The organism is Limosilactobacillus avistercoris, from assembly GCF_014836425.1.
GTDB lineage: Bacteria > Bacillota > Bacilli > Lactobacillales > Lactobacillaceae > Limosilactobacillus > Limosilactobacillus agrestimuris.
In genome coordinates this window covers 57672-100738 of record NZ_JACSQW010000005.1, presented here as the reverse complement: position 1 = coordinate 100738, position 43067 = coordinate 57672, and the positions used below count along the sequence as shown (strand labels likewise).

The window sequence follows — 43067 nt, the reverse complement described above, 5'->3', positions numbered from 1 at the left end:
TAGACGATGAATTACTTCAACATCAGTTAATTGAGCATACGCAAAATTACGTCGTGACCAGTAGTTGTCGTACTTTAGATTGCCAGCAGGCGTAACTAACAGTTTCAAATAATGCTTAAGGGCTCGCCATTCATGACTGCCACTACCATAACGTAAGAAATAAGTTCTTAAATAGCGACTACGTCGGGAAAGAAGGATATCTAGAGTACGTTTATTCTCAATATTCATTAAAATCATACTCATACCGCTGGGCGCAAAGCGACCAGACTTAAAATCATCAAAAGCAAGATGGCGTGGTAACCAATGAAAGTTAGGCTGAAAGAAATGATCTAATCCCTGAATGACACGACGGACAGTCCAATCAGAAACGTGTAAATCCTTCGCTATATCTTTTTGTGATTCATTATTAGTTATTTTATAAGCAATATGTGATTTGACTATCTTAGCGATATGATGATGAAAGGCAACGTCAGTTACTTGCGCTAATCTGGTTACACAGTGGGGACACTTAGCTGAACGTTTACATATAAATTTCTGTTTACGAATCGACCAGATTACTGGTTCACCATGAGCACTATCATGTAAATAGTTGACTGTTTTAAAACCGTTTTTGAGCATCGGTTGCCCGCATTTAGGGCAACTTACGGAGTAGGTTTGGATTAGGTGGGCAACGATAAAAGTTCCTTGTTTAGCGATGTAGTTTTTACCAAATTTAGGGTCAATTTCAAGATGAGGGTCTTTAATGCCGAGAAGGAATCTGATATTATTGTCCATGAAAGATGGTCCTTTCTTAAACGAAGACGGGGGACAGCCATCTTTCGTTTTTTATTTTAAATTTAACTAAAATAAGCACTGATGTTAAGTTCATCAGTACTTAAAATTGTAGAACCAAAGTTGGCGATTCATCCCCTTATTAATTTAATATTATGCTTTGTTATTCTTGTCGTAATAGTAAGTCTAGAATGTCTTTCTCCGGAATCTTACCGAAATAGTCGCTAAGGTTAATTTGACTTAGTGTTTTTTGGATATCATTTCGTTCATAACGTATCCCGATTAATTGTTTTTCAAAATCTTCGATTGGCTTCTGCCCAAAGAAGTCCCCATAGGTTGTTAAGTCTGCTATTCGACCGTCTTTAATTGTTAGACGGAAGTCAACGGTTCCCTGGGTGAAGTGTTGACGGTGTTGGATTGCGGCTTTTGGTGATTGACCGTAAATCCAATCCCAATTACTAAATACCGACCGATTTAGTTCTTCAACGGCGTGTTTCGTGTCTGAATCTAGTTCGTATTTTTTCGCATCATTTAGGTCATCAACGTTGAGGATTGTTTTCGCCAGGGTATCACGAAATTCTTCGATGGTAAGATTCTGAAAGTCAGGCTTGAAGAATGGCTTGAGATTTGTTACGCGACTATGGACTGATTTGATTCCTTTCGAAGCAATCTTATCGGCGGGGACATTAAGGGCGTTTTCGATGACGTTCAGGTCAACATCGTACATTAAGGTCCCGTGCGAGAACATTCTCCCTTTTTCAGTTTTCATAGCGTTACCGGAAAACTTTTTCCCGTTGATTTGAAGATCATTTCGACCAGTCATTTCAGCTTCAGTAGCACCGAGTTTATGGAGGGCGGAGATAACAGGATCGGTAAATTTACGGAAGTTACCAATAGAATCACCGTCATCTTTGGTAATAAAGCTAAAACTAACATTTCCCAGATCATCGTAAACTGCACCACCGCCAGAAGTCCGTCGTGTCACGATGATATTATTTTGCTCTACATAATCTTGGTTGATTTCTTCATAAGCATCTTGGTATCTTCCTAGAATAATGCATGGTGAGTTGATATAGAAATAAAGGATCGGCTCATTTAAGTTGGCATGTTCCATGAGGTATGTTTCAAGTGCTAGATTATACCGAATATCTCGGCTATCGGTTACAAGATATTTCATTTTTATCCTCTTTTTCTTCATTAAAATTAAAATGATCAACTAAGTGAACAGTGACGTTCTCACTATTTTTGAGAAGCTTGGCGACAGGACAACGGCTTTCCGCTTTTTTAAGGATCGCTACTGCTTCGTCATGGCTAACCTGGGGAATCTTTACCTGGGCATCTAGCCAGAATTGAAAACCAGGATTGTCGAATCCCATTTGAACCCCCACACGAACAATGCTCTTGTGAGGAAGCTGACGACGCTTTTCTTCTGCTTCAATTGTGGCATTGAGACAAGTTGCTAATGCCAGCCCGATTAACTGTTCTGGATTGGTACCAGGATTATCGTGAATGGGATTACTGGTTAAAACATCTAAAGTACCGCCTTGGATAACCTTTGCATGACCGCTAATTCCAGCTGCGTTTTCGACGACTGTTTGGTATAATACTTTTTCTGCCATATGATGAGCCTCCTTTGGATTTACTTATTTTATTATAGTGCATGTCCGAGGGGAGTTAAATAAGTGGAGAGGGATTGCTGAGAAATCGATACAGATTTTTCGAACATACGTTTGATTATAGGCATATAATAAGATAAAATTTAGGTAATAAATGATTATGGAGATAGTCCGATGGTAAAAAAAGGAAAATCATTTGATAGTTTAATGAAGCATATTCGTGACAGCCATAATATTGAGATAAGCGGCTCAGATGATAAGAAAAAGCTTATCAACATTAGTTATTATCATGGGTATAAAGGATATAAATTTTATAGGGATGTTGAACATCCTTTTTCTGGCATTCATGATTTCAATCAAATTATTGCGATCGCCAATTTTGATCAGCAAATGAAGGAAATTTTTTATCCTTTATCTATGATGTTTGAAACCCTTATAAAGAACTTGATAGTTAATTTTTCGGTATTAAATATTGATCCTTCTTTTGAGAATGTGTATAAGGAAAAATTAACTTTCTATCGTTCTCAATGTGGTAGAACAAGGACTAAAAGTATTAACAAGCGATTAAGATTAAAAAATGATTTTGACTCTAAAATAGCATTTGCTTATTCAAACAATAATGTAGTAATTAAGCACTATATTGAAGAAAATAAGTCAGTCCCACTATGGGCACTTTTTGAAGTAATTAGTCTTGGCAATGTTGGAAATTATGTCTCTTGTTTAGATAAAGATGATAAACGAAAAGTCGCAGAATTTTTGCGTATATATGATTCTCAATATGACGAGAATGTTAAAGCAGTAGATCAATCAATCTTTTTAATTAAGGATCTTAGAAATGCGGTTGCTCATAATCATATAATATTCGATTGTAGATTTAGAGATCATACACATGGCGTTGCCAGAAATTTGAAAGAAACGATGTACTTTTTGATTATCTAGCTCTTTTATTAATTTTTCTAAAGGAAAGTGGTAATTCGAAAAGCAAGTTAAAAAGTATATACATAATTTTGAGAGGGCTGTTAATCTTTTATATCAAGCTACTCAAAATCAAGATATTGAAAGAGAACCATTACCATTTTCTGTATATAATCTTATAATTGGTGAAAGTCTTCAATTAAAGATAAGACAGTTAAAGAGATATATTGACGATTGACAAATATAATAATCTACTGTAGGATTACATCGTATTAAGGTGTAGGGCCATTTTATAAAGGTGCCTGCGCTTGAAGCCCCGGATAAGTCTGGGGCTTTGTTACTTTAAAGATCTTTATTTGCCGACGCCAGTTTTTAATAAGGGAGCCAACCAATTTGGGTGGCTCCTTTTGCTTTTAAATGAAGTTCTAATAACCAGAATGTGCTTAGTGATATAATGAACTTGTAAGCGATTACGTTCGAATTAAATTGGAGATGTTAATGATGTCAGGACGCTTAGAAAATAAGGTTGTAATTATTACTGGTGCTGCCCATGGGATGGGGCTTTCTGGTGTAAAATTAATGGCTAAGGAAGGAGCTAAAATCGTCGCTACCGATTACAAGATTGATGATTTGAAGAAGAACGTTCAACCATTGATCGACAATGGCGGTGAGATTACCCCGGTCCAACAGAATGTTTCCAAAGCTGCTGATTGGAAGAAGGTCGTTGATCTAACTCAACAGAAGTACGGGACCGTTGACGTTTTGATTAATAATGCCGGAACCCATATTACTAAAGGAATCCTTGAGACGACTGAAGAAGACTGGGATCAAGTCATGGGCGTCAATGCCAAGGGTGTTTGGCTCGGAATGAAGGCAGTGATCCCTGTAATGATGAAGAACAATGATGGCCACGGCAAGGGTTCAATTATCAACACTTCCTCCGTTGCCGCGCTGATGGGTGGTTATTCCGATGCCGGAAGTGTCTCTTACAGTGCTTCAAAGGGTGCGGTTGATGCCATGACCCGGCACGCCGCCCAGTGGTTTGCCCAATATAATATCCGAGTTAATAATATCAACCCAGGACCAATCTTTACCGGAATGGTTAAGGAATCTGGTGTTGAATCGCAGACCGCAATGGGTGAAATCCACAAGGGGAAGATTAATCTGCCACCATATGCCGGGGAGGCCGATGATATTGGTTACGCCTTTGTATATCTGGCATCCGACGAGTCTAAGTTTATGACTGGCGCCGATCTCGTAATTGATGGTGGCTGGAGTACGAACTCGTTTATTCCACAAAAGAATATCCACGACATTTTGAAGAAGTAGATTTAAGTTGAAATGAAGAATCCCGATGCTTACTCGAAGGAGAGTGGGCGTCGGGATTGGTTTTTAGATGAGCGTATAATAGGTAATTTGTTTATATAATTTTGGTAAGTAATTACTTTTATAATTACTGGTGCTATAATAGGTGATAATAAAATAAAAGGGAAGGTGGAAAAATGGATACAGTAAAAGCACGAATTCAGGGTAATGCAACGGTAGTAACAATTCCGAAGTCCTTTAATGTTAAGCCGGGGACTGAATATCGATTTGCTAAGGGTAAAGGCGGCGTTTTGACTTTAACGCCTACTAAAAAAGTACCATCAACAATCGAGGAACTTTTTAAGGACTGGTACGGTGAATATCAGATGCCAGACGACTTAAAAGATTGGCAAGAGACAAAACCAGAAGGCGAGGAATTATGGTAGATTATCCCCAATGTGGCAGTATTATCTATATTGATTTTGATCCTTCGGTAGGCGCAGAAATTCAAAAGCGTCGCCCAGCGGTTGTCGTCAGTAATGATATGTTAGCAAAGACGTCACCGTTTGCTTGGGTGGTTCCTATTTCACACGGGACCTTTAATGGTAAAGATTACCCACTTCATGTTCAATTAGATAAGAGAACTAAAATTGACGGCACAGTCTATATTGAACAGATCAAATCATTTGATTTTAATCAACGAAAGTGGCAATTTGTAGAAATGGTGCCAGTCGATATATTTGACGAAGTGCAGAAAAAAACACGATTGATAATTTAAATATTAGATTAGTAGATAAATAAGGAGATTCCATGTCCAAAGATTTAACTCTTCAAAACACCATTAACCAAATTAAATATATCCAAGAGCATAAAGGAGATTCCTTCGATTTAGAACCAGAACAATATGATCGTCAGGTCGCAAAGTTGGAGAGCCTTAACCAGAAATTAATTGATGCTTTTGTTGAAAGTATTGCAGGTAAATATACCGAAAAGACGGTGAAAAAGCATCAACGAAACCTAACCTTCTTTTTAAATGAGTATTTGGCTTATCATCTTGAAACGCTTTTTGGCGAAGAGGTTCTAGACCTCGAATCGCCAATTTCAAAAGGCTTTACTACTAACGAAATGCGGGAAACGAAAACTGCCTTAAAGAAGTTCTACCGCTTTTTAACAGATCAACAGCTGGTTAGCAAAGGGTTGAATAGCCGAGTTACGGAATCCATAAAGCCGCAGTTAGGTTCGGCGAGGATGAGTGCGAGTTTAAGAAGAGAGATTGAATACCTCCAGGATCAATTGGATGACTCTCAGCCCGTGTTTGATGAAGAGACTGACGCGCTAATTAAAGACTATTTCACCGCTTTCGCAAACCTGTACGGAATGATTTCGTGTGATCAAGCTTACCGAATTATTTGTCGGCAGAATCCGGGATTAAAATTACCGGCTAATAAATTTATTGAATTGATTGAGCGGTTGTCATTCAAAACTGATGAAACTGGGTTTGTGATTGATCAATTCGCGCAACCAAGAATCGTTCATTCAGAATTAATGAACGACCCGGAAAAACTAGATTGGCTTGATGAGCAAACGCTGGGGATGACTTTTGCGATTCTGAAGAAAACTAGCTTGTTAAAATATGCTGAAGAAGGTTACGTTGAACCGTCATCATTCAGGACAGCTTTACGGAATTTCTACCAAAATACGCTGGGAGTTTCTCAGGCAAAGTTAGAAAAATACCTTAAGGCAACCGTTAAGATTATTCGGACGTGGACCAAGGATAAAATTAGTGAGGTATTTAATGAAATTAATGAAATGCTACTCAGTGATGGTTACGGTTGTTCGGATCGGGATGCCCTTGAAAGGTTTATTCAGCTAATAATTGCGTTTTATAATAATACGCCAAGGTGGGCCTTACGTGGATTTACGCCAGCCCAGGGACTAATGCAGCCGAACGCTTTTGAACTACTTGACGGTCAAAAGACACTTAATAAGCGCTTGATTAAGCTGCTTAAGTCTGCCCAGGTTGATCCGCTGGAATTGATCTTCTTCCTGTTAGCAAATGAAGACCTGGATCAAAAAACTGCTGATCGGTTGCAACAGCAAATTGTTGATCTAGATATTCCATCACTAGATTGATATTAAAACTTAATATCCCCCTAAGATTGATGCTTCGGTTAGCTGGAGCATTGGGCTTAGGGGGATTTTTGAGGGAAAATCATAGAACGATTTGGAGGAGCATCCCTACCAGACAAAGGTAGTTCAGAATTGTAATGATGACATCAACAATTATCCTGGACCGTGATAGCTTAATATTGGTAATCCCGGGAAGAGGGAAGGTACAGAGGGTAACTCCTTGACCCAGAATGGTGAGCAGTAATGATGTCAATGCAAGATGGGTTAAGAATGGCTGATTAAACGCAAACGAGAGGCGATAGAGGGCAAAGCTGAGTAAGAGAACGCACAAAACACAGAAGCCAAAGAGAGCGGTCATCATTAGTTTAAATTTCCGTTCACCGATAAGAGCGCGAATATCCTGGTAATCGTTGAAATCACCGCTCCGCCATTCAAGGTAGTCCCGTTTGTATAGAAGATGGTAGTAAAGTCGTGAATCGCTAAAAGTATCGAGAATGAGGATACCGAGAAGCAGAATTATAAAGATAAGTTGATGAAACAAGTAGAAGTCCTCCTTGTGAATGATGAGTGTAGGTGGCGGATAGAAAGGTACTGATATTGGTAGTCGGTACAGTAATTCGACATTATTTTTAATAATTTAGTTAAATAGTGATTTCATTATAACAAAAGTATACTGTATTATTAGCCACTATTCCGAACAAATGTTTGATATTTTGAGAAGGGTAATGTATTATTATGCAAAACATATGTTCGAGACAAAGGAGAATACCATGGATAATGATAAAGAATTGACTTTTTATTGGAAGCGACTAGGTAAGCAGTTAAGTAAATTAGATAAAGAAACAATCAAAAAAATAGTTACAGAATATTATGAAAATAAGGCGAAGGTAAAAGATATTGTAGCAAAGTATCACCTAAACATACTTAATTCAAAATTGGTAAGTGAGTTTCCACCGATAGTAACCGATGAGAAATGTAAATATGACGATGAATTGATGATTGTAGATCCTCATAGTCGTGATAGTCTTGGATTAAACAGAGAACCATACTGCCCTGTTTGTGGACATAAGAATTCACCATATTGTCGTTGTAAAAATTGTTTAGAAGAGGAGAGAAAGTACTTTCAGGGTTTACGTAATAAGATCCGTAAAACATACTTAATTCCTAAAGAAAAAATCAGTGTAGAGGATCTTACTCTGAGGGACAGGCTATTATTGGCAGCTGTGCTTAGAACGGGACTAAATGAAGACACGACTAAGATATTAGGCAGTAAATTAGAAGAGGGAAAGCTTTCACCGCTAGCTGATATGAATAAGGATATTTTAGCGAGTCTAGTATCTAAAAAGATAATCGTGGTTGATCCAGAGTCATCACTTGATGCTTTCGTAGACGAGGATTTTCCTGAAACATATTATATTTATGAAGTTAACTATTTACTTAACATAGAAGATAAGGATGATAATCATAATCAATTGATCGAGACTTTGGAGTATCCTGAGTCAAAAGAATTCTTTTTGGAACCAAAAGTAAGCTTAGGCCTTTGGCGAGAGTTAGCTTTAGCGGAGTGCAAGGAATATTTGAACTATCGAATGAATGCTGTTGGATTTAAATTCAATCCTGGCAAAAAACCAATATAGTATTAAATAATCTATTGAAAGATTTCTCAATTGGTCAGATTTGGCGATTGATTTACATTTCAGTAGCTTATGCTGTTCAATGGCAAACCGAAAAAAAGATTCCTAAAAAGATAGCAGCTAATTCTGTGATAACTGGATTAGAATCACGTGGTCAGAGAGCAATTGCGGATAATTGGAATTTAAGAAATTTTGAGCGCAATTATAATCTGCCGGAAAGTATGATTACTAGGACACTATTTGATAGTATTCTAAAGATTGGTAATGAAGGGATAATGAAAGTACCATTAATTAAGGCAACTGGTAGAGATGAGACTAGTACTAGTGAATCATAAGTTGTTTAAATTTGTTTATTATACACAATATATTGTGTATAATAAAAGAAGGAGGAAAAGGTATGCCAATTAAGGCAAGAAAAATGATTCACTACCTTATTAGAGCTGGATTTAGGGAAGTAGCTAAAAGTGGTGGTCATCGCAAATTCGTTCACCCAGATGGTCGAATGACCGAAGTTCCAATGCATAGTAAGGAATTAACTCCATTCACACAGAGAAAAATAATTCAGGAAGCTAAGTTAAAGATTAAATAAACTGGCATACCACTATTAATCATGAAAGAAAAAATTTTAATTTATCCAGTAATTGTAACAGAGTGTAATGATGAGGCAGGACATTATTACGGAATCACTTCTCCTAATATCCAGGGGATGGTTACGGACGGCAAAACGATGCAAGAAGCAGTTCTCCACGCAGAAGACGCGATTGCAACAATGATTAGTGACATGGCAGAATATCCAAAGGTACAAGACCCGACAAAGTGGAAACTTGGTGAGCATGATTCTGTTATGTGGGTAACTGTTAATATGGCAAAGTGGCTTAATCAATATGGTAAGACAGTTCGGCGTAATATTTCCCTTCCCGAAGGATTGAACAATTGGGCAAAAGAGAATAACATTAATGTTTCCCAAGTTGCAACTAATGCGTTAAGAGAAATGAAGGAAGCATAGAATATATAAAAAAGAAGTTAGGGATTTGATTTTTCTAACTTCTTTACTGTGTATATTTATTGCTATTTATAATGATAATTGCCACCTATTATACAAAAATATTATCAATATAGAGTACGAAGTGCTATAGAATGATTGCAATTACTAAGCAAAAGAAAACACAATCAAGAGTACAGGCAAACGTAGACTCTAAGATTAAAAATATTGCTGAAAGTGTTGTCAAGGAGGTGGCGTTAACACCGACAGCTGTTATCGATGGACTATACCATGAGATTGCGGTCACTGGAAAAATTCCTTTAGATTTTTCTCTAACTTCAGAACAAATGGCAAATTTAGAATTAAAAAATACTATTAAGCAATTACCAGTAAAGAAATTAAGGACGCAAAAGGAAATCGAGGATTTTTTAACGATGAAAATTAATGAGATTTATACTGCGTTCATTACATGACAGAATGGTGGTAAGTATCACTCGATTCTTATTGTGGAGACAGAAGATGAAGACTTTTCATTTACAAGATTGGCAGGGTAAAGGATTAAAGAAACAATCCCACAGAACAAAAAAGACACTCACGATTAATTTTGTGAGTGTCTTTTTTATTTATTGTCCACTGCCAACGTTCGGTGCTGGGGAAGATGGTGCGGGTGAAGTAGATGGAGCACTTGCACTACTGCTTTGAGTTGCAGATGATGAATTACTTTCAGCATGTGATCCACCGTTCAAGATGCTTTCAACTGTTCGACTTTCAGAAATTGATTCGCTCCGGTCGTTCTTATTAGATGATGAACTAGAACGAGAGTCTGAACTACCATTACTTGGTCGTTCCTCAGATTCGCCATCAGTCCAAGCACCGTACATCAATGCCCACTTAGAATCCTTGATAACCAATTGCCGTTTCCCGTTAACCCGGACGGCTTCGACGGTGTCAGGCATCTTCCAGTTAGAAGCGTGGTTTTCTTCATCCAGGTATTCCATGATGCTCTTGTAAAGAAGCACCGCAGTTCGGGTATATTGACTAGAAATTGCACCGCCATTCATTGGGTGATCAAATCCTGTCCAGATCCCGATGGAATAGTTCTTGGTGTAACCAGCCATCCAGGAATCCATTACACCAGAACCACCGTTAGGGAAGTCGGTTGTCCCGGTCTTCCCGGCTTGGTGAACACCGCTTAGGTAAGCAGCAGTCCCAGTTGAAGCGGAATTAGTGAAGACTCCCTTTAACATATCGGTCATCATGTAGGCAGTTGCCTTACTCATAGCTCGCTTGCCGTGTGGTGAATAGGTCTTTGTCTTTCCATCCATTGTGGTAATGGAGTTAATGTAGTAAGGACGGTAGTAAGTTCCCCCGTTAGCAAAGGCTGCATAAGCTGCAGACATTTGCAATGGTGAAATGTAGAGGGCAATCCCGTTTTGCAAGGTGTAAGGCTTCTTTTGGGAAATCCCTAAACCGCCAAGGAAGGTTGTTGCCCGCTTGATCCCAACTTCTTGAAGGGTCCGAATGGCAGGCACGTTTCGTGATTCAACCAGGGCAGACCGCATTGTCATGTTTCCCTTGTACTTCTTATCAAAGTCATGAAGGACCTTGTTTGTACCTGGCCAGTAGAACTTGGTATCGGAAACGGTCTTGAAGGTTGGCCATTGGAGGTATTCGATCGCTGGACCATAATCCATCAATGGCTTAGCAGTTGAACCAGAACTCCGGTTTTGTTGAACAGCCCGGTTAAGGCCGTAGATAACGTTAGAGTGACGACCACCAAGCATGGCAATCACTTGACCATTGTGTGGGTCGGTAACCGCAGCTCCGGCCTGCATTTGGTCGTTTTGGAAGGAAACTTCGTGGTTAGCAGCCTCGTACAGTTTCTTTTGGGCACCAAGATCCATGTTGGTGTGAACCAGTAACCCATCGGTATTTGGATTATATCCTTCTGCCTGCAATTGGGCGAGGACTTCCTTAATGTATGGATCGACAATCTTTTCCTTAACATTAGTTTCGCTAGATTCAACATCACCATGATCAGGATCAAGGCCGTCGGTTAGACTTTCGCTCGCTGCACTTTGGGCGGCTGACTTGCTGATATAACCAGCACGAACCATGGCATTCAGGACCTCGTTCCGCCGTGCAGTAGCATACTTGGTATTAGCTGCCAAAGGATTGTAATTAGTCGGTGATTGTGGCATCCCGGCAAGCAATGCTAGTTGGGAAAGATCCAACTCATTTAATTCCTTACCATAGTAGTATTGGGCTGCTGTCCGCATTCCGTAAACCCCGTTCCCCATGTAAACCTTATTAATATAGTACTTGAGGATTTGGTTCTTGCTAAAGTGACGTTCAACGTTGAGAGCCAACCATGCTTCTTGCGCCTTTCGCTTGAAAGTTCGGTCAGATTGGGCCGTTGAAAAGACAGAAAGCTTAACTAACTGCTGAGTAAGGGTACTTCCCCCTTGCATCCCGTCTGAACGACCAATAACGTTGTTAATCGCTGCACCGAAGATCCGTCGAACATCAATCCCGTGATGCTTATAGAAGCGCCGGTCTTCAATTGCAACGACGGCATGCTTTAACGTTTCCGGAATCTGTGAATCCGAAGCATAGTCCCGCTTTTGCGCTCCTAGTCGCGAAATGATTTTATCATTAGCGTCATAAATGATCGTCGTATTTTGGCTAGATAATTCACGCTGACTAATCTTAGGTGCGCTTGAAGCGTAGTAGAAAAATAGCGCACATCCTGCAATGAAAAGGAGGACAATCGCCCCACAGATCCATAGAAGGACGCGCTTTAATAATGGCTTGCGACCATCATCGTAACCACCATCGTCACGATATTGTTCTTCGCGACGTGGTTCATCGTTATTCGACATGATAATCTCCTTTTACTTTTTATTAGCAATAATCTGATCCACCGCATCTAGGTAAGGGAGGCGAGGATTAAGTCGGTACCCAATTTGGTAACCATTCTTTGCGATTGCCGTGAGTGGAATGGATTTCTGACCGTCAGATTCTTGCTGATCCCAGAATTTAAACAGGTTGGTAGCTGGTAATAAATAGATAAGATCTAATTCTGTAAATTTGATAAATGCAAAACAGATACCACCTTGTTTGATGCATTCACGCATGTGGTTAATTTGGTGGGGATGAAAGTTCTTTAACGGGAATGAACGCTTATTCCGCGTTTCTTTCGCATCGAAGTCAATATAGTAACCTTTATAAACCCCGTTATAATCGGTTGTGGAAGGGCGACGAAAATAAGCTTCCTTAATTACTGCCGCACTTCGTTTAGGATAATCAACTTTTACCAACTGGATTGGCGTTGGTTTCTTATGGATGACCGCAATATGGTTTGCTAGGTAATATTGGTTACTGTGATTAATTTCATCCTCCAGTGACATTCCCCGCTTTGCGTAAATGGACTGGTGAGGGGTTGGTAAGTCCCGTTGTGGATTATATTCCTTTCGAGGCTTCTGACCATTGGGATAGTGAATATTCACCATTGATCACTCTCCTAACTAGAAGTATTATACCAGAGTTGTGTTGCAATGATTGATACAGAAATGTTAAATTATGAAAGTAGAGTGTGAGCCAGCAGAGGACTTGCGGTTGGCTAGCAATTTCTCCTGACGCAGGCAGCTTGCGTCTAGGAAGGAGGTTGCTAGCTTTAGCAAGTCCCTGGCGAACACATTTTGACTATGCTGCAGTAGGAAATTAGGGGGAGATTGCGGTCACGGCGAACGCATTATTATAGAACAAAATTATTTCTACCTATAATAATGAAAAAGTGAGGTGATCAAATGCGACGCCTATGGATCACGGGCTACCGTAGTTATGAACTAAATATTTTTAAGGATGACGATCCTAAAGTAAGTGTTATTAAAGATGTGATTGCTCGTGAACTAAAGCAACGGTTAGAAGAAAGTGATGACGAGTTCTGGCTGATTACGGGTCCACAATTAGGAACTGAGCAATGGGCAATTGAAGTTGCATTAGAATTGAAAGAAGCTTATCCGCAATTGAAAGTTTCAATGATGATGCCATTTACCGAGTTTGGTCAACAGTGGAACGAAAACAACCAGGCAAAACTTGCTAATCTGCAATCAGCTGTTGATTTTAGTGCAAGCGTCAGTGATTATCCATATCAATCACCTCAGCAATTGCGTGCTTTTCAGCGCTTTATGTTAACTCATACTGATGAAGCACTGTTGATTTACGATCCGGATCATGAGGGAAAGGGAAAGTACGATTATCAAGCAATTCAAAAGTTCCAACAAAATAATGATTATTCTTACCAATTAATTGATTTTGATGAGCTTCAAGAAGCCGTCATTGAGTGGCAAGAACGTCAACGAGACGCAGAAGAGGAAAATAAATTCTAGGATTTCGGGAATATCGGGTGAAATTGCTTGAATTTGGGGAATGAGTTAGGTATGATAATTAATGTACTTTTGAAGTTTAGCAATTGAGGTGTATAAATTGGATAACATTAAATTTACTCCACAAGATATTTTGCATAAGCAATTCAAAGAACGGAACATCGGAAAGGGCTATGATGAAGCTGACGTTGATTCCTTCTTGGATGATGTTATCAAGGATTATGACACCTTTAACAAGGAAGTTGATCGCTTAAATAGTGAAAACGAACGACTTCGTGCTAAGGTTGATGAACTTAACCGCCAAGTTGAGGTTGGTTCATCAATGAACAATGGAGCTGCTTCTCAACCGGTTTCTAACGCTACTAACATGGATATCCTTAAGCGGTTATCTAACCTGGAGCGCCGGGTCTTTGGTTCCCAAATGGGGGCTAACGGTCAAGAGAACGACTCACACTTACTTTAATAATTTAATATGCAAGTCTTGGGTAATTGAGCATAGCTTATGTTATGTTAGGAAGGTCCATGCTCGCACAGGCTGCGATGCCTGTAGTGTTTGTGCTCGCTGAAAAAATAAGGCGGGGTGCCGATTTATTCGGTAACGGCGGAAGAAACGACTACGGTTTTACTATGTTCGAGTATTCCTGAAAAGTGCCACAGTGACGATACGATAGGGGAAACCTTATCGGTGGAACGCGGTAAACCCCTCAAGCGGTAAACCCAAACTACGGTAGGGGAGCTTTGGATAGCAAATTGAAGCGATTCCAGGGGAGAGCATTTTGCTCTGAGATAGATGATTACCTCGGTATAGCTTTTACCTGATAGCTGTACTACGACAAAACATGGCCTACAGATTCTTGCATTCAGGTAGTCCGGGTTCGCCCGGGCTTTTTTATTTTAAAATTTTAGTTATTCTATAATAAGCAAATATTTACTTTAACTAAAACTAAAAATAACAAACCACAAACAGAAAAAATATAATAGGGTTAAGAAGATGAACCAGATGAAAACTGTAAAACCAAATAATGGCATCGAAATGCCAATGCTTGGTTTTGGGACATATCAAATTACACCAAACACTACTTTGTTAAACGTTGCTAAAGCATTGCGTCTTGGTTACCATTTAATTGATACAGCTCAATACTATGGCAATGAAGAAGGTGTCGGTGAAGCGATTAAGGAAAGTGGCCTAGATCGGTGACGTGTCTTTGTTACTACAAAGGTCCAAATAAGTGGTTATACTGAAACAAGAAAGGGTCTGGATCAATCATTAATTGATTTTAATCAGGATTACTTCGACCTTGTCTTGATTCATTGGCCGATGGGAGATGATTTAGAAACCTATCGAGCAATTGAGGACACATATAAAGAAGGAAAAGTTCGGGCAATTGGTTTGAGCAACTTTAATGCTCCACAAGTTCAAGAGATTATTGATAATTCTTCGATTAAGCCAGCGGTTGACCAAATTGAAACCCATATTTTATGGCAACAACAACGAATGCATGAATATTTAACTGAGAATAACATTGTCCATGAATCGTATGCACCGTTGGGTGAAGCTAATCCTGGTTTCCTTGATATTCCTGTATTAAAGGAGGTTGGCCGTAAGTGCCAAAAGACTCCAGCTCAAGTTACTTTACGTTACTTAATTCAATGTGGAATTGTAGTAATTCCAAAAACGACAAATACAAAACATATGGAAGAAAATATCGATATTTTTGATTTTGAATTAAATGTCGAAGAAATGGCTAAGTTAAGAGACTTAGATGCCAAAAAATCAATTGATGATTGGCCGGCTGGAATGCAGGAACAAAATTATTAAAATTAATTTGAAACTGTCACTTCACTGATGGTTCGATTAGTAAAAATCACTAATTAATAGTAAATTTCCAGCTACATCAATCCAGACTAAGCTCATCGGTCGTTGATATGACGGTAAGTATATGTAATAAAGCGTAAATGTTAATTTATCGACACCAAACTAATCTCAAATAATTAATTTGACAAATTAACTAATTCTTGTAAAATGCTCAGTCACTTTATTACAAAAGGAAGAATAAATTGTTAAAAATAGTTGAAATTTTGTCACAAGTCTAATATAGTTAACAGTGATTCAAAGTAATTATTGGATCCAATTAGTACTTTTTATATGTTTATTCAAAGGGAGGATTATTATTATGGAAAACCGTAATAATGCTTTACATTACAAGATGTACAAGTCTGGTAAGAGCATCGTTTATGCTGGACTTGCTACTACTGCCGCTTTGGCAGGTTTAGTATTAGCTAACACTAATGCTACTGCTGTTCACGCTGATACTAATGCACCACAAAGCGCTCAAGTTGCTTCAACAAGTGCTACTCCAGCTGAAATTCAAGCTGCTCAAAATAACGTTAACAGTGCAAGTGCCGCTTTAACTTCAGCAAACGCTAACTTAAGTCAAGCACAAGCACAATACAACCAAACTGCTTCACTTAATTCAGGTGTTGCAGCTGTTGAAAGTGCTGCTAATGCTAACCAACAAGCTTCAGATAACGTTAAGAGTGCTGTTCACAGTTACAATGTTGCCGCTGCTAACCAAGTAAAGGCAAAGACTGCTCAAGAAGAAGCAAGTCAAGCTGTTGAACAACACAGTGCAGCTAAGAACCTTAATATTTGGCAAGCTAAGGTTGATGGCCTTAAGAGTCAACTAGATTCTGCTAATGCTGCATTACCAGCTGCTCAAAAGAATTTGAGTGAAGCTATGACTACCATGAATGCAATCCACGCGCAAGCACAAGTAGCAACTGCTGAAGTTGAACCATTAGGTGAACACCTTCAGGCACTAAGCAAAGCTGTAGAAAATGCAGATGGCTATGTGGCTACACAAGCTGCTCAACGCGCATACGATTCTTACAACAAGAACGTATTTACACCAGCCAATGCTCGTCGTCTTTCATTAATCAAGTCATACAAGAATGCTCAAAAGGTTGTAGCTGGTTACCAAGAAGAAGTTAATAAGTTAACTGCTCCTCTTTCAGAACATGTTGAAGGTAGTATTGCTCAAATTCAGGCATCTATGGAATACAACCAACGTCAGGTAAACCAATACCAAAAGTTCTTAGATGACCTTGCAAAGGCTAACAACGCTTTAGCTGAAGCAAATGCAGCTCTTGCAACTGCTAAGGCTAACCGTGATAATGCATTTACTGCTAAGACCGCTGCTCACAACAATGAAGTTTCAGTTCGCTCTGATTACAACATTCCAACTGGTCAAGGACTTACTCAATTAAGTGATGCTGCAGTTGCTGCATCAGCTGCTTACCAAAGTGCTAGTGATGCAGCTAATACTGATGCAACTTATCAAGCATACAAGGATGCTCAAACAGCTGTTAACGCTGCTTCCGATGCATTAAAGAGTGCTGTAAATGATCAATCAGATGCTCAAAACTCTGTAAAATCTGCACAAGTAAAGGTAAACTCTGCTCAAGCTGCTCTTACTAGTGCTGCTGATGCTGTTGCTTCTGCAACTTCTGGTACTCCTGAATATGCTGAAGCAATTGCAAATCAAGCTAAGGCTGCTGCTGATTTGGATGCTGCCACAGGTCAATTGACTGATATGCAAGCATGGTTAGCTGATGCTAATAGTGCTGTTAACTGGCGGACTGCTGCTCTTAACGATGCTAATACTCGTTTAGCAAACGCTACTAGTGCTGCTCAAAAGACTATCGATAAGTTAGCTGATCTTAAAAGTAAGATGGATGCTGCTCAAAGTAAGTACCAACTTAACTTAAAGAACTTTAATGATACTAAGGATCTTCGTGCTGCTATTGAAGCTGCCCAAAAGAATCTTGATAACGCTAAGGCAAATGTTCAACAAGCCCAAGCTGCGTACAACCAAGCCGTAAAGACTTTGAACGATTTGAAGAATGGTGGTTCAACTGTAACACCAGATCAACCTTCAAATCCTGATCAACCATCTAACCCAAGCGATAATGATCAAAACAATAATGGTTCAACCACTGATAATGATCAAAACAATAATGGTTCAACCACTGATAATGATCAAAACAATAATGGTTCTACTACTAGTAACGGTTCTTCAACTACTGTAAATGGTAGTCATGCTGCTGTTATCGCCGGTAATGGAACTTCTAATAAGGTAAGCTTTGCATCCACTTCAGCTAGTTATGCTGCTACGTATAATGAAGCTGCTAAATCTGATTCAAAGGTATTACCACAAACTGGTAGTGAAAATAGTGCTGCTGTTGTTGCATTAGGCGCTGTTTCTGCTATGTTTGGTCTTGGCCTTGCTGCTAAGAAGCGTGAATTCTAATTACTTTTCAAAGAAGATAGCTAGAATTTATTATATTTGTTCTTACTGATAAGAAAAGAGCTCCGGAATATCCGGAGCCCTTTTTTATAGAGGAAATAAGACTTTTATTATGAAAAAAATCTTTGTTGTACTTGTCGCTACTTTTTTAACATTATTGTCATTTCAAGATATTTATGCTAGTGATGTAGTTAATATAGATGGAAAGTTTTCTGACTGGAATAATAAGTATATTTTAGGGAAAAAAAGAATCCAATATTCTTTTACTGGTCAAGGAAAATATGAATATATTTATGTTAGCAGTTCTGGAGAATTACCACGAAAATATAAAATTTATTTTGGAAAAAACTCTTATACTGTAGAACTTATTAATTTGTCAAAACTTCATAAGAAAGGTGTTCATAAAGTATCATATGAGCTTACTGGTGGTCATTCTTCCAAAAAAAAATTTAAAAATTATGCGTATGTACGTATTAGTCGCCGCTTAAAAAAGTTAGAATTAAAAGTACCAAACAACAGTGAGAGTAATGGGCAGTCAATAACTAAAAAGATGGTCATATTAGATGGAAAAAATCTAAAGGTAATAAGTGGTGGGGTATCTACTTATCCATTTTGTTTAGTAGCCACTGGATTTATTTTTACATCCGTTTATGTTATTTTCAGGAAGAGAAGATATTTAAATGAATAGATTTGTAAATATATGTGTTAAGGATATTTTTACATTCTTAATAACTATAACGTTACTTTTTTCTTTATTTTCCCTCAATTTACTTCTTTCGGGTGAATATGAAACGAACTATACAATTGTACTAATTGTCTTAATCTTTATCTTTATTATTGGAACTTTTTTTCAAGGATTTAGGAAAATTCTGAAGAAGATCTTTGTAGTTCATCAATTAAGAATGTCATTATTTTTTTTAGTATTTGCATTAATCGTTCAAATGCTTTTTCTATACTGTATCCATCCAGTTATTGGATTTGATGCTGGGGCAATTCATAACGCACTTCTTACTCCACAAAACGCAGAGATAAGAGGATATTTTAGTTCTAATGTAAATAATATTTTTCCATTAATGTTTCAGTACTGGATAGTTTCGCTTTTGCATAATTCTTCATGGTTTCTATGTGAGAGTGTAACAGTGTTTTTAGTTGACCTATCGGCATTACTAAATATTGGAACGGTATTAATAATGGATCAAGCTAAATTCTCCCTTATTTGCTATATTCAAAGCGTTTGGTTAATCCTTTATCCTATGGCAATTGTTCCCTATACAGATAACTGGGTTTTGCCTTTTGTTTCATTATTTATTTTTTTAGTGAGTGTATTTTGGGTTTCAAATAGCTCCATAGCTATGAAAATTTGTGCTTCAATTATTTCAGGAGTAGTTCTCACACTTATATATAATATGAAGCCTTCAGGGATTGTTCCAGTAATTGCAGTTTTCTTAATGATTATGTTGAGTCTTTGTTTCAGTACAAAAGAGAAAAAACGACTTTTGTATAAGGCAACCGTGTTTACTATTTCGTTTGCTATTGGCTTTATACCGAGTTTTAATTTTATTAAAACTCAGATCTCACACCAACGAATTGTTCAGGTTTTGCCCGGAAGAGAAGTTCCAGCAATTCACTTTATTCAAATTGGCATGAGTGGCGATGGGGGATATAGTGCTCATGATGCCTTAATGATGTCAGTCCTTCAAACAAAGCATCAACGAGTTGATTATTCGCAAAAGAAAATTCGTGAAGAATTAAGTGAAAAGGGTATTAATTATGTGCCGTTCTTAATAAGAAAACAAGGCTTAAATAGTTCAGATGGAACATTTGCCTGGCTTCGAGAAGGGCATTTTATTAATCAACGAGTTAATTATAATTTAAAAGGAATAAGAGGATTCTTCACAAGCTTTACTATGCCAGAAGGAGTAAATTTACATAATTACCAGTTCTTAGCGCAAATATGGTGGATTAGTATTGTTATAATTCTAAACTTTAGTTGGAGTGCGGATGGATCTATTATTCAATGTCTAAGGTTAGGCATAATTGGTGCATTCTTATATTTGCTAATTTTTGAAGGTGGGAGAAGTCGTTACATTATTCAATTTCTTCCGATGTTCTTAATAATGTGGTCACTAGTCTTAGAGGAAGCAGTTTGGACTATTAAGACCCATACGAAGAAATTAACGACTAAATCAAAAAAATATTTCAAAAAATAGGAGAACTATGTTAAATATTTACTTACTTATTGGAATAATTATATGGGTATATCTATTGACAATCTTAAAAAGAGCCAATCTAGATGCATTTTATTTTTTAGTCGGTAGCTTGGGACTTTTTATTGTTTTTTCCTTACTCTCGCATATGTATTTTATCTGGTTAATGTCGAGGACTATAAGTGGAGTCTTAAAGGTGTTGTCTAATGTGATACCAGGATTTTCAATCAGTATTCCATATAATTTAATCCTAATAAATTTGAATAAATCAACTAGCATTCAGTTATTTATTACTTATGAATGTTCAGGAGCTATTGAAACATTTACGTTTGAAAGCTTACTTATTTTCTTTCCCATATATTCCAAGAAAGAAAAAGTGATTATTGGTATAGCAGGAGCTCTATGGATAATGATTGCAGATATTATTAGATTATTAGTAATAATTTTTATTGTTAATACCTTTGGAGTTAAATATCTATTTTTAATTCATTCCATTATTGGACGATTATTATTTTATGTTGTAGTTGTAATTCTATACTATTACGTTTTTACTAGAACGCAGATTATTCGTGGATGGGTTAAAAGTATTTGATTAGTGAGGAGTTAAATATGTATCTTACTGGAACAATTATCCAACTTGGCTTTTGGATTTCTTGGTTACTAATTCCTTTAATATATGAATTTATCCCTGCTTTATATGGTTTCGTAATTTTAAATATTGCTGGACATAGATTGGGAAGAGAACGAACGCTGCGTCGTCTTCCTAGAATATCACTTATAATTCCAGTATATAATTCTGCCGATACACTTTACAATTGTATTCAATCGATAGTTGATTCTTCGTACCCAAATCATTTGATTAGTATCATCGTTGCTAATAATCAGAGTACGGATGATAGCTTTAACGAATATCGAAGAGCCCATATTAAATTTGATCAATTGTTCATGCAGTGGATTGATACGACTAAGGGAAAAGCACGGGCACTAAATTCGGCAATCTATCGTTCAAGAGGAAAATATATAATTCATATTGACAGCGATGGAATGTTGCAAAAGGATGCTCTGATGAATATGATTAAAGCGTTTGAGAATGATAAAACTATTGATGCACAGACAGGAACAATTTTGACACAAAAAGATAGTATTAAGGCTACGAAGAAGCCTTTTTTAAAGTTCTTACGCGAAAACGAGTATTTCGAGTACGCTCAATCCTTCTTAGCCGGACGAGCAATTGAAACTCAAGAAAATCATCTATTTACAATGTCAGGCGCTTTTTCAGCCTTTCGACGTGAAAAGTTACTTCATACTAGGCTGTATAATACACAAACCGTTGGTGAAGATATTGATATGACTTTTCAAATTAGGTATCAACTTAAAGGAAAGGTCATTCTTTGCCCTGAGGCAATTTTCTATGTTGAGCCTATGGATAATTTAAATAAACTATATACTCAACGCCAACGTTGGCAGCGAGGAGAATTAGAAGCAATTCATTATTTTATGAATAAGGATCAGTTGAGCATAAAGAGGTTTGTATCCAACTTTCTTGTAAGGCGATTAATTATGGATCATACAATTCTATTTTTAAGAGTTATATGGATAGCGGCTATTTTTGTCTTGATTCCCTTAGGATACTCTCCACAGATCGTGTTGCTCTCTTTCTTAGTCTTGCATTTTCTTTATGTTTTTATTTGCATATTGAATTTTGTTAATATTCAGTATTACTTACGTTTCTTTCCTTCGGATAGGAAATACTATCTTTCAAAATTTTATGTTATATTGACTTTGCCATTATATTATATGCTTTGTAGTTCTATTCAGTTTATTGGGATAGTTAATTCCATGACAGAACCTGCAGCATGGAAGGTTGATTCATTTAGTGATGAATTGGTAACAATAAAAAATATTTTTAAAGGAGATTTAAGGAGGGTATTTAATCGACATCATGAAGAATGAAGAATATAGGCTTACTTTTTTCTTTAATGCAACTCATATGGTAACAATTGATGGTAAAAGTTCCTCAAAGCATCCTCATACTTTTGAAGTAACTTGTTATATTCAAACTAAAGGATTCATTGCTTTTGAATTTATTGAAAATAAGATAAATCAAATATTGAACCAGTTGAATGATCAGTACCTTAATGATTTATCCTTTTTCCAGGGTCAGAATCCGACTCTAGAAAATATAACTAGGCATCTTTGTAATGCAATTGAAGTAAATTTGGAATCTATAAGGTCTGATTTAGTGAGAATTGAAGTTGCTGAATCGCCTGTGAGGACTTTTATAATTGATCGCTGTTTGTAAAATTAAATTGTAATCGCGGATAGCCTATAATACTGGCTAAGAACTATTGAATAGTCCTTAACTAGTATTAACTCCATAAAAATTGGTGTTATCGTAAATAATCAAATTGCCACGCTGAACTTGAAGTATTCTTAAGTTACATTATAGATGAATAATTTTAATACGTATTTTTCCTACCGTGTTAATGTTGCCTTCTACAAAAAATGCCTTGGATTGACGGGGTTCCTTTTTCTTTATAAATTAAATATAATATAATGATAATAAGTATTAATTTTAAGGAGCCCTTACTTTGCAAGAATATCAATTAATCGCTACCGCAGCTTCTGGAATTGAGGCACTTGTCGGTAAAGAGCTAAGGAATCTTGGTTACGAAACTCGGGTAGAAAATGGTCGCGTTCGGTTCACTGGAACAATGAAGGACGTTCTGACAGCTAATTTGTGGTTACGAACTGCTGATCGGGTAAAAATTATCGTTGGTGAGTTTGAAGCTAAGACATTTGAAGAACTTTTTGATCGGACTGAAGCTTTACCGTGGGAAAGTCTACTTCCTGTTGATGCTAAAATTCCGGTAGAAGGAAAAAGTCATCATTCGCAATTGCATAATGTCCCATCTGTACAAGCAATTGTTAAAAAGGCAATTGTCCGAAAGTTAAGTGATGTTTACCATCGTCGGACAAGATTACCCGAAACAGGAGCTTTATACCCACTCGAAGTGGCAATTAATAAGGATCACGTCCTTTTAACACTTGATACAACTGGAGATAGCTTATTTAAGCGAGGATACAGAAAAGCAAAGGGTGGGGCACCATTAAAGGAAAATATGGCCGCTGCACTAGTAATGCTGGCTCACTGGTTCCCAGATAACCCGTTTGTTGATCCGGTTTGTGGTTCAGGAACAATTCCAATCGAAGCTGCCTTGTATGGTCATAATATTGCCCCAGGAATTAACCGGAGCTTTGTTTGTGAGCAATGGACTAACCTTGTTCCTGATGGCTTATCTGATGAAGTCCGTGATGAGGCTGATAGTAAGGCAGATTATGATGTTGAGCTGGATATTCATGGCTATGATATTGACCAGAATATGATTGATATTGCCCAAGAAAACTGTCGTGCTGCAGGACTGACCCATGATATTACTTTTAAGCAGTTAGCGGTTAAAGACTGGCACACTGATAAGATTAATGGTGTCATCGTTGCTAATCCGCCTTATGGTGAGCGACTAAGTGATAAGGAAACTGTTCACGAACTTTATCGGCAGATGGGACAGATTTACCGACCAATGACTACTTGGAGTAAGTACATTCTGACAGCTGACATGGAATTTGAAAAATACTATGGTGCATCTGCCACAAAAAGACGAAAACTATATAATGGTGCATTAAGAACTGATCTTTTCCAATATTGGGGTAAGAAAAAGCGCTAGTAGAATTTCTTTTGTAAAGGAGAATTTATAATCATGGAGAAGAACTTACAAGATATTATCATATCTTCAAAGAAAATCATGGTTAGTTCATTAAAACAATTGTTAGAACTAAAAAAGCAACCTCATCCGAATGAAGATCTGGTTAAGGTTGTTCAGGGAAATTATAATACCGCAAAGAAAACAGTAGAGATAGTAAGTGGACTTATGGAACAGACAGGTTCCGTTACACTTGAAGAAAGTATAAATGTGGTAAAAGAAGAAAATGCCTCTCAAGCTGAAGCTGCCATAGCACCAGCTTCTCAACAAAATAAACAGATGACTCGTGAACAGTATCGTCAAAGTCATGAGTCATAATTGTTTTTATTAATAATTAATGAAATATAAAAAGAAGGACATAACCGTAGTAGTTATGTCCTTCTTTACTAAGAACTGTAAAAATTACTGGATCCTAGAACTCTTTATAACAATTATATTATAAAGCTTAGTGAGCACTAATGTAAACCCCTAACTTTAATTTTTTCATAATTATTCGTTAAAAATTTGGCTTGTCTAACTGGTGAACAAAATTTAAGTAAGTCGTTTGTTCACCGGTCTCTTCAACAGTGGTATTTTTATCAGTAACGTTTGCATTATGCAAAGCATCCTCACTTACTTCAATTTTATGCGTGAAGGTTGCATTACCGATTAATTCAATCCAGTAGCGATGGTTTTCGTGGTGGAGGATCGTTCTTACCATCCCGCCAGGATTGAAGACGGTAATTGGTTGGTTAAAGCCAGCCTTATCAGGATGGATCAATGCAAAAGCTAAAGAAGTGGCTGACATTCCGGTCCCACAGGCATTGGTAAAACCAACGCCACGTTCAAACGTCTTTACGAAGATCTGATTATGGCCCAAAATATGAGCAAAATTAACGTTGACCCCGTCCGCAAAGTATGGATTCTCACCATTCAGCCATTCGCCAAGTGGGCCGAGTTCCTCAAACCCTTCTTCATCAACAAAAGAAATCAAGTGGGGATTGGGAACAGCAATTCCAGAAAAACGGAATCCTGGAAGCAGTTCAGGTACTGGAGTATCTAGCAGTCGGTCATGGCCAAGATGATCGTAGGGAAGGGCTTCCTTATTAAACCGGACTGGTGAGATTTCAACGGCAAAGGCAGGAACATTAGAAGCAAGGTCAGGTTGTTGGCGAACTTGGAGGCTGGCGTTCATCGTGTCTACCTTAAATGAGGTAAGTCCATCACGTTCTGCCACGTAGCGGGCAACTGTTCGCAAACCATTACCACACATGGATGCTTCACTTCCATCAGCGTTAATTACTCGCATTTGAGCAGTTGCACCTTCACGAACAGGCTTATTTACCACGAGAACACCATCAGCACCGCCGAGAAGACCATTTCCTTTGCTTGTCATTTGCTGGGCGAGAGCAATTAATTCGTCATCATTTAATTTTTGATTAAGCTTTGTCTGGTCCAAAATAAAGAAGCAATTTTGTGAACCATGGACTTTTAGTAATTCAACCATAATTAATTCCTCCTAGTTAGCAAAGAAGCGGTGGTAGATTGCGCGAACTGCTGCATCTGCATCTTGGTTATAGGTCCCGATCATAATCGCGATTCTTGATGCCCCTTGATTAATCATTGGGACAGCAATATGTTCTTCAGCCAGTGGGTTCAAAATATCATTGATTACCCCAGTTCGGTTGCGCATTCCTTCCCCAACCACCATTGTAATGGCGTAATTATCAATCCATTCTAATCGGTCAGGGTTAATTTCTTCTTGAATTTCATTACAGATAATATCGACAAGTTCGTCATCCAGTTCCTTTTTATCAAAAATGACCGTGATATCGTCAATCCCTGATGGCATGTGTTCATAGGAAACATTATGACGGGCAAGAATTTGTAAAATCCGTAAGGTAAATCCAGCTTCCTTGTTAAGTAAGTACTTATGTAGGTAGAGTGCGGCAAAGTGCTTACCACTGACAACCCCGGTAATGATATCAGTTGGTTGGAAAGAGTGGTCAGGGACGATTAGTGTTCCTGGCTTTTCTGGATCATTAGTATTTTTGACATTAATTGGGATATTTCCTTGGATTGCGGGAATTAGAGCCTCATCGTGGAAAACCGAGAAACCTGCATAGGAGAGTTCACGCATTTCACGATAAGTCATTTTAGCGATTGGCTGTGGGTGATCAACCACATTTGGGTTAGCCGAATAGATCGCGTCAACATCAGTAAAGTTTTCATACATTCCGGCATGAAGACCCCGGGCGAGGATAGCTCCAGTGATATCAGAACCTCCCCGAGAGAAAGTGGCAATATGACCAGCTAGGGTAATCCCATAAAAGCCGGGGAAAACAATGATTTCATGGTTACTAAACGAGAAATTTGCCAAGCGGGCATACGTTTCCGGGATCACAGTAGCGTTATTTGGTGTCCCGGCAACCTTTAAGCCAACTTCTTCTGGGGTAGCAAAACGTGCCGTATAGCCTAAGTGATTAAGGACCAGCGACATTAGTTCAGCGTTTAATCGTTCCCCATGAGCTTTGAATGCAGCCATTAAGTAATTATTATTTGGATAATCCCCACTTGGTAACTTAGCCAGGCGATCTGCTAATGGCTGTAATTGTTGACTCGGTAAGTTAAAGTATTCAGCAATTGCTTGGTACCGTACCAAAATCTCCTTACGAATAACCATTGCTTCTTGTTCTTCATTTTTAATAATCGCATTTGCATATTTAATTAGGAGATCAGTAACCTTGATGTCATCAGAATTCCGCTTTCCGGGGGCTGAAGTAACAACTACCCGCCGCTCTGGATCACTAGTAATAATTTTAATCGCATGTTCATAGCTAGGGCCATCAGCTAAAGAGCTTCCCCCAAACTTAACAACCTTCATCTTCAATTCTCCTTTATGCATGAGAAGCTCATGCAAAGTTTTTAATCGAATTTTAACATTGATTGATAAATATGCAAGAAAAATCTTAGAGTGCGAGCACATTTTGACTATGTTGCATTAGTACTACTAGCTCTAGCAAGCTCCTGGTGAGCATATTTTGACTATGTTACCTAGAAAAACAAGCTTTGATGAAGATTAGGGCAAGCATATTTTAACTATGTAGCTGAAATAAGAGATCAAAAAAGACCAGGTTAACTTCCTGGCCTTTTTTTAGATATAGCTATAACGTGCTCATCGTGACCGCAAATTCTTTACTGAGTCACACTCTACTTCATATTCGTTATCAAGAAGAACGCAATGAAGATGACGAAGAGGGCGTACATCATTGGTGAAACGTCTTTATGGTGCTTGGAGGCAATCATGGTAATTGGGTAAGCAATCATCCCAAGAGCCAAACCATCGGAAATGGAGTAGGTTAACGGCATTCCGACAACAACGAGGAATGCAGGAAGAGCAATTTCAAAGCGATCCCAGTTGATGTATTTCAGGTTATTTGCCATTAAGACTCCGACGATGATTAGAGCTGGAGCAGTGACAGTTGTTGGGATAACGGCTAGTAATGGGCTGAAAATCATTGAAATCAAGAATAGGATTCCAACGAAAACAGCGGTTAACCCAGTCCGACCACCCATGGCGATTCCGGCACTTGATTCAACGGAAGTACCAAGTGGGGCAGTCCCGCAGATTGCCCCTTCAACCATGGCAAGAGAGTCAGATAAGAAGGCTTTACCGATCCGAGGAATTTTACCGTTCTTATCAACCATTCCTGCTTGTTGGGTCATACCGATTAATGTCCCCGCGGTATCGAAGAAGGTTACCAAGAGGAAGGTCAAAACAACCATGAATAATTGTGGGGTATTAATGTCCTTCAAGTGGAAGATGGAATGACCAAATGTTGGGGCCATACTTGGTGCAGTAGAGATAATACCATGTGGTAAAGGAATTTGACCAATGCACATCCCGAAGATGGCGGTAATGATCATCCCAATAAAGATGGAACCAGGAACTCGAGCAGCCATTAAGATAATAGTTAAAATTAAGCCGAAAAGAGTCAACCAAACATCTGGATTACCAAATGAACCGAGTCCAACTAGAGATGATGAATTGTTCACGATCAGCTTACCGTTTTGCAAACCAATGAAAGCAATGAATAATCCAATCCCTGCAGAAATGGCATATTTAATGTCTTTTGGAATGGCGTCAACAACTTTTTCCCGTAATTTAAGAACAGTAATTAAAATGAACAGGAAAGAAGCAACCAGGACACTCGCCAAAGCAGTTTGCCAGTTAATGTGCATCCCAATAACAACATTGTAGGCGAAGAAAGCAGCACTCCCAAGGGTCGGTGCTAAGGCAATCGGATAGTTAGCGATTAGTCCCATTAAGAAACAACCAATTGCGGTAGCGACTGCGGTAACTGTAAAGGCAGCACCCTTATTAATTCCCGCAGCGTGCAAAATATTTGGGTTAACAAATAAAATGTATGACAGACTCACAAATGTCGTTAAGGCAGCGATTAATTCGCTCTTAACAGTTGTATGAGCCTCATTTAAATGAAAGATCCGGTCTAACACTATCAATTCTCCTCTTCTTAAAGTAAATTTAAAAGCTTATTCCTACTAGAATATCACAGAAATTTGTTTGATGATTGACTTTCTTGAAATTTGACTAAATATAAGAAGAGATTCACTGATAAGTGAGAATGAATTAGATCAATATGAGAAAAATTAAGAATTATGTTGACATTCTAATCTAAGACTCCTATTATATTTATAAATCGAAGAGGCGCAGCCAACACTAGTAGTTAACCTTAGTCTGCCAAGCAATGAGGGTTATTGAACAGGGCGGCTGCCGAAGCGTCTAACTTGGCAAAGTTAGGTAGCTGGGGCGTAGCTGAATAAGTTGCGGACTGTCGTGGGACAATATCAGCCCACGTTGCGCTATCGACAAAACGGATAAAATGCATCCACTGTTTGTCTTTGCGCAGACAGTGGATTTTTTATCACCTTGATTTTCCCCGAATGAGTAATGGAGGAATTGTTATGAACCAACAAATTACTGCTCAACAGTTAAACGATGCTGGTCATCTAATGATTGGTGGCTGTGATTCAATTGAGTTAGCTCATGAATACGGGACACCCTTAGTGGTTTATGATGTCTCACAAATTAGGAACCAGATTCGTAGTTTTCGTAAGGTATTTGAAGAAAATAGTGTTGACTATGCCGTTAGTTACGCAAGTAAGGCATTTGCAGCAATTGCAATGTACCAAGTAGCCGCTGCCGAGCAAGCTCACGTTGACGTTGTTTCCGCTGGTGAGCTCTATACGGCAATTAAGGCTGACTTCCCGATGGAACGAGTTAGCTTCCACGGGAATAATAAGTCTCAAGAAGAGCTTGAAATGGCAATCGACCACCATGTCGGGACAATTATGATTGATAACTTCCATGAAATTGACCTTTTGGCTGACGTCTTAGAAGCAAAGGACACGACTGTTGACGTCATGTTGCGGATAACACCAGGGATTTCGGCACATACTAATAAGTATATTCAAACTGGCCAAGTAGATAGTAAGTTTGGCTTTGACTTACAATCTGGCCAAGCTGATGAAGCACTACAAAAGGTTCTAGCTAATCCGCGGATGAAGATGCGCGGCCTTCATGCTCATATTGGTTCACAGATTTTTGAACTAGCCGGGTTTGAAGGGGTTGCTAAAAAGCTTGTTGAAGTAGCAACCCATTGGCGTGATCAATTTAGTTACGAAGCAGAAGTAATTAATGTTGGTGGCGGTTTTGGAATCCGTTATGTATCTTCCGACCACCCATTAAGACCCGAAGAATTCGTCGATGCGATTATCAAGGCAATTAAAAGTGAAACGAGTGCTAACGGATTGTCAATGCCTGAAATTTGGATTGAACCGGGACGCTCGATTGTTGGTCCCGCTGGTTATAACCTTTACACGGTTGGTTCACGGAAAGGCGTTCCTGGATTGAAGCCCTACGTTACGGTTGATGGGGGAATGGGAGATAACATTCGTCCAGCCCTTTATCAAGCTGAGTATGAAACGGTATTAGCAAGTAACCCGCAAGCTCCAATTAAAGAACATGTTCGCCTTGCCGGAAAATACTGTGAATCTGGTGATATTTTGGCCCAGGATCAAGGGTTACCAGAAACTAAGCCGGGGGATGTCCTTGCAATGCTAGATACCGGGGCTTACGGTTATTCAATGGCTTCAAATTATAACCGAAATCCGCGTCCGGCAGTAGTCTTTGCCGAAAATGGCAAGGCCCAACTAGTAATTGAACGCGAATCATTAGCTGATTTGATCCATTTGGACCGGTCATACGAACAATAAGACATAACAATAGTAGGAAGAAAGAGGTTGAAAAGATGGCTGAATTAGATGCACAAGCAATTATTAACTACATTGGTAACGCGCCAAAGAAGACTCCAGTTAAGGTTTACTTAAAGGGAGATTTGAGTCAAATTACCTTCCCCGAAGAAATTCAATCATTTGTTGATGACCATACTGGGGTAATCTTTGGTGACTGGAAGGTTGTCGAACCACTCTTAAAGGAAAACCAGGCCGTAATTGAAGACTACCATATTGAAAATGACTCTCGGAATTCAGCAGTGCCATTGCTTGATCTTAAAGGGATTAATGCCCGGATTGAACCTGGTGCAATCATTCGTGACAAGGTCTTAATTGGTAACAATGCTGTTGTAATGATGGGGGCTACGATTAACATTGGTGCTGAAATTGGTGATGACACAATGATTGATATGGGTGCTATCCTTGGCGGTCGAGCAATCGTCGGTAAGCATTGCCACATTGGTGCCGGCACTGTTTTAGCAGGGGTGGTGGAACCGGCTTCTGCCCAGCCGGTCCGGATTGACGATAATGTTTTGATTGGTGCTAATGCCGTCGTTATTGAAGGAGTGCATGTCGGTGAAGGGGCTGTTGTTGCGGCCGGAGCAATTGTTACTCATGATGTTGAACCACACACCATGGTTGCCGGTGTTCCCGCTAAGTTTGTCAAGAAGGTTGACGAAAAGACCGAAAGTAAGACCGGCCTAGAAGATGACTTGCGGAAACTATAGGAGCTGAGGAAATGTTAAGTGAAAGTGATTTAATAACAATTCGGCGCCACCTTCACCAGATCCCGGAATTAGCCCTCCAGGAAACGGAAACTCACCAATTTTTGCTTGAAACGGTCAAGAAGATGGATCAACAATTCCTGGAAATTCGGAACCCAGAAGAGTTACCGACTGCAATGATGGTGTTGGTTCACGGTTTTGATCCTCAACGGACGATCGGTTACCGGACTGACATTGATGCCTTACCGGTTGAAGAACAGACAGGACTGCCATATTCTTCGAAACATCCCGGAGTTATGCATGCTTGTGGTCACGACATCCACATGACAGTCGCACTAGGAGTCCTTTCCTACTTTAGTGAACACCAGCCAAAGGATAATCTCATGTTTTTCTTCCAGCCTGCTGAAGAAAGTGAAAGTGGCGGTAAGCAATCCTACGAACTTGGCTTATTCCATGGTCGCTGGCGTCCTGATGAATTTTATGGGCTTCACGATAACCCTGATTTGCCGGCCGGAGCAATTGGGTGCCGAATGGGGACCCTCTTTGCAGGAACAACTGAAGTCAATATCGATTTAAATGGTAAGGGTGGTCACGCTGCCTACCCACAAGATGCCAGTGATACGGTGGTTGCCGCCGCAATGTTGATTAGTCAAATCCAGACCATCATTTCACGAAGTATTGATCCCATCCAAAGTGGTGTTATTACCTTAGGAAAGATTGATGGGGGAACGATCAGGAACGTAATTGCTGGTCATACCCGAATTGAAGGAACCATTCGCGGCTTGACCCAAAAAATGATTGAGACAATTGATCAACGCTTAAAGGATATTTGTGAGGGAATCGGTCGTAGCTACAACATGGATGTTCAACTAGAACTTAACCAGGGTGGTTATTGGCCAGTAGAAAATAATTCAAAATTAACCAAACGCTTTATTTCGTATATGCAATCAGCACAAAACGTTAACTTTGTAGAAACCGCACCAGCAATGACTGGGGAAGACTTTGGTTTCTTATTAGCTAAGTTCCCGGGAACAATGTTTTGGCTAGGAGTTGATGATGATTCCCAACTCCACTCAGCAACGTTAACCCCTAAGGAAGAAGCAATTCAACGAGGTGTTGATGCAATTACAGGATTCTTAGAATACCGGATGACAGAATAATGGAGGAAAAGAACATGACAGCTTTAGCAAATGCAGACTTATTAACAGCAATCGTAACGCCATTTAACAGTGACAACGAAATCGACTTTGGCGCCTTGGAGAAGTTGACCAACTCACTGATTGAACGGGGATGTAACGGTTTTGTAATTGGGGGAACAACTGGTGAAACGCCAGAATTGACCCATGATGAAAAAATCGCCCTCTATACCCGCTTTGGCGAAATTGTTGACGGCCGGGTACCGGTAATTGCCGGTACTGGAAGCAATAATCCCCAAGAAACGATTGCCCTGACTAATGAAGTTGGTCAGATTAACGGAATTGACTATGCCTTAGTCGTTGTTCCTCCATACAATAAGCCAAACCAACGAGGGATGTTGGCTCACTTCAAGACAGTTGCCGATAACGTTAATTTACCAATTATTATTTATAATATTCCTGGCCGAACTGGTTCAAAGATGGCACCAGAAACGGTTGTTGAACTTTCCCAACACCCAAATATTGCTGGGATTAAGCAATGTGCGCCATTAGACGAAATGGAATACATCATTGAACACAAGGCTGATGATTTCCTTGTCTTTACTGGTGAAGATGCCCAAGCATTAACTTCACGGGTACTAGGTGCTAACGGGGTTGTTTCTGTTGCTTCTCACATTTATGTTACAAAAATGCGGCATATGTTTGATGCCCTCTACCGTGGTGACTACAAGCTTGCTGGAAAACTTCAACGGTGGCTTACTCCACGGATGGCTGCTTGCTTCATGTTCCCATCCCCATCACCTGTTAAGGCTGTTTTAAATGCTCAAGGATTTAATGTTGGTGACTGCCGTTTACCAATCCTTTCCCTTAACAAGGAAGAGCAAACTCAACTCGAACAAGCCTTGGATCTTCCAGTAGATTCTCTAGGAAACAAAACTCTTCCTTTAGATTTATAAAATAGGGGGAATAAATAATGGCAAATGTATTAATTGCAGGTGCAACTGGAGCGATGGGTCAAAAGGCAGTCGACCTAGTTAATTCAATGGCCAACATGGAATTAACGGCAGTTTTAGCTCCTCATTTATCTCCGACTGACCGTGAACAATATCACTTAGGTAAAAACGTTCAAGTGTTTAATTCCTTAGCTGAAGTTGATCCTTCAGTAGCGGATATTTGGCTCGACTTTACCATCCCAAGTGCCGTTTACGATAATGTTAAATACGCTTTGGATAACGGGATGATGCCCGTTGTGGGAACAACCGGTTTGACCGATGAACAAGAAGCTGAATTGATTGAACTCAGTAAACAAAAACAGCTTGGTGGTTTAATTGCACCGAATTTTGGAATGTCTGCGGTGCTGTTGATGAAGTTTGCAAAGGAAGCAGCCAAGTACTTCCCTGATGTTGAAATCATTGAAATGCACCACGCTGATAAGAAAGACGCTCCGTCAGGGACTGCCCTTAGTACCGCTAAGTTAATCGATCAGGTTCGTGAACCACACGAGAGTAATCCTGAGGAAACTGAATCATTAGCTGGTGTTCGGGGTGGCGACTATCACGGGATCAAAATTCACTCGGTTCGTCTTCCTGGTTACATTGCTCATGAACAAGTTCTTTTTGGGGGCGCTGGTGAAGCGTTGACAATTCGCCAAGATTCCTTTGATCGGCAATCATTCATGAGCGGTGTTAAGGTTGCCTTAGAAAAGGTGAGTGAGCTGGATCACCTTGTTGTCGGTCTCGAAAAGATCCTATAGGAGGGATAAATATGCCAAAGTTAGATCAACGGCTTGAATCTGTTGTTAATCAACGGGTTGACGCCCTACCACCTGCCCAGATCCGGGCATTTGATGATGAAATTTCTGCAATTCCAGGAATTGTTAAGTTAACCCTGGGAGAACCCGATTTTAATGTTCCGGACCATGTAAAACAGGCCGCTATTCGGAGTATTCAGGATAATGATTCCCACTATTCACCAAGCCGGGGAACTTTGCCACTACGGGAAGCTATTAGCAAGTACTTAAGTGATACTCGTTCAGTTGACTATGATCCGGTAACCGAAGTGATTGTCACCGTTGGGGCAACCGAAGCAATTACCGCCACGACTTTTGCCTTGTTAAATCCGGGGGATGAGGTAATTATCCCAACGCCGATCTTTTCTCTGTACTTCCCAAGTGTCTCTCTTACTGGTGCAATACCTGTGAAGGTTGATACTTCAAATGATGGCTTCTTATTGACCGCTGACAGGCTCGAAAAGGTCTTAAAGCGGGAGGGAGATAAGGTTAAAGCAATTATCCTCAACTACCCGAACAACCCAACAGGACGGTCTTATTCTCATGATGAATTAACCGCACTAGCAAAGGTAATTAAGGAACACCACCTCTTAGCGATTGTCGATGAAATTTACAGCGAGTTAATTTACGATCAACCATTTACGTCGCTTGCAACCCTTCTTCCTGAGCAGACAGTTTTGATCAGTGGTTTATCAAAGTCTCATGCAATGACTGGCTGGCGCTTAGGTTATGTTGCCGCTCCTCAAGATGCAATTGATCAAATTTCAAAGATGCATTCATTTATGGTAACCGCACCGAATGATACTGCCCAAGCTGCTGCTTTGGAAGCATTGACAAACGGTCTTGAAGATCCAGTTGAATTTAAGCAACAATACCAGAAGCGTCGGGACCGGTTGGCCAGTGCGATGAAGGCGATGGGCTTTGAAATTGCCGTTCCGGATGGTGCCTTTTACATCTTTGCGAAGATCCCAGAAGCTTTCGGTAAGGATGATTTTAAGTTTGCCCGTGAGTTAGCCCACAAAGCAAAGGTCGGCGTAATTCCTGGACAGGCATTTGGTCCCGGTGGTGAAGGGCATATTCGGCTTTCATACGCTGCCTCAGATGAAGACATTGAAAAAGTGATTGATCGGCTTAGCTCCTTTATGGAACAGTTTAACTAGAGAGAAGATGGAATTGATTATGAAGGAAAAATTAAAGGTCGGGGTTATTGGGGCTACCGGAATGGTCGGTCAGCGTTACGTAACCCTGCTTGCTAATCACCCCTGGTTCGAAGTGGTCGCTGTTGCGGCAAGTAAGCACAGTGCAGGCAAAAAATATGGGGAATCAGTAAAAGACCGGTGGAAGATGGGGGATACACCAATTCCTGACGGGGTTAAGGACTTGACGATCCTTGATGCAGAAGATGTTGATACAATGGCTTCACAAGTTGATTTTATCTTTTCAGCAATTAACCTCGATAAGGCTGACACCCGGAAGCTGGAAGATGAGTACGCAAAACATGAAGTTCCAGTTGTTTCAAATAACAGTGCCCATCGTTGGACTCCAGATGTACCAATGGTAGTACCAGAAATCAACCCTGATCATATTGAAATTATTAAGGCACAACGGGAACGTTTAGGAACCCAACGCGGTTTTGTTGCGGTTAAGCCAAATTGCTCAATCCAAAGCTATACACCAGCGATTGCGGCTTGGCAAAAGTTTGAACCAACCCAAGTACTGGCATGTACTTATCAAGCAATTTCCGGTGCCGGTAAGACTCTTGAAACGGCTCCAGAAATTCAAAATAACGTGATTCCTTATATTCCTGGAGAAGAAGCAAAGTCAGAAGACGAACCGCTTAAAGTCTTTGGTCATATAGATCCGGAGAAGAAGGAGATTGTGAAGGCTCAATCACCAGTGATTACTAGTCAATGCTTGCGGGTTCCAGTTCTTTACGGACATACAGTGGCAACATTTGTTAACTTTAAGCAAAACCCAAGCAAGGAAGAGTTAATTGAGGCACTCGAAGAATATAGTGGTGTTCCACAAGAATTAAAGCTTCCAAGCGCACCACAGCAATTTATTCAATATTTAACTGAAGATGATCGTCCTCAAGTTCGTTACGACGTCAACTTTGAACACGGGATGGGAATTTCAATCGGTCGTCTTCGTCCAGACAAGATTTTTGATTGGAAGTTTGTTGGCCTTTCTCATAACACCGCCCGGGGTGCTGCCGGTGGTGCGATTGAACTAGCGGAATTATTAACCGCAAAGGGATATATTTCAGCTAAAGAAGATTAATTTCCGCGATTAGACTCTATAAGTTCGAAAACTCTTAGTAATAAGTTAAGGGTGATAAAAAACATTTTGTTTTTTATCACCCTTATTTATTTGATAGGATCAAAATTTATATTAAGCAATCGCTTTATTAAGAGCCTTAATAACCGCACCCTTTTCAGTTTGGATAAGGTTAACCTTTCCTTCAATTACCTTAATATCCATGGTAATTTCCCGCGTTAATCCAGGAGTATTAATCTTTGGTTCAAAGAATTGTTTGAATTCTGCTAGCCGTGCAGGAGTATGGAAGATATTGGCGGTAACGGTGATGTAGGTTGCAAATTCCATATCACCACCAACGGTCTTTTCAAGCCAGTCCCAGTCATTACGGATCCAATCCCAAGCGGCTTGTTGACCATCATTATTCGCAAGGATGTTCCGGTACCAGCCACGAAGATCCTGTGGCTTAATGGTATCGGCATTTTCAAATTCATTAATTAGCTCAGCAATTAATGAATGATCCGTTGTACTGGTAATTGCTCCGTTAAGGTCACTCTTATAACTAGCATCAGTTGTTTCACGATAATCTTCCAATAATTCTGCAAAGAGGTCTTTGCTTCCATAGTGTTTAACCTCATTCCGAATTACCAGTGGCCGAATATCGGCAGGTAGCTTCTCTAATTGTGCATGGTTCTTAGTAAAGATCTCGTGGGCTGCTTCGATTGCATCCTTGTTTTCAGCATAAAGGGCAGCACTCAAAACGATTGGCCGGGTCAATTGGTCATCATTTGATTCGCCAGCTTGTGGTTGCCAACCAAGCCGTTGAACCTGCTTGGCACTTAATTGACCAACAAATTGTTTGAGAGCCTTTTCTTCATCGCTATCTGGAGTAACAAATTGCTTTAACTTATTTACGATTGCATAAAGGGCAGTATTAACAATTTCAGAATGGCTATCAGCAAACCGTGGTAAGAGTGGAATGATCTCTGCATAGGACAGTTGTTGACCATCGGCTAAGAGACGGAAATCTTGGAGTAATTGACGCTGGTCGATGGCGTTAAGTTCATCAAGGTGGTCGAGAATATCATCCATCAAAGTTTGATCATACTTAACAATAAAGTGAGAATTATTGCCAACGTTGAGTCTAAATGGCTTACCATTTTCTTGCCGTAATTCTTGGTAATCGCCAAGGTTAATTGTTTGCTCCTTCATGATTTGTGGGGCAACTTTATAGTTAGCGTTTAGTGGAATTTGCCATAAGCGTCCTGCATCTTGACCATCGCCAATAAAGAATTGCTTTTGACTTAGCTGTAGTTGACCGTCAACAATTTTAGCTTCAACAACTGGATAACCAGGCTGTTCAAGCCATGATTGCATAATAGCACCGATGTCAAGTTGTGACGCCTTTCCAAGAGCTTCCCAAAGATCTGCCCCGGTAGCGTTATGGTATTTATGGGCTTCAAAGTAGTTCTTAAGTCCTTTACGTAGTGCATCGTCCCCGATCAGTGCCCGAACCATTACTAACATCCGTGCACCCTTAGCATAGACGATTGCTCCATCAAAGAGGGCATCGATTTCAGCAGGGTTGTTAACTTGGACATGAACGGATTGAACACCATCAGTAGCATCTCGTTGAAGGGCCATTGGAGCCTCGGAAGTTTGGAAGAGTTCCCAAATCTTCCATTCTGGGTGGATGGCATCTACCGCCACGTATTCCATCATGTTAGCAAAACTTTCATTCAACCATAAGTCGTCCCACCACTTCATTGTAACCAGATCACCAAACCATTGGTGAGCTAATTCGTGGGTGATTACAGTGGCAACCAGGCGTTTCATGTCTAGTGAAGTATTATCTGGATCAAGCAGGAGGTATGCTTCACGGTAGGTTACTAAGCCCCAGTTCTCCATTGCTCCGGCAGAGAAGTCAGGAAGTGCTAATTGCCATGAATGGGGAAGTGGGTATGGTGTTTGGTAGAACTTTTCGTAAAATTCAATTGCCTTTTTAGCAATTTCTAAGGCAAAATCAAGTTCTTTTGGTTGGTGAGCTTTTGTTGCAAAGACACCGACTTCAACGCCGCTTTCGGTTGTGGTCTTCTTGGATTGAAGTTCACCAAAAGCAAAGGCAACCAGGTAGGTTGACATCCGGACAGTTGGTTGGAAGTAGTGAACACCATCTGAAACATGATCCTCAGGCATGTTGGCGATGACGGTTTCACCAGGATGTTCATCGAATTTAACAGCAAGGCTAAAGGTAGCTTTTGCTTCAGGTTCATCAACGGACGGAAAGGCTTGGCGAGCAAAAGTTGTTTCGAACTGGGTCCCGATAATTTGTTTCTTTTCCCCATCTACCTTGTAGTATGACGGGTAAATTCCCATCATGGTATCAGTGAGGGGAGCTGAGTAATCAATTGTTAATGTAACTTCGCCAGCTTTTGGTAGGGTGATGTTAATTGTTTCTTCATCATTATCAACAGTGAACGGGACATCCTTTCCCCCGACTTTAACAGATGAAACAGTTAAAAACTTTTGATTAACACTAATTTGCTGTTCACTGGCGTTTCCTGTAATGGTTGTCTTACCAGTAATGGTCTTCTTTTCCCGGTTGATATCAAGAAAGATATCGTAATGAGAAGGTTGAAACTTTTCGTAAAGACGCTTTATTGTTGACATAAATTCACCAATCCTTTACTAAATTGTTTTAGCATATACTTTGATATTATAACCCAACTTTGCTTTTAGCTGAATTGAACAGCACCTTAACCTAAAATTTGCTATAATAGTGGGCGATTCACTCAAGCTTTTGCAGAGCTTGGTTAGCTAGGTTGTGGGCACCATGATTATCTCGTTCACTAACCCATTGTGTAACAACAGTTGAAAATTGACTGAGCAGTTGGTTAAGCGTTGTTAATTGTGATTGATAATGTTTTGTATAATTTTTACCAATCGCGTCGCTTAGCAGTCGACTATCGGTATAGAATAAAACTGTTTCGTTATGGTTATAATGTTTAACTAAGTATTGAAAACCAGCGATTGCGGCCGTAAACTCGCCTTCATGATTAGTGGCAGATTTAAGCGTTTGCGACAATTGTTGCTGGTGGTGCTGATCAACAATCAGGATCCCGAGTCCGGTTGGTCCAGGATTTCCTTTAGTAGCAGCATCAGTATAAATTTTAATCATCGAATGATTCACCTCATTTTGAAAGGAATATTTTTATGGAAGAAGAAACTCGTTACTTTTACCAACCCAATTTAACTACTACCATTATTAGCTGGTGTTGGACTTTTTTAATTTTTATCGCTGGGCTAGTTATCTGGCTTGAGATTACCCATTTCCAATGGTTAACGGCTCTTTTCTTTTTGTTATTTATTATTGTAACGCTTTTAGGAATCTTTCGGCGAACCGTTGTAATCACTCCTAGTAAAATGGTTTTTAGTCGAATCTTGCAAAAAGACTACCTGGTGATTCCACTAGTTGATATTCGCCAGCCACAGTTTACAAAGCATACTGTTTCATTTACCGTTAATGGGGAAGTCTTTAATTTTGCCTTTTCCGCAAAAGCAATTCGGCGGCTCAAATTGGCACTAGATCACTTAAAGGAGGGGTAGGCGTGTTTATGTTTGGCTACCTTTTATTGGTACTAGTACTGATTTGCCTGGATCAGTGGTTGAAGATTTGGGTTACCACTAATATTGCGTTAAACCATAGTCAATATTTTATTCCCGGAATTATGGACCTAACGAACCTCCATAATTATGGCGCTGCTTGGAGTATGTTTCAGGGTCAGCAACTTTTCTTTGGTATTGTTACCATTGTCGTTATTGGGGGAGTTGGTTATTGTTTCTGGCGTTTCCGTAATCGCCACGAGATTTTGTTATGCTTGAGCTTAATTCTTGCTGGGGCAATTGGTAACTTCATCGACCGTCTGCTTCAGGGATATGTAGTTGATATGTTTGAGTTCTTACCGGTTAATTTTCCAGTATTCAACGTGGCTGATATGTGCTTAACTGTTGGTGTAATTTTACTAATTATTATTGTACTTCGTGAGGATGAAGAAAAGTGACAGACAAATTAAATTTAACGACTGATTCATCGATGACTGGACGGATCGATAAGGAGTTAGCTCATCACTTGACTGATATTTCCCGTTCCCAATTACAAAAGTGGATTGAGGATGGTAATGTTACGGTTAACGGTGCTACAGTTAAGCCAAAGTACAAATTGACTGTTGGTGATGAAGTGGTTGTTGAGCCTGAAAAACCACAAAAGATCGATCTTGAACCAGAGGACATCCCCTTAGATATCGTTTATGAGGATGATGATGTGATCGTTGTGAATAAGCCCCAGGGCATGGTCGTTCACCCGGCGCCTGGTCATCCCAACCATACCCTAGTTAATGCCTTGCTTTATCATTCGCCATTATCAACAATTAATGGGGAGTTTCGTCCCGGAATTGTTCACCGGATTGATAAGGATACATCGGGACTCTTGATGGTTGCTAAAAACGATCGAGCTCACCGCTCACTTGCGGCCCAGTTAAAGGCTAAGACAAACCAGCGGGAGTATGTAGCACTTGTCCATGGTGTGATCAAGGAAGAGCGGGGGACAATTGATGCTCCTTTAGGACGGTCAAAGAAAGACCGTAAAAAACAAGCAGTCGTTGAAGATGGGCGCCATGCTGTAACTCACTTTAAGGTTTTGGAACGATTTGCTCACTACACGCTTGTTAGTTGCAAATTAGAAACCGGTCGAACCCACCAGATCCGGGTTCATATGAAATACGTTGGACATCCCTTGGCAGGTGATCCATTATATGGGCCACGAAAGACCCTTCCAGGTAATGGTCAGTACTTGCATGCACGTCTTCTTGGCTTTAAACATCCCCGGACCGGAGAGCAAATGACTTTTACTTCAGAACTTCCAGATTATTTTCAAAAAATGATTGATCACTTAGAAAAAACTGATCGGCCATCATAATATTAACCAAAAAGCTTAGTAAGTTATTTTAAATAAAATTACTAAGCTTTTTTAATTAATATCGCTTTGAAACGCTTCCGATCATTTATATAATAGTGAGGGAAATAGATGCGGTGAAAAGGAGTGAGCGCTGTGGCAGCACGCTACCTAATTTTTGAAGATGGAACCACCTTTGCTGGAGATGGCTTTGGCTCACCAGCGGTAACCTTTGGTGAAGTAGTTTTTAATACAAGCATGACGGGTTACCAGGAAATTATTACTAACCAGATTTATGATAATCAAATTGTAACTTTTACTCAGCCCAATATTGGTGGTTATGGGATTCAACGAAATATTTATGAATCAATTGTTCCTACGATTAAGGGAGTAATTGTTCGTTCACTATCGAATGTTGCGACAGATAATATTCGACGACTAACCCTTGATCAATATTTGAAACAAATGAATATTCCAGGAATCACTAATATTGATACTAGGGCAATTACCCATAAACTTCGTGATGCGGGCAAACCACTTAAGGGAAGTATTGTTCCAGTTCCCGATGATCACGCATTTGATCAGCTTCACGCTACCGTTTTAACTAACCAGCAGGTAGCACAGGTTTCTACTCCTAAGCCCTACCCCAACCCTGGTGTGGGGATGAGTGTCGTTGTAGTTGACTTTGGGTTAAAAAACGGGATCTTACGGGAACTAAGTCGGCGAAAATGCAACGTAACCGTGTTGCCGTATAACGCATCAGCTGATGAAATTTTGCGCCTTGATCCTGATGGGGTAGTTCTTTCGAGCGGCCCGGGGGATCCCCACTATGTAAAGTCATCAGTCCTTGAAATGATCCGCAAAGTTCAGGAGCAGGTTCCGCTGTTTGGAATCGGTCTAGGTCACGAACTGTTTGCCTTAGCTAACGGTGCGCAGGTAATTCCCCTATGCGTAGAGCATCACGGGATGAATCACCCAATTAAAGAAATTATTACCGATCACATTGTTTATGCTAATCAGTCAGAAGGGTACACAGTTGATTGGAGTACGGTTGATCGTTCAAAGTTATTCGTTACTTACACTGACATGATTGATAGCAGTGTCCAGGGATTGCGTCATCGCCAATATCCAGCATTTTCCGTCCAGTTTTTCCCGGATGGGGCACCTGGTCCTGATGAAACAGACGGCCTATTTGATGAATTTATCGATACTATGAAGCGGAAGGAGGAACGGCGTTAGTGGAAAAGCAACAGTCAATTTTAATTATCGGTGCCGGCCCTAATAACATCCAGCATGGGGATGAAGTTGATTCAGCAACTTATCAGGTTGCAACCTACCTCCACCGTGCAGGAGTTACTACCATTTTGGCAGATAATAATCCTTTTTCTTATAGTTTAAATGATTCTTCCGTGATTGATTATTCTTCAATTGGCCCGTTGACGGTTGATCACCTAATCGCGTTAATTGATCAGTACCATCCCCAAGCAATCTTGCCGACATTGGGTAACCGCCAGGCTTTTCTCCTTACTCAGGAATTAATGGAAAAGGGGATCCTGCGGGAAAAGGAAATCAAACTTCTTGGTATTCCAGAAGCGACTGTTCGTCAAGTTAATAACCCAATTCTTCTTGAACGAACTTTGCGTCGAATGGATGCACCAATGAAAAAGATCTCAACCGTAAATAATTATCCGGATGCGCTAGAAGAAGCCAATAAACTTGGTTACCCTGTCATTATTCGCTCTGTTTTACCGAAGATTACGAGTACTCGGCAGATTGTCCATGACCAAAGTGAACTTGCAACTGCTGTTAGTAAGTGCCTGAGTCAATCACGAGCAGGGCAAGTCTATGTTCAACAAAGTCTTGCTGGCTATAAGGAAATTGAAGTGGTTGTTCAGCGAGA

Annotated in this window: 43 protein-coding genes, 1 other RNA gene, 1 pseudogene and 1 riboswitch (1 of these 46 only partly in view); of the genes and pseudogenes, 34 read left to right on the top strand and 11 right to left on the bottom strand. The window is 39.7% G+C overall.

Annotated features, from left to right (window positions below):
- From H9564_RS09090 to H9564_RS03230, 3 genes are all read right to left on the bottom strand, one after another.
- Positions 1-774: transposase family protein (locus H9564_RS09090; RefSeq protein ID WP_225209526.1), on the bottom strand; the 774-nt coding region annotated here is incomplete at its 3' end.
- Positions 775-934: 160 nt separating this feature from the next.
- Entirely contained in the window at positions 935-1948 is a 1014-nt protein-coding gene (locus tag H9564_RS03235; protein WP_191684099.1) for a lipoate--protein ligase, read from the bottom strand.
- Positions 1926-2390, bottom strand: coding sequence for an OsmC family protein (locus H9564_RS03230; RefSeq protein ID WP_191684098.1), 465 nt, complete (start codon positions 2388-2390; stop codon positions 1926-1928). The genes H9564_RS03235 and H9564_RS03230 overlap by 23 nt, the downstream gene beginning before the upstream one ends.
- 171 nt (positions 2391-2561) lie before the next feature.
- Here H9564_RS03230 and H9564_RS03225 point away from each other — a divergent pair, with 171 nt between their 5' ends.
- From H9564_RS03225 to H9564_RS03205, 5 genes are all read left to right on the top strand, one after another.
- Positions 2562-3326: an Abi family protein gene (locus H9564_RS03225; protein WP_191684097.1), complete on the top strand. Its 765-nt coding sequence runs from the start codon at positions 2562-2564 to the stop codon at positions 3324-3326.
- A gap of 474 nt (positions 3327-3800) precedes the next feature.
- The gene (locus H9564_RS03220; RefSeq protein ID WP_225209525.1) at positions 3801-4631 is read left to right on the top strand and encodes an SDR family NAD(P)-dependent oxidoreductase; all 831 of its coding nucleotides are present in this window, start codon (positions 3801-3803) and stop codon (positions 4629-4631) included.
- 173 nt (positions 4632-4804) lie between these two features.
- On the top strand, positions 4805-5053 hold the full coding sequence (gene mazE / locus H9564_RS03215; protein WP_191684096.1) for a type II toxin-antitoxin system PemI/MazE family antitoxin: 249 nt from the start codon (positions 4805-4807) through the stop codon (positions 5051-5053).
- Entirely contained in the window at positions 5047-5385 is a 339-nt protein-coding gene (locus H9564_RS03210) for a type II toxin-antitoxin system PemK/MazF family toxin (protein WP_191684095.1), read from the top strand. The genes mazE and H9564_RS03210 overlap by 7 nt, the downstream gene beginning before the upstream one ends.
- Positions 5386-5417: 32 nt before the next feature.
- The gene (locus H9564_RS03205) at positions 5418-6740 is read left to right on the top strand and encodes a hypothetical protein (RefSeq protein WP_191684094.1); all 1323 of its coding nucleotides are present in this window, start codon (positions 5418-5420) and stop codon (positions 6738-6740) included.
- A 79-nt stretch (positions 6741-6819) separates the two neighbouring features.
- Here the strand turns inward: H9564_RS03205 and H9564_RS03200 are convergent, their stop codons facing one another.
- Entirely contained in the window at positions 6820-7278 is a 459-nt protein-coding gene (locus tag H9564_RS03200; RefSeq protein WP_191684093.1) for a hypothetical protein, read from the bottom strand.
- A 229-nt stretch (positions 7279-7507) separates the two neighbouring features.
- Between H9564_RS03200 and H9564_RS03195 the strand changes: the two genes are divergently transcribed.
- The 5 genes from H9564_RS03195 (at position 7508) to H9564_RS03175 (ending at position 9826) form a co-directional block, all read left to right on the top strand.
- Positions 7508-8374, top strand: a complete 867-nt coding sequence (locus H9564_RS03195) for a hypothetical protein (protein ID WP_191684092.1) — start codon at positions 7508-7510, stop codon at positions 8372-8374.
- Between the two features lie 14 nt (positions 8375-8388).
- A complete protein-coding gene (locus H9564_RS03190) occupies positions 8389-8706 on the top strand; it encodes a hypothetical protein (protein WP_191684091.1) in 318 nt (105 codons plus the stop codon).
- Positions 8707-8768: 62 nt separating this feature from the next.
- Positions 8769-8960, top strand: coding sequence for a type II toxin-antitoxin system HicA family toxin (locus tag H9564_RS03185; protein ID WP_191684090.1), 192 nt, complete (start codon positions 8769-8771; stop codon positions 8958-8960).
- A gap of 21 nt (positions 8961-8981) precedes the next feature.
- The gene (locus tag H9564_RS03180; protein WP_191684089.1) at positions 8982-9377 is read left to right on the top strand and encodes a type II toxin-antitoxin system HicB family antitoxin; all 396 of its coding nucleotides are present in this window, start codon (positions 8982-8984) and stop codon (positions 9375-9377) included.
- A 131-nt stretch (positions 9378-9508) separates the two neighbouring features.
- Entirely contained in the window at positions 9509-9826 is a 318-nt protein-coding gene (locus tag H9564_RS03175) for a type II toxin-antitoxin system RelB/DinJ family antitoxin (RefSeq protein ID WP_191684088.1), read from the top strand.
- A gap of 150 nt (positions 9827-9976) precedes the next feature.
- Here the strand turns inward: H9564_RS03175 and H9564_RS03170 are convergent, their stop codons facing one another.
- Together H9564_RS03170 and recU are read right to left on the bottom strand one after the other, a co-directional pair.
- Entirely contained in the window at positions 9977-12235 is a 2259-nt protein-coding gene (locus H9564_RS03170; RefSeq protein ID WP_191684087.1) for a PBP1A family penicillin-binding protein, read from the bottom strand.
- Between the two features lie 12 nt (positions 12236-12247).
- A complete protein-coding gene (gene recU / locus H9564_RS03165; RefSeq protein WP_191684104.1) occupies positions 12248-12862 on the bottom strand; it encodes a Holliday junction resolvase RecU in 615 nt (204 codons plus the stop codon).
- A 300-nt stretch (positions 12863-13162) separates the two neighbouring features.
- On the opposite strand from recU, the gene H9564_RS03160 reads away from it, so the two are divergent.
- The 12 genes and pseudogenes from H9564_RS03160 (at position 13163) to H9564_RS03105 (ending at position 24334) form a co-directional block, all read left to right on the top strand.
- Positions 13163-13744 (top strand): DUF1273 domain-containing protein, encoded by a 582-nt coding sequence (locus H9564_RS03160; protein WP_191684086.1) that lies wholly within the window; start codon positions 13163-13165, stop codon positions 13742-13744.
- A gap of 97 nt (positions 13745-13841) precedes the next feature.
- Positions 13842-14204: a cell division regulator GpsB gene (gene gpsB / locus H9564_RS03155; RefSeq protein WP_191336754.1), complete on the top strand. Its 363-nt coding sequence runs from the start codon at positions 13842-13844 to the stop codon at positions 14202-14204.
- A 14-nt stretch (positions 14205-14218) separates the two neighbouring features.
- Positions 14219-14593, top strand: an RNA gene (gene rnpB, locus H9564_RS03150) — RNase P RNA component class B.
- Positions 14594-14741: 148 nt separating this feature from the next.
- A pseudogene (locus tag H9564_RS03145) lies at positions 14742-15560 on the top strand (aldo/keto reductase).
- 355 nt (positions 15561-15915) lie between these two features.
- Positions 15916-18051, top strand: coding sequence for an LPXTG cell wall anchor domain-containing protein (locus H9564_RS03140; RefSeq protein WP_191684103.1), 2136 nt, complete (start codon positions 15916-15918; stop codon positions 18049-18051).
- Positions 18052-18160: 109 nt separating this feature from the next.
- Complete coding sequence (locus tag H9564_RS03135; protein WP_191684085.1) at positions 18161-18736, top strand: hypothetical protein; 576 nt, start codon at positions 18161-18163, stop codon at positions 18734-18736.
- Positions 18729-20258, top strand: a complete 1530-nt coding sequence (locus H9564_RS03130; RefSeq protein WP_191684084.1) for a TIGR03766 family XrtG-associated glycosyltransferase — start codon at positions 18729-18731, stop codon at positions 20256-20258. The genes H9564_RS03135 and H9564_RS03130 overlap by 8 nt, the downstream gene beginning before the upstream one ends.
- Positions 20259-20265: 7 nt before the next feature.
- Positions 20266-20847 carry an exosortase family protein XrtG gene (gene xrtG, locus H9564_RS03125; RefSeq protein WP_191684083.1) on the top strand — a complete coding sequence of 194 codons (582 nt, stop codon included), beginning with the start codon at positions 20266-20268 and terminating at the stop codon, positions 20845-20847.
- Positions 20848-20864: 17 nt separating this feature from the next.
- Entirely contained in the window at positions 20865-22208 is a 1344-nt protein-coding gene (locus H9564_RS03120) for a TIGR03111 family XrtG-associated glycosyltransferase (RefSeq protein ID WP_191684082.1), read from the top strand.
- Positions 22198-22557, top strand: coding sequence for a 6-carboxytetrahydropterin synthase (locus H9564_RS09335; protein WP_191684081.1), 360 nt, complete (start codon positions 22198-22200; stop codon positions 22555-22557). Before H9564_RS03120 ends, H9564_RS09335 begins: the two co-directional genes overlap by 11 nt.
- A gap of 289 nt (positions 22558-22846) precedes the next feature.
- The gene (locus H9564_RS03110; RefSeq protein ID WP_191684080.1) at positions 22847-23980 is read left to right on the top strand and encodes a THUMP domain-containing class I SAM-dependent RNA methyltransferase; all 1134 of its coding nucleotides are present in this window, start codon (positions 22847-22849) and stop codon (positions 23978-23980) included.
- Positions 23981-24013: 33 nt separating this feature from the next.
- Positions 24014-24334, top strand: coding sequence for a hypothetical protein (locus tag H9564_RS03105; protein ID WP_191684079.1), 321 nt, complete (start codon positions 24014-24016; stop codon positions 24332-24334).
- 178 nt (positions 24335-24512) lie between these two features.
- Here the strand turns inward: H9564_RS03105 and dapF are convergent, their stop codons facing one another.
- The 3 genes from dapF to H9564_RS03090 form a co-directional block, all read right to left on the bottom strand.
- Complete coding sequence (gene dapF, locus H9564_RS03100) at positions 24513-25502, bottom strand: diaminopimelate epimerase (protein ID WP_191684078.1); 990 nt, start codon at positions 25500-25502, stop codon at positions 24513-24515.
- Positions 25503-25514: 12 nt separating this feature from the next.
- The gene (locus tag H9564_RS03095; protein ID WP_191684077.1) at positions 25515-26879 is read right to left on the bottom strand and encodes an aspartate kinase; all 1365 of its coding nucleotides are present in this window, start codon (positions 26877-26879) and stop codon (positions 25515-25517) included.
- A 326-nt stretch (positions 26880-27205) separates the two neighbouring features.
- Positions 27206-28513 (bottom strand): NCS2 family permease, encoded by a 1308-nt coding sequence (locus H9564_RS03090; RefSeq protein ID WP_404804672.1) that lies wholly within the window; start codon positions 28511-28513, stop codon positions 27206-27208.
- 198 nt (positions 28514-28711) lie between these two features.
- Positions 28712-28891: riboswitch (Lysine riboswitch) on the top strand.
- A gap of 90 nt (positions 28892-28981) precedes the next feature.
- On the opposite strand from H9564_RS03090, the gene lysA reads away from it, so the two are divergent.
- The 7 genes from lysA to asd are packed head-to-tail and all read left to right on the top strand — an operon-like array spanning position 28982 to position 36240.
- On the top strand, positions 28982-30292 hold the full coding sequence (lysA, locus tag H9564_RS03080; protein WP_191684075.1) for a diaminopimelate decarboxylase: 1311 nt from the start codon (positions 28982-28984) through the stop codon (positions 30290-30292).
- Between the two features lie 35 nt (positions 30293-30327).
- The gene (dapD, locus tag H9564_RS03075) at positions 30328-31038 is read left to right on the top strand and encodes a 2,3,4,5-tetrahydropyridine-2,6-dicarboxylate N-acetyltransferase (protein ID WP_191684074.1); all 711 of its coding nucleotides are present in this window, start codon (positions 30328-30330) and stop codon (positions 31036-31038) included.
- 11 nt (positions 31039-31049) lie between these two features.
- Positions 31050-32195: an N-acetyldiaminopimelate deacetylase gene (locus tag H9564_RS03070; RefSeq protein WP_191684073.1), complete on the top strand. Its 1146-nt coding sequence runs from the start codon at positions 31050-31052 to the stop codon at positions 32193-32195.
- Between the two features lie 14 nt (positions 32196-32209).
- Positions 32210-33127: a 4-hydroxy-tetrahydrodipicolinate synthase gene (dapA, locus tag H9564_RS03065; protein ID WP_191684072.1), complete on the top strand. Its 918-nt coding sequence runs from the start codon at positions 32210-32212 to the stop codon at positions 33125-33127.
- Between the two features lie 17 nt (positions 33128-33144).
- On the top strand, positions 33145-33924 hold the full coding sequence (gene dapB, locus H9564_RS03060; protein WP_191684071.1) for a 4-hydroxy-tetrahydrodipicolinate reductase: 780 nt from the start codon (positions 33145-33147) through the stop codon (positions 33922-33924).
- 11 nt (positions 33925-33935) lie between these two features.
- On the top strand, positions 33936-35120 hold the full coding sequence (locus H9564_RS03055) for an aminotransferase class I/II-fold pyridoxal phosphate-dependent enzyme (protein WP_191684070.1): 1185 nt from the start codon (positions 33936-33938) through the stop codon (positions 35118-35120).
- Between the two features lie 19 nt (positions 35121-35139).
- Positions 35140-36240, top strand: coding sequence for an aspartate-semialdehyde dehydrogenase (gene asd, locus H9564_RS03050; RefSeq protein ID WP_191684069.1), 1101 nt, complete (start codon positions 35140-35142; stop codon positions 36238-36240).
- Positions 36241-36351: 111 nt separating this feature from the next.
- On the opposite strand, the gene H9564_RS03045 is transcribed toward asd, so the two are convergent.
- Both H9564_RS03045 and H9564_RS03040 read right to left on the bottom strand, forming a co-directional pair.
- Positions 36352-38886 carry a M1 family metallopeptidase gene (locus H9564_RS03045; protein ID WP_191684068.1) on the bottom strand — a complete coding sequence of 845 codons (2535 nt, stop codon included), beginning with the start codon at positions 38884-38886 and terminating at the stop codon, positions 36352-36354.
- A 118-nt stretch (positions 38887-39004) separates the two neighbouring features.
- Positions 39005-39394, bottom strand: coding sequence for a ribonuclease HI family protein (locus H9564_RS03040; protein WP_191684067.1), 390 nt, complete (start codon positions 39392-39394; stop codon positions 39005-39007).
- Between the two features lie 35 nt (positions 39395-39429).
- Between H9564_RS03040 and H9564_RS03035 the strand changes: the two genes are divergently transcribed.
- From H9564_RS03035 to H9564_RS03015, 5 genes are all read left to right on the top strand, one after another.
- On the top strand, positions 39430-39822 hold the full coding sequence (locus H9564_RS03035; RefSeq protein WP_191684066.1) for an EbsA family protein: 393 nt from the start codon (positions 39430-39432) through the stop codon (positions 39820-39822).
- A gap of 8 nt (positions 39823-39830) precedes the next feature.
- A complete protein-coding gene (lspA, locus tag H9564_RS03030) occupies positions 39831-40277 on the top strand; it encodes a signal peptidase II (protein WP_191684102.1) in 447 nt (148 codons plus the stop codon).
- Between the two features lie 32 nt (positions 40278-40309).
- On the top strand, positions 40310-41191 hold the full coding sequence (locus H9564_RS03025; protein WP_225209529.1) for an RluA family pseudouridine synthase: 882 nt from the start codon (positions 40310-40312) through the stop codon (positions 41189-41191).
- A 132-nt stretch (positions 41192-41323) separates the two neighbouring features.
- The gene (locus tag H9564_RS03020; RefSeq protein WP_191684064.1) at positions 41324-42406 is read left to right on the top strand and encodes a carbamoyl phosphate synthase small subunit; all 1083 of its coding nucleotides are present in this window, start codon (positions 41324-41326) and stop codon (positions 42404-42406) included.
- Positions 42406-43067 carry the 5' end (the start) of an ATP-binding protein gene (locus tag H9564_RS03015; RefSeq protein WP_191684063.1) on the top strand. Its footprint extends 1828 nt past the window's final position, so 662 of the gene's 2490 nt are visible here — the first part of the coding sequence; it begins with the start codon at positions 42406-42408; its stop codon lies beyond the right edge, outside the window. The genes H9564_RS03020 and H9564_RS03015 overlap by 1 nt, the downstream gene beginning before the upstream one ends.

Bases quoted from the DNA above. Each gene is read 5' to 3' on its own strand.
- H9564_RS03195 (WP_191684092.1), top strand. From the start codon at position 7,508: ATGGATAATGATAAAGAATTGACTTTTTATTGGAAGCGACTAGGTAAG.
- H9564_RS03135 (WP_191684085.1), top strand. From the start codon at position 18,161: ATGAAAAAAATCTTTGTTGTACTTGTCGCTACTTTTTTAACATTATTG.
- H9564_RS03170 (WP_191684087.1), bottom strand. From the start codon at position 12,235: ATGTCGAATAACGATGAACCACGTCGCGAAGAACAATATCGTGACGAT.
- lspA (WP_191684102.1), top strand. From the start codon at position 39,831: ATGTTTGGCTACCTTTTATTGGTACTAGTACTGATTTGCCTGGATCAG.
- H9564_RS03180 (WP_191684089.1), top strand. From the start codon at position 8,982: ATGAAAGAAAAAATTTTAATTTATCCAGTAATTGTAACAGAGTGTAAT.
- H9564_RS03210 (WP_191684095.1), top strand. From the start codon at position 5,047: ATGGTAGATTATCCCCAATGTGGCAGTATTATCTATATTGATTTTGAT.
- H9564_RS03130 (WP_191684084.1), top strand. From the start codon at position 18,729: ATGAATAGATTTGTAAATATATGTGTTAAGGATATTTTTACATTCTTA.
- H9564_RS03105 (WP_191684079.1), top strand. From the start codon at position 24,014: ATGGAGAAGAACTTACAAGATATTATCATATCTTCAAAGAAAATCATG.
- H9564_RS03185 (WP_191684090.1), top strand. From the start codon at position 8,769: ATGCCAATTAAGGCAAGAAAAATGATTCACTACCTTATTAGAGCTGGA.
- dapD (WP_191684074.1), top strand. From the start codon at position 30,328: ATGGCTGAATTAGATGCACAAGCAATTATTAACTACATTGGTAACGCG.
- H9564_RS03205 (WP_191684094.1), top strand. From the start codon at position 5,418: ATGTCCAAAGATTTAACTCTTCAAAACACCATTAACCAAATTAAATAT.
- H9564_RS03055 (WP_191684070.1), top strand. From the start codon at position 33,936: ATGCCAAAGTTAGATCAACGGCTTGAATCTGTTGTTAATCAACGGGTT.
- H9564_RS03040 (WP_191684067.1), bottom strand. From the start codon at position 39,394: ATGATTAAAATTTATACTGATGCTGCTACTAAAGGAAATCCTGGACCA.
- H9564_RS03160 (WP_191684086.1), top strand. From the start codon at position 13,163: ATGCGACGCCTATGGATCACGGGCTACCGTAGTTATGAACTAAATATT.
- H9564_RS03045 (WP_191684068.1), bottom strand. From the start codon at position 38,886: ATGTCAACAATAAAGCGTCTTTACGAAAAGTTTCAACCTTCTCATTAC.
- H9564_RS03140 (WP_191684103.1), top strand. From the start codon at position 15,916: ATGGAAAACCGTAATAATGCTTTACATTACAAGATGTACAAGTCTGGT.
- dapB (WP_191684071.1), top strand. From the start codon at position 33,145: ATGGCAAATGTATTAATTGCAGGTGCAACTGGAGCGATGGGTCAAAAG.
- H9564_RS03230 (WP_191684098.1), bottom strand. From the start codon at position 2,390: ATGGCAGAAAAAGTATTATACCAAACAGTCGTCGAAAACGCAGCTGGA.
- mazE (WP_191684096.1), top strand. From the start codon at position 4,805: ATGGATACAGTAAAAGCACGAATTCAGGGTAATGCAACGGTAGTAACA.
- xrtG (WP_191684083.1), top strand. From the start codon at position 20,266: ATGTTAAATATTTACTTACTTATTGGAATAATTATATGGGTATATCTA.
- H9564_RS03120 (WP_191684082.1), top strand. From the start codon at position 20,865: ATGTATCTTACTGGAACAATTATCCAACTTGGCTTTTGGATTTCTTGG.
- asd (WP_191684069.1), top strand. From the start codon at position 35,140: ATGAAGGAAAAATTAAAGGTCGGGGTTATTGGGGCTACCGGAATGGTC.
- lysA (WP_191684075.1), top strand. From the start codon at position 28,982: ATGAACCAACAAATTACTGCTCAACAGTTAAACGATGCTGGTCATCTA.
- H9564_RS03095 (WP_191684077.1), bottom strand. From the start codon at position 26,879: ATGAAGGTTGTTAAGTTTGGGGGAAGCTCTTTAGCTGATGGCCCTAGC.
- H9564_RS09335 (WP_191684081.1), top strand. From the start codon at position 22,198: ATGAAGAATGAAGAATATAGGCTTACTTTTTTCTTTAATGCAACTCAT.
- H9564_RS03235 (WP_191684099.1), bottom strand. From the start codon at position 1,948: ATGAAATATCTTGTAACCGATAGCCGAGATATTCGGTATAATCTAGCA.
- H9564_RS03220 (WP_225209525.1), top strand. From the start codon at position 3,801: ATGATGTCAGGACGCTTAGAAAATAAGGTTGTAATTATTACTGGTGCT.
- H9564_RS03225 (WP_191684097.1), top strand. From the start codon at position 2,562: ATGGTAAAAAAAGGAAAATCATTTGATAGTTTAATGAAGCATATTCGT.
- H9564_RS03025 (WP_225209529.1), top strand. From the start codon at position 40,310: ATGACTGGACGGATCGATAAGGAGTTAGCTCATCACTTGACTGATATT.
- dapA (WP_191684072.1), top strand. From the start codon at position 32,210: ATGACAGCTTTAGCAAATGCAGACTTATTAACAGCAATCGTAACGCCA.
- dapF (WP_191684078.1), bottom strand. From the start codon at position 25,502: ATGGTTGAATTACTAAAAGTCCATGGTTCACAAAATTGCTTCTTTATT.
- H9564_RS03175 (WP_191684088.1), top strand. From the start codon at position 9,509: ATGATTGCAATTACTAAGCAAAAGAAAACACAATCAAGAGTACAGGCA.
- H9564_RS03035 (WP_191684066.1), top strand. From the start codon at position 39,430: ATGGAAGAAGAAACTCGTTACTTTTACCAACCCAATTTAACTACTACC.
- H9564_RS03070 (WP_191684073.1), top strand. From the start codon at position 31,050: ATGTTAAGTGAAAGTGATTTAATAACAATTCGGCGCCACCTTCACCAG.